52 protein-coding genes and 2 tRNA genes (2 of these 54 running past the window's edge) are annotated in these 57,671 nt (G+C 42.8%); 37 read left to right on the top strand and 17 right to left on the bottom strand.

The window, feature by feature from the left end:
• The 3 genes in view from NDJ01_RS23915 to nirD are tightly spaced (at most 10 nt apart) and all read left to right on the top strand, a layout consistent with a single transcriptional unit that may run on beyond the window.
• Positions 1 to 555, top strand: the 3' portion of a protein-coding gene (locus NDJ01_RS23915; RefSeq protein WP_228089337.1) for an ABC transporter ATP-binding protein. The gene continues 282 nt to the left of window position 1, outside the view; the window shows 555 of its 837 coding nt (coding positions 283-837); its start codon lies off the left edge, out of view; the stop codon is at positions 553 to 555.
• A gap of 10 nt (positions 556 to 565) precedes the next feature.
• Positions 566 to 3,085 carry a nitrite reductase large subunit NirB gene (gene nirB / locus NDJ01_RS23910; RefSeq protein WP_258587493.1) on the top strand — a complete coding sequence of 840 codons (2,520 nt, stop codon included), beginning with the start codon at positions 566 to 568 and terminating at the stop codon, positions 3,083 to 3,085.
• The gene (gene nirD, locus NDJ01_RS23905) at positions 3,086 to 3,421 is read left to right on the top strand and encodes a nitrite reductase small subunit NirD (RefSeq protein ID WP_258587492.1); all 336 of its coding nucleotides are present in this window, start codon (positions 3,086 to 3,088) and stop codon (positions 3,419 to 3,421) included. It abuts the gene before it with no gap.
• Positions 3,422 to 3,519: 98 nt separating this feature from the next.
• Here nirD and NDJ01_RS23900 read toward each other — a convergent pair whose 3' ends face one another.
• Both NDJ01_RS23900 and NDJ01_RS23895 read right to left on the bottom strand, forming a co-directional pair.
• A complete protein-coding gene (locus NDJ01_RS23900) occupies positions 3,520 to 3,924 on the bottom strand; it encodes a PPC domain-containing DNA-binding protein (protein ID WP_258587491.1) in 405 nt (134 codons plus the stop codon).
• A 1-nt stretch (position 3,925) separates the two neighbouring features.
• Positions 3,926 to 4,501: a TetR/AcrR family transcriptional regulator gene (locus NDJ01_RS23895; protein ID WP_046875345.1), complete on the bottom strand. Its 576-nt coding sequence runs from the start codon at positions 4,499 to 4,501 to the stop codon at positions 3,926 to 3,928.
• A gap of 144 nt (positions 4,502 to 4,645) precedes the next feature.
• On the opposite strand from NDJ01_RS23895, the gene NDJ01_RS23890 reads away from it, so the two are divergent.
• The 4 genes from NDJ01_RS23890 to NDJ01_RS23875 all read left to right on the top strand — a co-directional run bounded on the left by NDJ01_RS23890 (position 4,646) and on the right by NDJ01_RS23875 (position 7,478).
• On the top strand, positions 4,646 to 5,260 hold the full coding sequence (locus NDJ01_RS23890) for a glutathione S-transferase (RefSeq protein ID WP_258587490.1): 615 nt from the start codon (positions 4,646 to 4,648) through the stop codon (positions 5,258 to 5,260).
• 213 nt (positions 5,261 to 5,473) lie between these two features.
• Entirely contained in the window at positions 5,474 to 5,734 is a 261-nt protein-coding gene (locus NDJ01_RS23885; protein WP_005395662.1) for a hypothetical protein, read from the top strand.
• A 29-nt stretch (positions 5,735 to 5,763) separates the two neighbouring features.
• Positions 5,764 to 6,957 (top strand): PP2C family protein-serine/threonine phosphatase, encoded by a 1,194-nt coding sequence (locus tag NDJ01_RS23880; RefSeq protein WP_258587489.1) that lies wholly within the window; start codon positions 5,764 to 5,766, stop codon positions 6,955 to 6,957.
• 23 nt (positions 6,958 to 6,980) lie between these two features.
• A complete protein-coding gene (locus NDJ01_RS23875; RefSeq protein ID WP_258587488.1) occupies positions 6,981 to 7,478 on the top strand; it encodes an ATP-binding protein in 498 nt (165 codons plus the stop codon).
• A 32-nt stretch (positions 7,479 to 7,510) separates the two neighbouring features.
• On the opposite strand, the gene NDJ01_RS23870 is transcribed toward NDJ01_RS23875, so the two are convergent.
• The 3 genes from NDJ01_RS23870 to NDJ01_RS23860 form a co-directional block, all read right to left on the bottom strand.
• Positions 7,511 to 7,702, bottom strand: coding sequence for a hypothetical protein (locus NDJ01_RS23870; RefSeq protein ID WP_012842175.1), 192 nt, complete (start codon positions 7,700 to 7,702; stop codon positions 7,511 to 7,513).
• Positions 7,703 to 7,736: 34 nt separating this feature from the next.
• Positions 7,737 to 8,072 carry an Hpt domain-containing protein gene (locus tag NDJ01_RS23865; RefSeq protein WP_258587487.1) on the bottom strand — a complete coding sequence of 112 codons (336 nt, stop codon included), beginning with the start codon at positions 8,070 to 8,072 and terminating at the stop codon, positions 7,737 to 7,739.
• Positions 8,073 to 8,501: 429 nt separating this feature from the next.
• A complete protein-coding gene (locus tag NDJ01_RS23860) occupies positions 8,502 to 10,652 on the bottom strand; it encodes a serine/threonine-protein kinase (protein WP_258587486.1) in 2,151 nt (716 codons plus the stop codon).
• A 312-nt stretch (positions 10,653 to 10,964) separates the two neighbouring features.
• Here NDJ01_RS23860 and tagH point away from each other — a divergent pair, with 312 nt between their 5' ends.
• From tagH to NDJ01_RS23750, 22 genes are all read left to right on the top strand, one after another.
• The gene (gene tagH / locus NDJ01_RS23855) at positions 10,965 to 12,149 is read left to right on the top strand and encodes a type VI secretion system-associated FHA domain protein TagH (RefSeq protein ID WP_258587575.1); all 1,185 of its coding nucleotides are present in this window, start codon (positions 10,965 to 10,967) and stop codon (positions 12,147 to 12,149) included.
• An 11-nt stretch (positions 12,150 to 12,160) separates the two neighbouring features.
• Positions 12,161 to 12,616 carry a type VI secretion system lipoprotein TssJ gene (gene tssJ / locus NDJ01_RS23850; RefSeq protein ID WP_005395676.1) on the top strand — a complete coding sequence of 152 codons (456 nt, stop codon included), beginning with the start codon at positions 12,161 to 12,163 and terminating at the stop codon, positions 12,614 to 12,616.
• 21 nt (positions 12,617 to 12,637) lie between these two features.
• The gene (gene tssK, locus NDJ01_RS23845; protein WP_104972680.1) at positions 12,638 to 13,963 is read left to right on the top strand and encodes a type VI secretion system baseplate subunit TssK; all 1,326 of its coding nucleotides are present in this window, start codon (positions 12,638 to 12,640) and stop codon (positions 13,961 to 13,963) included.
• An 11-nt stretch (positions 13,964 to 13,974) separates the two neighbouring features.
• Entirely contained in the window at positions 13,975 to 15,267 is a 1,293-nt protein-coding gene (gene tssL / locus NDJ01_RS23840; protein WP_176319532.1) for a type VI secretion system protein TssL, long form, read from the top strand.
• 16 nt (positions 15,268 to 15,283) lie between these two features.
• Positions 15,284 to 18,802 (top strand): type VI secretion system membrane subunit TssM, encoded by a 3,519-nt coding sequence (gene tssM, locus NDJ01_RS23835; RefSeq protein WP_258587485.1) that lies wholly within the window; start codon positions 15,284 to 15,286, stop codon positions 18,800 to 18,802.
• Positions 18,784 to 19,479, top strand: a complete 696-nt coding sequence (gene tagF, locus NDJ01_RS23830; protein ID WP_258587484.1) for a type VI secretion system-associated protein TagF — start codon at positions 18,784 to 18,786, stop codon at positions 19,477 to 19,479. The genes tssM and tagF overlap by 19 nt, the downstream gene beginning before the upstream one ends.
• Positions 19,480 to 19,488: 9 nt before the next feature.
• Entirely contained in the window at positions 19,489 to 20,283 is a 795-nt protein-coding gene (locus tag NDJ01_RS23825) for a PP2C family serine/threonine-protein phosphatase (RefSeq protein ID WP_005398381.1), read from the top strand.
• Positions 20,276 to 21,394, top strand: coding sequence for a type VI secretion system protein TssA (tssA, locus tag NDJ01_RS23820; RefSeq protein WP_170891770.1), 1,119 nt, complete (start codon positions 20,276 to 20,278; stop codon positions 21,392 to 21,394). The genes NDJ01_RS23825 and tssA overlap by 8 nt, the downstream gene beginning before the upstream one ends.
• Before the next feature lie 15 nt (positions 21,395 to 21,409).
• Entirely contained in the window at positions 21,410 to 21,940 is a 531-nt protein-coding gene (gene tssB, locus NDJ01_RS23815; RefSeq protein ID WP_005396385.1) for a type VI secretion system contractile sheath small subunit, read from the top strand.
• Positions 21,940 to 23,433 (top strand): type VI secretion system contractile sheath large subunit, encoded by a 1,494-nt coding sequence (gene tssC, locus NDJ01_RS23810; protein ID WP_005396386.1) that lies wholly within the window; start codon positions 21,940 to 21,942, stop codon positions 23,431 to 23,433. Before tssB ends, tssC (NDJ01_RS23810) begins: the two co-directional genes overlap by 1 nt.
• A gap of 52 nt (positions 23,434 to 23,485) precedes the next feature.
• On the top strand, positions 23,486 to 24,997 hold the full coding sequence (gene tssC, locus NDJ01_RS23805) for a type VI secretion system contractile sheath large subunit (RefSeq protein WP_048625110.1): 1,512 nt from the start codon (positions 23,486 to 23,488) through the stop codon (positions 24,995 to 24,997).
• A gap of 10 nt (positions 24,998 to 25,007) precedes the next feature.
• A complete protein-coding gene (locus tag NDJ01_RS23800) occupies positions 25,008 to 25,802 on the top strand; it encodes a type VI secretion system accessory protein TagJ (RefSeq protein WP_258587483.1) in 795 nt (264 codons plus the stop codon).
• A gap of 7 nt (positions 25,803 to 25,809) precedes the next feature.
• Positions 25,810 to 26,274 (top strand): type VI secretion system baseplate subunit TssE, encoded by a 465-nt coding sequence (gene tssE / locus NDJ01_RS23795; RefSeq protein WP_012842186.1) that lies wholly within the window; start codon positions 25,810 to 25,812, stop codon positions 26,272 to 26,274.
• Positions 26,271 to 28,094, top strand: coding sequence for a type VI secretion system baseplate subunit TssF (gene tssF, locus NDJ01_RS23790; protein WP_124007984.1), 1,824 nt, complete (start codon positions 26,271 to 26,273; stop codon positions 28,092 to 28,094). Before tssE ends, tssF begins: the two co-directional genes overlap by 4 nt.
• A complete protein-coding gene (tssG, locus tag NDJ01_RS23785; RefSeq protein WP_258587482.1) occupies positions 28,091 to 29,056 on the top strand; it encodes a type VI secretion system baseplate subunit TssG in 966 nt (321 codons plus the stop codon). The genes tssF and tssG overlap by 4 nt, the downstream gene beginning before the upstream one ends.
• 10 nt (positions 29,057 to 29,066) lie before the next feature.
• A complete protein-coding gene (gene tssH / locus NDJ01_RS23780) occupies positions 29,067 to 31,634 on the top strand; it encodes a type VI secretion system ATPase TssH (RefSeq protein WP_258587481.1) in 2,568 nt (855 codons plus the stop codon).
• Positions 31,635 to 31,842: 208 nt separating this feature from the next.
• A complete protein-coding gene (locus NDJ01_RS23775) occupies positions 31,843 to 32,322 on the top strand; it encodes a type VI secretion system tube protein Hcp (protein WP_005375967.1) in 480 nt (159 codons plus the stop codon).
• A gap of 48 nt (positions 32,323 to 32,370) precedes the next feature.
• Complete coding sequence (gene tssI / locus NDJ01_RS23770; RefSeq protein ID WP_258587480.1) at positions 32,371 to 34,206, top strand: type VI secretion system tip protein TssI/VgrG; 1,836 nt, start codon at positions 32,371 to 32,373, stop codon at positions 34,204 to 34,206.
• A gap of 11 nt (positions 34,207 to 34,217) precedes the next feature.
• Positions 34,218 to 34,508, top strand: coding sequence for a PAAR domain-containing protein (locus NDJ01_RS23765; protein WP_005375969.1), 291 nt, complete (start codon positions 34,218 to 34,220; stop codon positions 34,506 to 34,508).
• Complete coding sequence (locus NDJ01_RS23760; protein WP_258587479.1) at positions 34,509 to 35,348, top strand: NAD/NADP transhydrogenase subunit beta; 840 nt, start codon at positions 34,509 to 34,511, stop codon at positions 35,346 to 35,348. It abuts the gene before it with no gap.
• Positions 35,349 to 35,672: 324 nt separating this feature from the next.
• Positions 35,673 to 36,806, top strand: coding sequence for an exonuclease SbcCD subunit D (locus NDJ01_RS23755; RefSeq protein WP_258587478.1), 1,134 nt, complete (start codon positions 35,673 to 35,675; stop codon positions 36,804 to 36,806).
• Between the two features lie 9 nt (positions 36,807 to 36,815).
• Complete coding sequence (locus NDJ01_RS23750) at positions 36,816 to 39,872, top strand: SMC family ATPase (protein ID WP_258587477.1); 3,057 nt, start codon at positions 36,816 to 36,818, stop codon at positions 39,870 to 39,872.
• Positions 39,873 to 39,928: 56 nt separating this feature from the next.
• Here NDJ01_RS23750 and NDJ01_RS23745 read toward each other — a convergent pair whose 3' ends face one another.
• Positions 39,929 to 40,309, bottom strand: coding sequence for a cystatin domain-containing protein (locus NDJ01_RS23745; RefSeq protein WP_005396397.1), 381 nt, complete (start codon positions 40,307 to 40,309; stop codon positions 39,929 to 39,931).
• Positions 40,310 to 40,623: 314 nt separating this feature from the next.
• On the opposite strand from NDJ01_RS23745, the gene NDJ01_RS23740 reads away from it, so the two are divergent.
• A complete protein-coding gene (locus tag NDJ01_RS23740) occupies positions 40,624 to 41,157 on the top strand; it encodes a lipocalin family protein (RefSeq protein WP_256952379.1) in 534 nt (177 codons plus the stop codon).
• Between the two features lie 198 nt (positions 41,158 to 41,355).
• Here NDJ01_RS23740 and NDJ01_RS23735 read toward each other — a convergent pair whose 3' ends face one another.
• The 5 genes from NDJ01_RS23735 to NDJ01_RS23715 form a co-directional block, all read right to left on the bottom strand.
• On the bottom strand, positions 41,356 to 42,351 hold the full coding sequence (locus NDJ01_RS23735) for a succinylglutamate desuccinylase/aspartoacylase family protein (protein ID WP_258587476.1): 996 nt from the start codon (positions 42,349 to 42,351) through the stop codon (positions 41,356 to 41,358).
• Positions 42,352 to 42,461: 110 nt separating this feature from the next.
• Positions 42,462 to 43,994, bottom strand: coding sequence for a putative basic amino acid antiporter YfcC (gene yfcC, locus NDJ01_RS23730; protein ID WP_258587475.1), 1,533 nt, complete (start codon positions 43,992 to 43,994; stop codon positions 42,462 to 42,464).
• Between the two features lie 203 nt (positions 43,995 to 44,197).
• Positions 44,198 to 44,518, bottom strand: a complete 321-nt coding sequence (locus NDJ01_RS23725; protein WP_005396401.1) for a cytochrome c — start codon at positions 44,516 to 44,518, stop codon at positions 44,198 to 44,200.
• 79 nt (positions 44,519 to 44,597) lie between these two features.
• On the bottom strand, positions 44,598 to 45,602 hold the full coding sequence (gene ltaE, locus NDJ01_RS23720; RefSeq protein ID WP_139060002.1) for a low-specificity L-threonine aldolase: 1,005 nt from the start codon (positions 45,600 to 45,602) through the stop codon (positions 44,598 to 44,600).
• A 22-nt stretch (positions 45,603 to 45,624) separates the two neighbouring features.
• A complete protein-coding gene (locus NDJ01_RS23715) occupies positions 45,625 to 46,140 on the bottom strand; it encodes an NUDIX hydrolase (protein ID WP_047009230.1) in 516 nt (171 codons plus the stop codon).
• A 268-nt stretch (positions 46,141 to 46,408) separates the two neighbouring features.
• Between NDJ01_RS23715 and NDJ01_RS23710 the strand changes: the two genes are divergently transcribed.
• From NDJ01_RS23710 to dld, 6 genes are all read left to right on the top strand, one after another.
• Complete coding sequence (locus NDJ01_RS23710) at positions 46,409 to 48,070, top strand: ATPase RavA domain-containing protein (RefSeq protein ID WP_005396405.1); 1,662 nt, start codon at positions 46,409 to 46,411, stop codon at positions 48,068 to 48,070.
• A gap of 9 nt (positions 48,071 to 48,079) precedes the next feature.
• Complete coding sequence (viaA, locus tag NDJ01_RS23705; protein WP_012842207.1) at positions 48,080 to 49,534, top strand: ATPase RavA stimulator ViaA; 1,455 nt, start codon at positions 48,080 to 48,082, stop codon at positions 49,532 to 49,534.
• A gap of 206 nt (positions 49,535 to 49,740) precedes the next feature.
• Positions 49,741 to 49,814: transfer RNA gene (locus NDJ01_RS23700), tRNA-Cys, on the top strand.
• Positions 49,815 to 49,851: 37 nt separating this feature from the next.
• Positions 49,852 to 49,927 (top strand) — tRNA-Gly (locus NDJ01_RS23695).
• 236 nt (positions 49,928 to 50,163) lie between these two features.
• A complete protein-coding gene (locus NDJ01_RS23690) occupies positions 50,164 to 51,066 on the top strand; it encodes a LysR family transcriptional regulator (RefSeq protein ID WP_074189658.1) in 903 nt (300 codons plus the stop codon).
• 384 nt (positions 51,067 to 51,450) lie between these two features.
• Entirely contained in the window at positions 51,451 to 53,157 is a 1,707-nt protein-coding gene (dld, locus tag NDJ01_RS23685; protein WP_258587474.1) for a D-lactate dehydrogenase, read from the top strand.
• Between the two features lie 60 nt (positions 53,158 to 53,217).
• On the opposite strand, the gene NDJ01_RS23680 is transcribed toward dld, so the two are convergent.
• From NDJ01_RS23680 to NDJ01_RS23665, 4 genes are read right to left on the bottom strand one after another with little or no spacing between them, the layout of a single operon-like run.
• Complete coding sequence (locus NDJ01_RS23680; RefSeq protein ID WP_046875380.1) at positions 53,218 to 53,691, bottom strand: GNAT family N-acetyltransferase; 474 nt, start codon at positions 53,689 to 53,691, stop codon at positions 53,218 to 53,220.
• Positions 53,684 to 54,412, bottom strand: a complete 729-nt coding sequence (locus tag NDJ01_RS23675) for an ornithine cyclodeaminase family protein (RefSeq protein ID WP_258587473.1) — start codon at positions 54,410 to 54,412, stop codon at positions 53,684 to 53,686. The genes NDJ01_RS23680 and NDJ01_RS23675 overlap by 8 nt, the downstream gene beginning before the upstream one ends.
• 3 nt (positions 54,413 to 54,415) lie before the next feature.
• Complete coding sequence (locus NDJ01_RS23670) at positions 54,416 to 54,607, bottom strand: hypothetical protein (RefSeq protein ID WP_258587472.1); 192 nt, start codon at positions 54,605 to 54,607, stop codon at positions 54,416 to 54,418.
• A gap of 2 nt (positions 54,608 to 54,609) precedes the next feature.
• Positions 54,610 to 55,761 carry an alanine racemase gene (locus NDJ01_RS23665; protein WP_258587471.1) on the bottom strand — a complete coding sequence of 384 codons (1,152 nt, stop codon included), beginning with the start codon at positions 55,759 to 55,761 and terminating at the stop codon, positions 54,610 to 54,612.
• Positions 55,762 to 55,873: 112 nt separating this feature from the next.
• Here NDJ01_RS23665 and NDJ01_RS23660 point away from each other — a divergent pair, with 112 nt between their 5' ends.
• A complete protein-coding gene (locus NDJ01_RS23660; protein ID WP_258587470.1) occupies positions 55,874 to 56,785 on the top strand; it encodes a LysR family transcriptional regulator in 912 nt (303 codons plus the stop codon).
• An 87-nt stretch (positions 56,786 to 56,872) separates the two neighbouring features.
• On the opposite strand, the gene NDJ01_RS23655 is transcribed toward NDJ01_RS23660, so the two are convergent.
• Together NDJ01_RS23655 and NDJ01_RS23650 are read right to left on the bottom strand one after the other, a co-directional pair.
• Positions 56,873 to 57,181 carry an AzlD family protein gene (locus tag NDJ01_RS23655; protein ID WP_258587469.1) on the bottom strand — a complete coding sequence of 103 codons (309 nt, stop codon included), beginning with the start codon at positions 57,179 to 57,181 and terminating at the stop codon, positions 56,873 to 56,875.
• On the bottom strand, positions 57,178 to 57,671 hold the 3' portion of the coding sequence (locus NDJ01_RS23650) for an AzlC family ABC transporter permease (protein WP_031780544.1). The gene runs 238 nt beyond the window's last position; 494 of the gene's 732 nt are visible here — the last part of the coding sequence; its start codon lies off the right edge, out of view; the stop codon is at positions 57,178 to 57,180. Before NDJ01_RS23650 ends, NDJ01_RS23655 begins: the two co-directional genes overlap by 4 nt.

Below are 57,671 nucleotides of genomic sequence, written 5' to 3'. Positions count from 1 at the left end.
GTGTATCAAAACGTTGAGCTCGCAGTAAAACAAATTGCCGGCAAAAAGGGCAAAGTGTGGATTCAGGAGCAAGTGAATCACTATTTGGATTTGATTCAGATGCAGCATGCCGCGCACAAAAAGCCGGATGAAATCTCGGGTGGTATGAAGCAGCGAGTCGGCATCGCCAGAGCACTGGCACTTCAACCAAAGGTTCTGCTGATGGATGAGCCATTTGGTGCGTTGGATGCGTTAACACGTGCACACCTACAGGATGCACTGATGAAGATTCAAGCCGAGCTAAACAACACCGTCATCATGATTACCCACGATGTGGATGAGGCGGTGTTGTTATCTGACAAAATCGTGATGATGACCAATGGACCGGCGGCAACCATTGGTGAAGTGTTAGAAGTGAATCTACCTCGCCCTCGTGAGCGTGTGGCACTGGCGGATGATGCGCAGTACCAGAAGTGTCGACAAGCGGTGTTGAAGTTCCTTTACGAGAAGCAATCCAAAGTCGAGATTCCTGCTTCGAAAGAAGACAAATCCAAAACCGCAGCGCAAACGGCATAAGGAGGCAGCGATGAACAGTCCTTTAACGATTCCAGTAAAGAACGCATTGAGCCACATCGTTGTGGTAGGTAACGGTATGGTCGGGCAACACCTCGTCGAGCAGTTAGTGCAGAAAAACGCGCATTTGGAGAACCGAATTACCGTGATTGGTGCAGAGCGTTTTATCGCGTATGACCGTGTACAGTTGTCCTCTTTGTTTGCGGGTAAGTCTCATGATGATTTAATGCTGAGTAACCAAGAATGGTACGACATGCATGGCATCCAACTCGTACTTGGCAGCCAAGTAACAGGCATCGATAGAGAGCAAAAGCGCATTCTGCTTGATGGTGAAGATGTGCTGGGTTACGACCAACTCGTGCTCGCGACCGGTTCGTACCCATTTGTGCCTCCAATTGAAGGTAAAGACCGCGATAACGTGTTTGTCTACCGCACGCTTGATGATCTTTCACAAATCAAAAAGGCATGTGAAGACGCAAGAACGGGCGCAGTGATTGGCGGTGGCTTGTTGGGTTTAGAAGCGGCAAACGCACTCAAACTATTGGGGTTAGAAACTCACGTTATTGAATTTGCGCCACGTCTGATGCCCGTGCAGTTAGATGATGGTGCCGGCTTAGTGCTAAAAGAGAAGATTGAAGCGCTAGGGTTAACCGTACATACCTCGACGGGTACGGAGCGAATCTGCGATGGTGAAACGGCTAAGCATCGTATGGTGTTTAAAGACAAAGATCCTCTCGAAGTGGATGTGATTGTCTTCTCCGCAGGCATTCGCCCTCAAGATGAGTTAGCAAGGCTGGCTGAGCTAGAAGTAGGCGAGCGAGGTGGCATTGTGATTAACAACCAATGCCAAACCAGCGATGAGAACATATACGCGATTGGCGAATGTGCGCTGTGGGAGCAAAAGATCTTTGGCTTAGTCGCACCCGGTTACACCATGGCGAGAACCACTGCCGATGTCTTGACTGGAATGCCGAGTGAAGGTTTTAAAGGTGCGGACATGAGCACCAAGCTCAAGCTGCTTGGGGTGGATGTGGCGTCTATCGGCGATGCACAAATGCAAACCGAAGGCGCACAGGAAATGGTGTTGCAAGATGCGGTTGCAGGTATCTACAAAAAGCTGGTGGTTGATGCGAGCGGCACCCAATTGCTTGGTGCGATTCTCGTCGGTGACAACAGCGACTACGATGCGCTTTTGCAGTGTTATTTGAACAAAACAGTTCTGCCAGACCACGCGGCGAATCTGCTTTTTGATACCGGAATGCTGGACGGAGAGATGCCAGACAGCGCTATCATCTGTTCTTGTCACAACGTCACAAAAGGTGACTTAATTGCCGAGATTCAAGCTGGCACTACCAACCTGACAGACCTTAAAGCCAATACTAAAGCCGGTACTGGCTGTGGTGGCTGTAGCAATATGGTGAAGTCGGTATTGGATACGCAATTGGCAGCCATGGGGGTAGAGGTTAACAACCACCTTTGTGAGCACTTTGATCTCAGTCGCCAAGAGATGTTCCATATTTGCCAAGTGGAACAGATCAAAGACTTCGACACCTTAATCGCACTGCATGGCAAAGGGCATGGGTGTGATATCTGTAAGCCGACAGCAGCATCTGTGTTTGCTTCTTTGTGGAATGAACACATCATGGAGCCGCAGCATCAGTCTCTACAAGATTCTAACGATGCTTTTATGGCTAATCTGCAAAAAGATGGCTCTTACTCGATTGTGCCTCGTGTTCCGGGCGGCGAAATTACACCAGACAAACTTATCGTACTAGGCGAAGTTGCGCAGCAATATGATTTGTACACCAAGATCACTGGCGGTCAGCGCGTGGATTTATTTGGCGCGCAGTTAGAACAGCTTCCTGAAATCTGGCAAACCTTAATTGATGCTGGTTTTGAAACAGGGCACGCCTACGGCAAATCGGTGCGCACCGTGAAATCTTGCGTCGGTTCTACTTGGTGTCGCTATGGTGTTGATGACTCGGTCGGATTAGCCATTGAGTTAGAGAACCGCTACAAAGGATTGCGAGCGCCCCATAAGCTTAAGTTTGCCGTATCGGGCTGTACTCGCGAGTGTGCAGAAGCGCAAAGTAAAGACATTGGGGTGATCGCCACTGAAAACGGCTGGAATCTATACGTTTGTGGTAATGGCGGCATGAGACCACGACACGCGGATTTGTTTGCATCCGACTTATCTAAATCAGAGTTGATCACCATGATCGACCGGGTTTTGATGTTCTACGTCAGCACCGCTGATCGCTTACAGCGCACGTCCGTGTGGATGGAGAACATGGAAGGGGGCTTAGACTACCTTAAACAAGTGATTTTGGATGACTCTCTCAACCTATGTGACTCATTGGATGAGCAAATGGCACGAGTCGTAGATACCTATCAATGTGAGTGGAAGAGTACGTTGGATAATCCTCAAAAATTGCAACGCTTCCGTCCTTTCTTGAACAGCACGTCGGGCAGCAAAGTCTTGCCGTACCAACGTGTGCGCGGTCAGCGTATTCCAGTGAAACAGGAGGTGTAAATGGCAGCGTTAACCAAAGTGAAAGTGTGTCAGCTTGATGACTTGATGCCGTTTATCGGTGCCACTGTATTGATTGAAGGCGAGAATGTCGCGTTATTCTACATTCCCGATAACGGTGTTTACGCTGTTCAGGATTGGGACCCAATTGGTAAGGCTTATGTGATGAGTCGAGGGATTGTCGGCGATATTGATGGTGAGATGTGTGTTGCGTCACCACTGTACAAACAGCATTTCAGCCTAAAGAGCGGGCAGTGTTTGGAAGACGAAGCGCACGGTCTAAAAACGTGGCAAGTAACGGTCGACGATAATCAGGTTTGTTACTTAGTCGAAGAATGATTCTCGAAATTAGCTTGCTCGATATGAATAAATTATTGGCGTAAGAGACAAGCGAATAAGGCTCCAGAGACAGCACAGTGTGGCTCTGGAGCTTTTGACTATTTGCAAGAATTCACTTGCAGTTCGGTATAGCCAGTCGAGTCGTCCATCGCTCTGGTAAACTCAAGTTCTGGATAAGAATGGATGATCAATTCTGCGGTGGTGTCTATAACCGTGCCTTCCATTAAATGCCCGCCCCAGACTCGTCCATCACGATCAGACACCGAGATATGAACGTGCTGATGTTCAGGCGTCAGTGTTCCCATCACAGAGACGATTTCAAATAGCTCTTGTTTGGTTAACGTACACTCTGCACCTGCCAAACGAAGATTGAGGTCAGAGACACAGCCAACGCATGAGGCAATCGAGCCTGCTTTGATACCGTGCTTCTCGACCAATTTCGCTAGGCTCAGCTTTAAGTCCATGCCTTTGGTAAGACGAACTGCTATCACTTCAATCGACATATTACTTCCTAATTAAAACCAGCAAGCAGGAAAGCGCCGTATCCAAGTCTGCATAACGTTTGGCTTTGCCAAGTACGCGCATACCTTGCATGTTGTTGAGAACGAAACGAGCGAGCTCTTCTGGTTTCAGCGTTTTCGGCACTAAGGTTTCTTTTTGCGCATTGGTTAGTGAATCCGCAATGATGTCGATAAGATGGTCAAACAAAAAATGCCCTTTGCGCAGTACGTCATCGTCTTCACCAGCGTGCTCAATCAACGCATTTTGAATAAAACACCCACAGTTGCGTTTGCGTTGCAGCTCAGCAAAAGATTTAAGGAACGATTCCAACTCGGGTAAAGACGCATCGTCTTTTTCCAAATCATTCAGTGAGGGTAGCGAGATTTTTTTCAAGTAAGTATCGAGCGCTTCGTAGTAGAGCTGTTGCTTGTCACCGTAGGTGTTGTAAAGACTGAAGCGGTTGATGTTCAACTCGTCGGTGAGATCAGAAATGGATGTATTAGCGAAACCTTTGCGCCAAAAAACGTCCATAGCGACTAATAGTTTTTCTTCTCGATCGAAGTTGGCTTTTCTTGCCATATGCGTACCTACCTGAGCGGTTTTTCTCAAACCACTCCTAAACTTATTGAACAACTTCTGGGAAATGAAGTTCTTGACTGATCGTTTATAAACTGGATACAGTATATCCTAACCAATCGGTTAGAAAAAGAAAAAGGATATAAAATGAAGCTCTACGAAACCGCGATAACTCCAAGTTGTAAGCGAGTTAGCATTTTTTTAAAGGAAATTGGTGGCGATGTTGAACGCATCGCTTTAAATGTGCGTGACGGCGAAAATCTAGCGGAAGATTTCAAGCAAAAAAGCGTCAATGGAAAAGTGCCATTGCTTGAGCTTGAAGATGGCACGACGATTTGTGAGAGCGTCGCAATTTGTCGTTATCTGGATGAAGCGTTTGAAAATAATTTAGCTCTGTTTGGGGCAAACCAACTTGAGCGCGCGCAAGTGGAAATGTGGCATCGCGTGGTGGAGTTTCAAGGTCTGTATGCTGCTTTTCAAGCATTTAGAAACATCACAGCTATCTATGAAGATAGAGAGCGTTGTGTTAAAGAGTGGGGCGAAGAGTCCAAGCAACGCGTGCAAGAGTTTTTACCGTTGTTAGATAAGCGACTTGGTGAAAGCGAGTTCATTGCCGCTGACCATTTTACTATCGTCGATATTACAGGCTTTATTTTGATTGGTTTTGCAATTAAAGGCCTAGAAATCGATGTGTTTACTACTGCACCAAACATTGCGCGTTGGTATGAGCTAGTTTCAGCTCGGCCTGCATTTCTAAGTTGATGTACCAGCAGCGAGTAGATCATTGCTCGCTGCTATTGCCTTTCGAATTCACAAGGATATTCAAATTCTTCAGCTTTTTTCTTATTTTGTCTCCTATCGCCTATAATTGGAAAAACAACCTCAATGGGCTTCAATGCGTTTTAGAGCCTAGCGCTCTTAGTCTGTAGACGTTCTTTTCATAGTGGGAAGTCTATTAATAGACAAGGAGAGGTCATGCGTATTCAAGTTAAAACTATCAATAATGTTCTTATTGCTCTTTTAATGGTTTCGGTCTTTGGTCTCGTCGCGCTGTACCTCAATAACACACAGCAGAATGAACAGATTGAAAAACTGCAAAGTCAGTTAATAGAGAAAGAACATCAGATATTAATCTCCAATGAGGCGCTGTCCTACACTCGATATCAACACCAGTTATTAGCTGAAGATTATAGTCGTTTTAGAAATGAGCAATCAGTGACTAGTGTTCTACGTTAGCGTGCCCGACTACCGTCTTAAGGAGGCGAATGAAATCCATTCTTTTGGTCGATGACAGTAAAACAGTACTACTTTATATCAGCAGTGCATTAGAAAAGCAGGGATATGAAGTTATTGCTGTTGAAGACGGACAATCCGCACTTGAAGTGCTGACTTATCGCAAAGATATTCAGTTTGTACTTAGTGACTTAATGATGCCTGGCATTAATGGTATTGAGCTGTGTCGGCAATTAAAATCGCAAGTTAGTGAACGTTACATTTTCTTTGTTTTATTGTCCTCTAGAAATGACCAAAGCTCGATCGTGAAAGGCATCGATGCTGGCGCAGATGACTTTGTGGATAAGAAAACGTCTGTAGAGGAGCTTCAGGCCAGAATCCGTGCGGGGTTTCGTACTTTAGAACTGCACAACAAACTCGTTGAGAGAAATAAAGAGTTAGATGCAGCCTATCGAATGATCCATCAAGATTTACAGTCTGCTAGTCACCTGATGGAGCAACTGCTCCCAGCAGAGTCGTCTATTCAGAACATGCAATTTAGTTACGCCTACAAACCGTGCTCCCAGATTGGTGGTGACATGTTGGGGTATTTTGAGCTTGATGAACAACATGTCGCATTTTATGTTTTCGATGTTTCAGGTCATGGTGTTTCGTCTGCTTTGATGGCTTTTTCTATCCAACAGACGTTATCTCAAAATCTGGGACCTGATTCGATAACCATGGAACTAAGAGATGGCGACTACTGTATCAGTGAACCAGCAGCCGTTATTGATCGGCTAAACCGACGGTATCAGCAAACTAGGAACAGTCAGCTTTATTTCACCATGGTTTATGCCATTCTTAATACAGAATCAGGACAACTTCGCTATTGTACTGCTGGTCATCCTAAGTTCCTTGTTTGGCGAGCGAGCACCGAAACTACAGAGCTGGCGGGTGAAGACAACTTTATGATTGGCGCTTTGCAGCCGATGGAGTACGTTGGTAATCAAATTATTCTGAGTGAGGGGGATGTAGTATGGCTTTATTCGGATGGTTTGATAGAAGCGAGGAGAGGTGACGAGATGTTTTCAGTACAAAGGTTGGCATCAAGTATAAAAGCTGTTTGTACTTCGCAATTAGAAGCAGAAGTGCAGGCTAGATGTGTCTTTGAACAAGTACAATCTTGGCAGAACAAAGATGAGTTTGATGATGATGCGAGTCTTTTACAAGTAAGGTGGCGTGGCTGATAGCCTAGGGATAAAGGAAAAAAATGTTCCAGAGCGAGTTTAAACGAACTTACGGTGGATCCCTTACTCGCTCTCGAAGTGCGAGCAAAGAGGTTGCTAAGTTTTTAATGGATAATCAAGTATCGTTAAGTACGGCTCAGTCGTTGGAGCTTTGTGTTGTTGAGCTTATGAACAATGCTTACATCCATTCTTACAGTGAAATTGAAGGCAAGCCGATAGACGTGGAGTGTAGGATTAGATGTGACCAAATGTCAGATTTCATTGAACTTAGGGTTTCTGACTACGGAGCGTCAATCAATGAAATGACATTCAACCAACATAAAAATAAACAGATTGAGGCTCCTAACTTAGTGGATGATGATAGTTGGTCTGCTTCAGGTCGTGGACTGATGTTAGTCGCTCAATTATCTGACCAGTTCAAGTTAGAAAAAGAGATTGGAAAAAACACGTTTGTTTTAGTGAAGAGGAGCGGCGAAAAACTAACAACCAAGCAAGATCTATTCATCCCACCTGGTCCCTAGCGTTAATCTGACGGTTACGTTGTATGTTATTGTTATTTTGTATTTGTGGTTGGTGCAGGCGACAATAATGCTTCCAACTCTTCTGGTGTCAGTATATCACTGATGTTTAGCATATTGCTCTCATCATCTAACGCCATCTTTGTACGACTAAGCAAGTACCTCTTTTGAGTTGGCGTTAAGTCTTTGAGAGACTCAATCAGCTCCTTGAAATTGCTATTGTTCATTGCCATATTTCCCCCAGTTAAGCCTTAATTTGTTTTATTGCATATTCTTCAAGTAAGCAAAGATTTGTTGATTAATGGCAGCTAGCTCTTTAGAAACTATAGCTATATCTGAGCTATCTGGCTCGTTATCGTTTCTTGTTTCTGCTTCTATTTTTGTGAAAACAATGACAGCGGTTTCTTCACCAAAGCTCTCTAGAATGCCCTTTAGACTGTGAGCCAATAAGTAGAGTTCCGGCCAACATTTGTTTGCGTACAACTCATTGATACGCTGTATGTCATTGGCGTGGTCTTCTAAGTATGTGGAAAAAACGGTGACGATAAGATCTACGTCGTTCTCCATGTATTTATTGAGAACATCAAAATTAATCATGTTTACCTCTGACTAACCGCGAGGTAGAAAAATGTATCGGATAGGAACGTTGAAGTGGGGGGAGTTGAGCGCTGAACAGTGTGCTTATCACTTGAGCTAGACTCATAAAAACAAAGTTATTGTTCGGTACACTTTGACTTATATACAAGTGTCTATGATCTAATCTTTTGTGCAAAGCATTTTGCACTCGTGTCGTGGCAACACAAGTTACGTGATAGTGGGTTCCAAATAAAATGCTGGGTTGGGAACAGTCTTGTCTACCTAGTTTAAAGTAATCATCAAACAAGTAAGCCAAGCGCTCGCCAACTTTGACTATTCCTTCAGTCAAGGTTAACTCTCCTAATTGAGTATAAATACAAGTTAGCAACCTAGTTGCATAATGGCAAGTAGCTTGACGCAAAAAAGGGGCCTTGCGCCCCTTTTGTACAATTAGCTTTGCTTGGAGTCCTGTTCTACCTGCCTCATTAACTCGTTCGCCTTCTTCATTGCACGTCTTGCGCTTGTGGTCCTTCTCTTATTGAGTAGTATGTCGGAGAAGCGCAGGTATTTATCTGCAGTTTTGAATCTCAAATCGTTAATATCTTGAAAACCGATAGGAAAGTTCTTCGAAAACTGATCAACATCTTTCACTAAGTTATCGAGGTGAGTTGTTGTTCTTGCCTTTTCTAGGCGGTAATAGAAGTTTTCAAATTCCTCTTGGAACAAAATTCGAGCAGCCTCGTCCGGAAATGGTAGAGGATCGTTAGAGTCTAGCGCGGTCTCATACAGTTTCATTTCGAGAACTGCATCTTTCATCGCGTTGCTTATTTTTAAGTTGTTTTGATGCTCTTCAACGTTTGAGAAGAAAGTATTCCCAACCTTAATTAGCGCAACAAGTGCTGCAGCATCTTTATTTTTGAGTGCTTCAGTTAGGTGTTTACCAAAAACATCGCTAGATAATGAGCTTGGCGTAAATGGGTAATCCTGATGAATTTGATTTAACTCATCTTTCAGTTCATAGATGGACTTACTGTCTTCTTCTTTACTGTATCGAGACTTTTCCAGTTGGCTATTGATTTGTCTGGCTATCGAAAGCAATGTGGAGTGCTTGCTTGATTGAATATCTAACGCCAGAACTTCAATTTTATGTGAGTCAGGGTAGTAGGCTTTTGCTTTGTTTAGTACAGACTCGATTTCATCATAATTTGGATAGTTGTTAGCATCAGAATTCAGAACCTGATCAATCTCAGATTCAAACTCACTTAGAAGGTAGCTCTTATGCTGTCGTAGTAAGCCAGCTTTAATCACCGGGTGTAAGTTTTTCTCACTATTAATCAGTGACAAGCTTTTTTCTGGCGGTGTATCAAGCAACCATTCCTGCCCATTAATCTGATCATTTTGCTTGTTAATAGCTATTTCTAAATCAGAGATGGTTTCTTGTTGTTGTTGATAGCCAAATACGATTCCGGTAACCAATAGTACGCTTGCAGCTACACCGCTAACGATAGGCCAATATCGCATGTTCAACTTTTGTTTTAACTGCTCTGGGGTAAGGTCTTTGGGGATGATGCCAGTTGAAAACACGCGTGCAAAGATAGGCCACTTAGATGCTGGCATATTAGCAGGTTTCGAGACCTTCATTTTCTTTTTGAGAGCTTCATTAACAGGAGTTCTTGAATAAGGATGCTTGCAACTCAATAACTCGTAAGCAATACAAAATAGCGCAAACATATCGTCGCTTAAGTTTGGCTCTTTACCCGACAACAAGTTGAGCGATGCGTAGTTTGGAGTATAACCAAGAGTCTCCACATTTTCGGATTTACGTTTAGCTGCGTATTGATCTTGCTTTAATTGATGAGTTTTAGATACACCAAAGTCGAGTAATTTAACATTACCTTCAGACGTTAAAATGACGTTAGCGGGCTTTAAATCGGCATGCACGACACCAAGTGAATGGGCGTAAGACAGCGCGTCAAGTACCTGATTTAGAATCGATAAAGTTGCATTAAACTTCAGCCCATGCGGCCTAGAACGTTGTATTAAATTCTCTAATGTTTCCCCGTTAATATATTCCATCACTAAGAAATATATTTCGCCATCAACACCAAAATCAAAAACCCTAATAATATTAGGGTGGCTTAATCTTTGTGTTTGCTGAGCTTCACGTATCAACATGCGTGCAGTCTCTGGTTGAGATGCAAACTCTTTTTGTAAAATCTTTAATGCTACGTAAGGGGTTTCTGAACCTGAAGATTCTAATATCTTATCTTTTGCTAAATAAACATCACAAAGTCCGCCATGGCCAAGAACCGACTCGATTTCATATCGGTTTTTGACAGTTGTGCCTATTAAATTCTCATTAATAACATCTTTGTCATTATTTGATGTGTTATTTTTATTGTTTATTTTCTTATTAACTAACGGAGTGTTTTCTTTTTGAGACAGTTTTGTATTTGTTTCATTTTTATTTTGAACGGAGCCTTCATTGCTAGCAACTTTATTTGATTGAATTGCATTGTCTCGTTTTTGAGTCTTTACAATTTTAGTTTTGTCTCCGCTATCTTTATTATTTATAGAATTGTTTTTATTGCTGTCTTCCATCACAAGAACTCCGTATAAATGATGGGGGAATATATACCTTTCTGCTCAATGAAAAGTCATTATGTTAGAATTTCGCGGCCAAACTAACATTCGTTTTTTTATTGATGAAAGTCTAAGTGTCAAAAATTTGAACTTGGTTGGATAATTAAAATTGTTGAACAATACGTGATTGCTTTGATAAAAAAATGATTCATTATTCCGTGCATGATTTTCAATGGCAGATTTAAGATCTTTATTAATCTTACTGTTAATAAGAAAGTGACTAATAATAAAATTAAAAATAATATTTATCAGGTCTTTGGCGAGGTTTACATGAAGTTGGTTTTAACCATAACAAGTTTTCACAAATTTACTCCAGAGATAGAGAGTGAGTTTGTGTTTGAATCAAGTGATGAGCATGCCAAGGTTACATTTGGTCGGTCTGAACAATGTGATTGGACATTGCCAGACCCTGAAAGAGTAGTATCTGGAACTCACGGAGAGCTCATCAAGTTTGGTGATAAATACTTGATAAAAGACTTATCAACTAATGGCACGTTTGTTAATAACGCTGTGACACCTGTGGGCCAAGGAAATGAGATTGCACTAAGCGACGATGATACGGTTAGTTTAGGGGATTACCAAATTTCAGTAAGTATTCAAACGAGCATTGAGGCATTCAATAATCAGGAAAGTAACTTTCGTTCCAGTTCAGAACCTGAAGCATTCTCGAGTTCATCTGAAGCAGAGTTTGTAGACCTCGGCCTTAGTGCCAGTGAGCTTTTGAATGAGAGTGTTCCTTCTGACTTTCAATTAGATATTGGATTAGTCGATGATTTCATTGATATCCCCAAACCAGAAAAACAGAGTGTAGATCCTACACCTGTACCGGAAACCCCACGTCAGCTAGAACGTCAGCCAACTCCCAAATTTGATAGTGAGCTTGCGGCGTTCATTAAAGGAGCGGGTATTGATCCAACGATGATTCCCAGCGACAACAGAGAACAATGGTTTGAACAGCTGGGGGAATCATTTTCTTTGATGTTAGTTGGTTTAATGGAAACGCTGCACAATCGCGCGGTATTTAAACAAACAAATCGACTTAGTCATACTGCGTTTCGGAAGTCAGAAAATAATCCTCTGAAGTTCTCTGCGAATTTAGAAGATGCAATTCATAACTTATATAACCGTCAAACTGCAAGTTTCCTAAAGCCAAGTGCTGCCATTAAAGAAGCGTTTAGTGATATAGAAAGTCATGAACAAGCGTTAATGAAAGGTGTTGAGGGTACGGTTTCAAGTGTTATGTCGCTTGTTGAACCTACGTCGATATACTCAGAAGCTTTAGCTAAAGACACGGTTATTAATAAGGTTATTCCAGCAAGGAAATATGCTCAAAGTTGGAAGCGGTTTGAGGATATTCATGAAAAGCTATCCGATGACATTATCAATAAAGAATCTCCATTTTATTTAGAAGATTTCGCTAAACACTATGAGTTAGCATTAAAAAATAAAAGCTAGGAAATAGGGTGATGAAAAGAGTTTATCAGTACATTTTGTTATTAATTTCAATGGTTTTATTTGGATGCTCAGCAGCCAACTTAGTTGTTGACCCATATTCAGATTTAGAAATAACAGCAAATCACAATATTAACCCTGACTCCAATGGTAGGCCATCCCCTGTAGTCGTGTATGTTTTTGAATTAACATCAAATACCCTTTTTGAAAGTCAGGATTTTTTTTCAATTTATGAAGAAAGTGAAAAGGTATTAGGCCCTGATTTAGTGAATAAATATGAAATATCATTAACTCCAGGTCAGAAAGAAACATATCAGGCAAGTATGTCTCCAAAGACTGAATACTTAGGCATTGTCGCAGCGTTTCGAGATATTGAAAATTCAAATTGGCGACAAGTCATTGAAGTGGATAAGACCGGTTACAACACCTATCAAATTCTGTTAGAAGATCTGTCTTTGGTCGTAAAATAACGTTTAGTTGGCTAATTATAAATGACGCAATACTCCAAGACGGCTTGGTGCGAAGGGATGTTTTTACGTCCCCAGCACTTTCAACAACATGAACGCGCAACCTCTCAAGAATTCAAAGGCTTACATCAGTTTGGTGGGGCTTATAATTGGGGGGTTTGGAAATGTCGAGTAAAAGAACATGCATTAAAAGATGGTCTGATTGAATTAGATCACTTTGAGGCAGTTTTGCCAGATATGACTCTGGTTAATACCTTAACAGCCAGCGATTCGGTTGTGCCTTTATTTATTGATAAAGACGTCGAAAATACGTTAGTAAAAATCACTCTTCCCCTTTCAAATATCAAAGGTAAAAATGTTTCTGATGTAAGTGAGGCGATCGTTTCTCGTTATGTACTTAAAGACGTTGACGTTATAGATAATCTCACTGGGCAGGATGAAGAAACGATTCAAGTCGCAGCCCTAAACCTGGAACTGAAAGCCAGCAATGACAAATTAGCCGGTTATGTTGAGTTACCGATTTTGAAAATAAAAGAGGTAACGGCAGAAGGCGAAGTAATACTAGACGATTCGTATGTTCCACCGCTTATCAATTTACTTAGCGACAAAGTTATGTCGGCTTACTTGCGTAACGTTATTGCGATGACAAAGATGCGTGCCGACGTTATTGCGCAGCGATTGATTAAGGGCAAAGCCGCATCTGCATCTGCTGTTGATTTCATCATGCTACAAATGTTGAACAGGTATGAGGCGATGTTAAAGCACTTTAGTGACCTAGACAGGCTACATCCATTGGAATTAGCTACGACCCTGAAAGGTTATATTGGTGAATTAGCTACGTTTTCTGACAAAACCAAGAGGATGCCAAGCTTACTTACATACGATCACTTAGATGTATCAAGTGTTTATAGCGAATTGAATCAAGTTCTGAGTCAATATCTGAGCGTTGTCCTTGATCAAACAGCAAGCAAACTTCCTTTGGAGCCACGACAATATGGAATTCAAGTGACGCCACTTCCAGATAAGCGTTTACTTGAATCATGCCAGTTTGTGCTTGCAGTCAAAGCTGATACGACAACAGATGAAATCAGACGTTTAGTCCCGGCGCAGCTCAAGTTTGGACCAGCGGAGCAGATTCGTGATCTGATCAACAATCAGATTAATGGCATAAACGTAGCGCCATTGAGTGTAGTACCGAGGCAGATCCCTTACCAAACGGGTTATGTCTACTTCGAAGTAGTCAAGAAAGGCCCGTTTTGGATGAGGCTGAAAGACAGTGGTGGTATTGCGCTGCATTTATCGGGGCATTTTCCGAATGCTGACCTTGAGCTATGGAGTATTAGTCAATAGGTGTGCTCAGTATGGAACAAACGATCGTAAAACCAACACCGGGTGGAAGAGCGCCCGCACCGAAACCACAATCAGAAAAGTCAGCAGATAATACGGTAGTTATCTCAAAAAGTCCTGAATTGGTGAATAACGATTCAGTGGTTGCTTATGGGAACAACCCTTTATTGGCAGAAGCGAATGGTCTTTTATCCATTATTGGTCAAATTCGAGCGACAGCGACTCATTCTGACCCGTTGTTTCTAAAAGAGACGTTGGCACAAAAACTTAGAGATTATGAGAACCGACTACGCCACCACGACGTTGATTTGGACACTATTGATACGGCTCGTTACTGTTTGTGTTGCTCGTTAGATGAAGCGGTGCTCAATACTAATTGGGGGGGGCATTCATTTTGGAGCCATGACTCATTGCTTAGTTCTTTCTATGCCAGCAGCCAGGGGGGGGAAGCGTTCTTTAAGTACCTTGATAAGTGCATGGCGCAACCAGATACAAATTTAGATTTGCTTGAATTGATGTACGTGTGCCTATCGCTTGGGTTTCTCGGCCAATATCGTTTGGAAAAAAACGGACTGGAGTCTCACCGAAAACTGAGAAGGCAGATTATCGCTATTCTTAAGTCTTACGGAAGAGGGATACCTCAAGAGCTAAGCAATAGTATCGAACAACACATTTTGAATGGCTCTAAGGCTTCCGACAGAGCTCCTCTCTGGGTTGTGTGCTCCGTAACGGCTGCATTATTGGTTTGTATATTTATGTATTTTAGCTATGAGCTAAACAAGGCTTCCAACCGCACCTTTTCTCAATTAGTCAATTTGGTTCAACCGCAACAGCTTAACCAAGATACAACGTCAGAATCAAAATCAGCGCCAATTTCAGAAAGGATCTCTATGTATCTGGCAACCGAGATCGGGAAGGGGCTAATTAACGTCGAGCCGTTGCAAGACAGGGTAAGAATTTCGTTAAAGTCGCAAGATCTATTTGAATCAGGTAGTGCTGATGTTGTTGCGTATATCCAACCCGTAATTTCTAAACTCGCTAGAACGTTGGAGTCGACCCAAGGCAAGATCATTGTGACAGGTCATACCGATGATAGGCCAATTTTCACGAGTAAATATCCTTCGAACTGGCATCTATCACTAGCTCGAGCTACTGCTATGTCTGAACAACTTATCTCGAATAGCGCACTAGAAGGTCGAGTCATACCAGAAGGTCTGGGTGATGCAAGACCATTGGTTGAAAACAATAGTGACGAAAACCGAGCTATTAACCGTCGAATTGAAATCGACCTCCTTGTCGCGAATTAATAACAGGTAGATAGAGATGCGTATTAAAGAAATTGGCAGAATATTTACTCAAAGGTGGTTTCTCGGTCTTATCGGTGTCGCTGCTTGTTCAATTTTTATTTGGGTTGTTGGTCCACTTATCACGATAGCGGGATATGAGCCACTAAAGAGCGACTTCCAACGACTCGTCACGATTTTGGTGCTGGTGTTTGTGTGGGCTTTATTCAACGTGACTAAACAGCACAAGCAAAAAGTTAAAGAAGACGAAAGTATTCAAACGTTACTTGAGGTTGATAGTCAATCAGATAAAGAAGCGGCGAGTGAAATTGACTTAATGCGCGAGCGTATTGAGCAAGCTGTCAAAGTAGTAACGAAAACACATAAAGGAAAGCGAAGCTTATATGACTTGCCTTGGTATGTGTTGATCGGCCCTCCAGGGACAGGGAAAACAACAGTGTTAAAGCAGTCAGGGCTAGAGTTTCCGTTAGCGGATAGCCTTGGTTCTGACTCTATTGCTGGTGTCGGTGGAACTCGTCATTGTGATTGGTGGTTTGCAAATAAAGCCGTTCTGATTGATACGGCCGGTCGATACACGACACAAGACAGTCAAGAAAAAGTCGACTCTAAAGCATGGCACGGCTTCTTAGGGTTGTTGAAAAAATATAGAACGCAAAGGCCAATTAATGGTGCAATTGTCACGATCAGTTTAGCCAGTGTGATGTCGCAGACAAGAACCGAGCGAAGCCTTCATGCTCGAGCTATCAAGTCGCGCCTTCAAGAACTGAAGAATCAGTTAGGTATGCAATTTCCTATTTACGTACTACTGACCAAAATGGATTTAGTTGCGGGTTTCAATGAGTTCTTCTCTGATCTAAGTAAGGAAGAGCGTGAGGAATTGTTCGGTTTCATGTTTCCGCGTGAAGTGGCTGATGAAAGAGGGGTTATTTCTTTATTCAATAAAGAATTTCATGGCATGTTGGAGCGCCTTGATGCGCGAATGCTGAGAATCCTTGAAACTGAAGATGATTTAGAGAAGCGAGCACTTATTTTTGAGTTTCCTAAACAGCTAAGGGTATTGCAAGCTAACCTTGATGAATTTTTAGCGGAAATATTTGCACAAAATAGTTTTGAAGAGCCAGCCTTGATTCGTGGTGTGTTTATGTTGAGCTCGGTCCAAGAAGGCTTACCAGTCGATAAGTTAATGAATGAATCGACCAATGGACTTGGACTAAATCGCCTCGCTCTAGCAAAGAGCCCAACAGGGTCTCATAGTTATTTCGTGAAGAACTTGTTTGATAAGGTTATTTTCAAGGAACAACTGTTAGGAACGGTTAATCGTCACTATCAAAAGCAGTCAGGGTGGATGCGTCGAGGTGTTTACATTGGCTGTACTTCTCTACTGCTAGGTGCGTCTGCACTTTGGCTTATGAGCTACAAGTGGAATTCTCAGTTGATTGTCGATACCAATGAGCAAGCCGGCCATATTGAAGCAATGATTGGTGCTGAGAGCCTAGATTTTGAGGCGGATATTATCTCAGCCGTAGAAACATTAGATCGATTGATGACGCTTCCTCTAGGAAAACAAAGCAACTACGGCGATGCTGATTCCGTAAAAAGGTTTGGTCTCTATCAAGGAGATAAAGTCTCACAGGCGGCAAACAATGCATATTCTGATGCGTTGACCCAATATTACGCTCCCTTGCTTCTTGATAGCTTGGTGACGGAAATGGAAAGTAATCAACAGCACCGAGAGTATTTGTATGAAACGTTGAAAACTTATTTGATGTTATTTAATCCAGACAAATACCAACAAGATGAAGTGTTGGCTTGGTTTAACTTCTATTTTGAACGTCAATATCCGGGTGAACTAAATATAGACTTAAGAAAAGGTCTGTTACAGCACACTCAAAATTTATTAGAGAATGATGGACAAGGCTTTTCTTATAATACTGCTGCCGTGACTAATGCCCGAGAGGTTTTGACACAAATGTCTCTACCAGAACGTGCTTACCAGCGAATGAAGATACAATTTTCGAAGAGTCATGTTCCTTCATTTCGTTTGACTGATGTCTTGGGGCCTAAAGGGCTTGAGCAGTTTGAACGAGCGAGTGGAAAGCCGTTATCACAAGGCATTTCGGGCTTTTATACGTACAATGGCTTTCATAGCATTTTTCAGATTCAGATCAACCGTACAGTAAAAAGCCTAATGGAAGAGAACTGGGTTTATGGTGACGATCTTAAGGCTCATGAAATTGATCAAGATAGCGCTATTCAAGGAGTCCAATCTCGATACTATCAAGATTATGTGAATGAATGGAAAACTCTGATCGAAGATATTCAACTTAAGCAGGCTCCGAGCCTAGAGCTTGCAACAGAACAAGCTAGAGTTCTATCTGGAGTTGAAAGACCAATCGAATCGTTGTTGAGGGCAATCCAAAAAGAAGTTGGTTTGTCGAAAGTATCATTGTCAGAAAATCAGAAGGCCGCTTCTGAAGTTGCTGGTAAGGTTGCCAAAGTTAAATTTTCGAATACGGCAGATAGACTAGACATGTACTTGCCTGAAGAAAATGGTTTCAATGTTGCACTGCCAGGTAAAGAAGTCGAATCTCATTTTTCGGAGATCTTACGTCTCGGCGAACAAGACTTTGATGATATTCAACAAGCTATGGTTAACTTGCGCTCGTACTTAAGCGATTTATCAAGCTCAGGTAATAATCAGAAAATTGCTTACAAAAGTATTTTAGATGGGACCGTTACACAAGATGTGGCTGCTTCCTTTGCTCGCGCTAAAGAACTTTTGCCTAGGCCATTTAATCAATGGCTAGGTGAACTTTCTCAAGAGTCAGTTAAGTTTGCGGAGAGCGGGTCGAAAGATCATCTAAATCAGCTTTGGGTAACGCAAGTGGTGCGCCCTTATCAGCGGACGATTGCGGGTAGATACCCATTCGCGCCAAATGCGAGCAGAGAAGTAAGGCTGAAGGACTTCAAACGTTTCTTTGGTTATGGAGGTACGCTTGACTCATTCTTCCAAGAGTATCTTGAACCGTTTGTCGATACGTCGAAAAGTCGTTGGCGATTAGAAAAGGAAATTGGAGTTCGTCCAGAAACGCTGATGGTCTTTCAAAGAGCGAAGCGTATCAGGCAGTCTTTCTTTGAATCTGATAATTCATTGCGCGTAGAGTTCGGTATGAAACCAGTATATCTGGATCAGCACATTACTCGGTTTGTTCTAGAGCTAGGTAAGCAAGATTTGGTTTATAAGCATGGACCAGCACGACCTAAATCCTTGAGCTGGCCTGCGGGTCAAGACCAGACTCGAATAGTGTTCACACCACCAGAATCTAAACGCGAAATTGCGCATACCTATGAAGGTGAGTGGGGCATATTCAAGCTTTTGGATCAATCACTTAAAGCAAGACCAGAATCACGTAAAGACAACATAGTTATGATTGATTTAAAGGGAAATAAGGTGCAACTAGAGCTTATTCCGTCTAGTGCTATTAATCCGTTTTGGTCAAATGAAATGGAGAGGTTCAGATGTCCACGAACCTTGTAACATCAGCCTGGGGTTATATCGGTAAAATGCCTGCAAAAGGAGACTTTGTGAAAGATGGCTTATCACAAGATTTTTCAGAGCGCTGGCATGACTGGCAGCAGGCTGTTATTGCAGTCAGCAGAGAACAATTGGGTGAAAGTTGGAATGAGCACTTTTTAACCGCGCCTGTGTGGCACTTTGCTCTGGATGTTAATTACTTAGAAGACTCGACATACATTGGTAGCATGATTCCTAGTGTAGATGCATGCGGTAGATACTTTTTCTTTACTATAGCTCGTGCCGTAAAAGGTGAAGCTGCGCAATATTGGGGGGACAAAGCTTGGACCGAGGACAGTGCATCTCTTGCCCTAGCAGTACTTGAGGACGACTTTGTATTTGATGTTTGGCATAAGAGCATGCAAGAAAAAAACGATTTAGTGGCGAATGTAAAAAGTGAAGTGCGGCCTCTTAAGTTTCTTTATCAAAGCCAAATATCTACGATTTTTCATGATCAAGGTGGAGCAGATCAAAGCGCACTTTTGAATTACCTCGTTAAAGAAAAATTGAGTAAGCCATGCTTTTGGTGGACTGAAGGCTCGACTCTAGTTGAACCATGTATGTTTATGACCAGCGGTTTCCCTTCTATTGGTCAATTTTCTGCCATGCTTGATGGCGGTTGGAAAAAGTGGAATTGGTAGGATAGAAGAATGAATTGGAACTATTTTACCTTTGCTAAATCGCACGCAGGAAAAGTACGCCCTTATAACGAGGATGCTCTTTTAGATATGACAGAGCAGCATATTTGGGTTGTAGCCGATGGAATGGGTGGGCATAGTGCTGGCGACATAGCAAGCCAGATGCTAGTGGATAGAATCGCGCGCCATATGCAGGATGTCCCAAATACCAATATCGATGATATCCGGAGTGTGGTTCAAGCCGCGAATTTAGAAATTTATCAATACGCACAAAATCACTTAGACGGTAAAACGATGGGAACAACTCTCGTTTTGTTGTTTATCCAGGACGGGTATTACCACTGTCTTTGGGTCGGTGATAGCCGAATTTACCAGCTTAGAAATGGTCATTTTTCTCAAAAAACACGCGATCATAGTCAAGTTATGGATTTAGTCGATCAAGGGTTATTGGCATTTGAAGATGCTGAGTCACATCCTCTCGCAAATGTTATTACCAGAGCTGTTGGGGTAGATGAGAGTATCACTATTGATCAAGTTTCAGGGCAGTTGGCTGATGGAGACCAATTTCTTCTGTGTAGTGATGGGCTTTCTAAAGAATTAACGAGTGATGAAATTCACCGGACATTGTATGCGGACTCAGTAAATCAAGCAGGATTAGCACTCATGCATTCGGCGTTAGTGAGGGGTGCAAGTGATAACGTTACTTGTGCGTTAGTCAAAGTTCGCCAAGCGCAGACGGAATTTGAAGCAGTAACGAGAGAAGACGCGACGATCCCCGTTTTTCTTAGAGGGAGGTCTTATGAATAGTGAGATGTTCGATTGGTATGAACAAGCGTTGGCTCCTATATCTCAAGAGAATCCCACAGGTGTTGATCCTAGAGAAGATGTCTCGCCACAGTCCGCTTATTACCGATTAAAAGATCAGCGTATGGCTGCGCGAAATGCAGAGCGCAATGCGCTTATAGAAGAAGAAAGCATTTATACCCACAGTAACTTATGGCGTGTATTTATTGAGGAAGTACCAGAGATACTTACGAATCAGTCTAAAGATTTGGAATTTGTTGCTTGGCTTATAGAAGCCCTAACTCGATTGCATGGTTTTCGTGGTATGGGCGTTGGGTACAAACTCGCAACCGAGTTCATCGAGAAGTTTTGGGATGCTCTCTATCCAATGCCTGATGAGGATGGCATTGAAACAAGAATATCGGCGATTACTGGCCTCAATGGTATCGATAGCGAAGGAACACTTATTTTCCCTATTGCTTGTATCCCGCTTACTGACGTAGGCGTTGAGCAAGCGTATGCCTACTGGGAATATCAGCAAGCTATTGAGTTGGAGCGTTTAGATGAAGATAAGCGCCGAAATCGAGTCGATCTTGGCGCTACAGAGCTATCTGATATTACAACTACAGTTAAATCTACCTCTGATGCCTTTTATCGTGAGCTAATCGCTGATCTGGAGTTCGCCACAGAGTCATTTAATGAATTCAGTCAGCGATTAGATGAAGCGGTAGGTGATGTCACTCCTAGCTCTTATATATCAAAAAGGCTTGAATCAATACACTCGGCATTAAAGCATCTCCTTGGAGAGCGTTTTAATCAACCACAAGCTGTGTTTGAAGAACTGGAGGAGGTGGATGAATCTTCTTCTTCGGAACAACAAGTGAGTTCACAAAGTTCTGATGCACTATTAGCGACAAACATGAAATCACGAGAGCAGGCGATTAGACAATTGCAGCTAGTGGCTGATTTCTTCAGAGAGAGTGAGCCTCACTCACCAGTTTCTTACTCCATCGAACAGATCATTCGTTGGTGTGGAATGCCTCTGCCGGAGTTACTGGCGGAACTTATCTCCGACGGAGATGCAAAGAAAAGCTACTTCCGTTTGGTTGGCATAGCAGAACAAAATGAAAATTAATAAAGGGAGAATGGTATGACGAGTATCCACTCGAAACTGTCACGAGTACGGAAGCCTCGTGTCCACATTACCTATGATGTTGAAACTGAAGGTACAACTCTTAAGAAAGAGCTACCTTTTGTTGTAGGTGTAATGGGTGACTTCGCTGGTCAAAACACTGAAGCGTTGAAGCCATTGAAAGACCGCCGTTTTATTCAGATCGATCGAGACAACTTCGATGATGTGCTCAAAAAGATGAACCCATCGGTTAAGTTCAAAGTTGCGAACAAGCTTGCGAACGACGATTCACAGTTTGAGGTGGATTTGAACTTTAAATCAATGCAAGACTTTGAGCCCGCTGCGATCGTAAATCAAGTTGATCCACTGCGCCAACTGATGGAAACGCGTAATAAACTGCGTGATTTGATGACAAAAGTTGACCGTTCTGAAGAGCTTGAAAACATCTTAGAGGATGTTTTGAACAACACAGACAATCTGGCAAAACTTGCGGGCGAGTTAGATCTTGGCAAGAAAGCGAAGTCAGACAGTACTGAAGGAGCGGAATAATGACGACTGAAGCTGAAAAGCAGTTAGATCCAACTGTTAATGAACAAACAACTTCATTTTTAGATCAAGCTATTGGTGCAACTAAGCAGACAGAAGCCTCTCGTGCTGAAGAGCTAATTAAAACGCTCACTGAAGAAGCGATGAAAGGGACGGTTACTTGGAACAAAAACCTAACGGTAACTTTTCGTGAAGCAATTAATTTACTTGATAAACAGATTTCTGATCAGTTGTCTGAAGTAATGCATCATCCTGAATTACAGAAACTTGAAGGTTCTTGGCGTGGTTTAAATTATCTAGTGATGAACTCAGAGACGAGCTCTACTCTGAAAATTCGCATGATGAGTATGACCAAGAAAGAGTTACATAAAGACTTGAGTAAAGCGGTTGAATTTGACCAAAGCCAGATCTTTAAGAAAGTTTACGAGTCTGAGTTTGGCAGTGCAGGTGGTGAACCTTATGGTGCATTAATTGGTGACTATGAGTTTACCAACCACCCAGAGGATATTGAGTCGCTGCGCCTAATGTCAAATGTAGCCGCTTCAGGCTTCTCCCCATTCTTGTCCGCGGCCTCACCAGCACTATTTGGTTTTGATGAGTGGACTGAACTGTCAAAACCACGCGATCTAGACAAGGTCTTTGAGTCGTTAGAATACGCTCAATGGCGTTCGTTCCGTGAGAGTGCTGATTCACGTTTTGTTAGCCTGACTATGCCGAAAGTTCTGGCTCGTTTGCCATACGGACAAGCCACTGCTCCAGTTGAGGAATTTGGATTTGAAGAGTTCGAAGTAGACCCAGTGTCAGGTATTGCTGTCAATGCTGAGCATAATGACTACTGTTGGATGAACTCTTCGTATGTTCTTGGTGTTAAGTTAACAGACGCCTTCTCAAAATATGGATTCTGTACAGCTATCCGTGGTGCAGAAGGTGGTGGTCGAGTGGATAATTTGCCAACACATTTCTTCATGAGTGATGATGGCGATCCTGATATGAAGTGTCCAACAGAGATTGGTATTACCGACCGACGTGAGGCAGAGCTGGGTAAACTTGGTTTCTTACCGCTTTGTCACTACAAAAACACCAACTATGCGGTTTTCTTTGGTGCGCAAACCTGTCAAAAACCGGCGAACCACGAATCTCCAGAAGCAACGGCTAATGCGGCGATTTCAGCACGTCTACCTTACATGATGGCGACATCTCGTTTTGCGCATTATTTGAAGGTAATGGCTCGAGATAAAATCGGTAGCTTTATGGAAGCAGAAGACGTTGAGTCTTGGTTGAACCGCTGGATTCTAGGCTATGTAAATGCTTCAGAGGGTGGTGGTCAAGAGATCCGAGCGAAATACCCTCTAGCAGATGCTCGTGTCCAGGTTAAGGAAATCCCTGGCGCACCAGGTTCTTACAATGCTGTAGCATGGCTTAAGCCTTGGCTGCAAATGGAAGAATTGACGACATCTTTGCGACTTGTTGCAAAGATCCCTCAGTCGGGTGGATAAGAAATGAATTGGCTGGTCGTAAGGCCAGCCATACCAAATCGTTATGTTCTAGATGGAAATAGCAGTGTCACTTAACTTTCGCGATCCCAGTAAGCTAAAGCATGAATTCAGCACAGGAGGCCATGCTGAGCTTGATAGCCCGTGGTTGACTCGATTCAATGAATCTTCTGATCTTGTAGAGGCAGCTCGAATTTGGCTAGAAGGTACGCGTTCAAGAGATTTGGACAGTTTTCGTCATAGTGTGATGAACACGATAAACCGAATTGATGAGCTATTAGAATCTCAATTAAACGAAATAATACATCATCCTGAGTTTCAACAACTCGAAAGAGGTTGGATCGGCGTGAGGTATTTATGCGAACAGGTCGACACTCGATCATCAGACTCCGTCAAAGTCAAGGTGTTGGCGGCAACATGGAATGAAGTCAGTAAAGATGCACTAAAAGCCATCGAGTTTGACCAATCAGCACTATTTAAGCTGCTCTATCAAAATGAATATGGCATGGCCGGGGGAGAACCCTTTGGCGTGGTAGTTGGCGATTATCAACTTCGTTGTGATGCGAGTAAAAATTATTTTGATAGAGATCTGTCTGTGCTCAGCAAGATCTCTCAGTCTGCAGCGGCAGCATTCAGCCCGTTCATTATGTCAGCATCGCCGGAGATGTTTGGTGTTGACAGTTTTTCACAGCTCTCTGCGATAAGAGATATTGCGGCCCAATTTGAACAGGCAGATTACGCAAAATGGCGCAGTCTGAGAGACAACGATGATACCAAATTTATTGGCCTGACTGCGCCGAATGTTTTATTCCGTCAGCCATATAAAAGTGATGGTTCGCGCAACGATCAGTTCGACTTTCAAGAGCATGTCTACGACTCTAATCGTGATTTGCTATGGGGGAGTAGCGCGTATTGTTTTGCGGCCGTATCAATTAGAGCGTTTCAGGAGCATGGGTGGTTTACGCACATGCGAGGCATTAAGCAAGGGGATTATAGTCAGGGTATTATCGTCGCTCCTACTAGGAACAAAATGCGCGTTAATGGCAAGAATGACCGTGAAAGATGCCCTTTAAACTTAAAGATCTCTGAGAGAAAAGAACAAGAGTTGTCTGAATGCGGTTTCATTTCTATTTCTCCTGTACCTGAAACCGATATGGTAGGGATGACCTCGAATGTATCTCTCTACAAGCCTAAGCAATATGCAGAAAAACACATTTCAACGAATGCAAAGCTCACGTCGATGTTGCAATACACGTTGTGTGTGTCGCGAGTCGCACATTATCTCAAGGTTATGGGGCGTGACAAGATTGGTGGATATCAAGATGCAGAAAGCCTAGAGCGAGACTTTCAACGATGGTTGCACCAGTACACTACCGCGTCGGATGAAGCATCTGATGAACTTAGGGCGAAGTACCCCTTAAATGAAGCGAAAATTACGGTTCGAGAGAAAAGAGAAACTCCAGGACACTATTACTCTGTTATCCATTTGCGACCGCACTTCCAGCTCGATCAAATGGTATCTAGCATTAAATTAATTACTGAATTATCACCAGAGCACTTGGTGTAAGGAAATAACAATGACCCAATGGAAAAATGCTTTGTCCCAAGGCCAATTGCAACAAGCTCTAGAGCTATTAATTGATGAAATTAAAGCGGCGCCTAAAGATGCAAGCTTGAGAAGCTCGTTCATTGAGCTGCTTTGCATTGATGGAGACTTCGAGCGTGCGGATGAGCAACTTATTCAATCGATCAAATTGTTTCCTGAGTATCTACCTGGTGCAAGTCAGTTGCGACATTTAGTGAAAGCGGCCCAGGCTAGAAAAGATTTTATCGACGGTGCGGCTAGTGCCAAGGTATTAGGTGACGAGGAATTCACTAAAAAGCTTGTTCGCTTTAACCTCGCTCTCAAAAATCAAGACTATGCAGAAGCGTCACACCTAGCGCATAGCATTGAAGAGCAGCGTACTATTAAAGGCTTTAACATAAACGGTACAAACTATGAAGATGCTAGGGATATTGATGATCGTTTAGGTGGTTACATTGAACTGTTTTCCACCGCGGGTAACTATTTTCTTGTTCCAATTTCTAGCATTCAAGCGCTAGAAATAAAAGCGCCCACCTCTTTATTAGAAAGTATTTGGCGACCTGTAGAGTTTGATATTGACGGACTTGGCGAAGGAGAAGGCCATATGCCATTGACCTATGTTGACTCAGAAACTGACGCACAAAAGCTAGGTCGAGAAACAGATTGGAAACAGCTTGGTGAGCAAGAATCCTTCGTGGGTTTAGGCCAAAAATGTTGGCTAGTTGGTGATTCAGCCCTCCCAATCTGTGACTTGACTACATTGTTAGAGTCGAAACAAATAGCGTAACAATAACATGTCTTTAACCGTTTCTCTGCTCGACAAATTGATGGATAGTGATCCTTCAACTAGAGATGAAAAAGACTTCCCTACGAGCCAACAACAGATGTTGAACAGCTTGCTTAGAGATCTGGAGTCTATGTTAAATAGTCGTATCGGATGGAAAAACATTCCTGATGACCTTTTAGAGGTTCGCTATTCAATATTGAATTATGGTCTGCCAGATTTTTCCTCGATGCCTTATAGCAGCCAAGAGGGGCAGAATCAGCTTTGTGACATTGTTCATGATGCAATTAAAGAGTTCGAGCCTAGGTTAAGGAATCCTTATGTCCAGATTTCGGACGAGAAAAACGCTATTGATAGGGTGTTGAGGTTACAAATTAGCGCCACTTGCTTAATCGATAACAGCATTCATGAAGTGCGATTCAATTCTGAAGTAGAGCCGGTAAATTTAGGTATGAAACTGAGTAGAGCGAAATGAGTGAAGAGTTTCTCAAATACTATAATCGCGAGTTAGCTTATTTACGTCACAAAGGACAAGAGTTTGGGGAGCAGTATCCTAAGATCGCTGCGAGACTCCGTATCAGTGAGGAGCAGGTTGACGATCCACATGTAGAAAGATTGCTAGAAGGCTGTGCATTTCTAACGGCAAGGATTAGACAAAGTTTAGACAATAGTTATCCTCAGTTCACTGAATCTTTGATGGGGCAGTTATATCCGGATTTTCACGCACCAATTCCATCAATGTCCGTCATTAAGATGAACTGCTCTAGCTCCACTTCCTCTTTTTTTGACGTAGAAGAAGGTGAACGAGTCGTTATCGGTGCTCCTGGATACCACGAATGCGAGTTTAGAACCTGTTATCCGGTCAGAATGTACCCTGTTGATGTGACCTCTGGCGCTTTCAAAAACGCACCGCTTAAATCGGTGGGCTCCCAATGGGAAAGCCATGCTCATTCAGTTCTGAAAATCCAGCTCACCGCCCAAGATGAAGAGACATCTCTGAGTGAAATGGGATTAGAACGGTTGCGCTTTTATTTAAACGGGCAATCTCAGTTGACGTTTAAACTTTACCAAATGCTATTTCAAAATCTAATTGGTTTATCTGTCGTTGCGGGTGGCAAAGAAGTCCGTTCTTTAACGAAAAGGCATCTTATTGAAGTGGGATTTTCAGAAGATGAGAAGGTTGTTCCATACAGTAAGAGAAGCTTTTCGGGAGCAAGATTACTTGTTGAGTATCTGCACTTTCCTGAGAAGTTCATGTTCTTTGATATCACTGAACTCGGATTATCAGAGCTAGCTCTTGGAGAGCAAGCTGAACTGTATTTTTACTTTGATACCAATGATGATTGGCTTCCTAAGCAAGTGGATGAAGAGAGCTTGATGGTTGGTTGTGTGCCAGTCGTCAACTTATTTAAAAGTGTTATGGAGCCCAAGCGTATTCTACCAACCGAGTACGATTACCACTTATCACCGCAATACCAGGAAGCCGAGAGTAATGAGGTTGTCTCTATTTCTGACGTAACGTTGAGAAACTGGAACAAAACGTATCACAACCTGCCATGTTATCACGCTGGTGAGCACACGCATTATATGAACGCCAGTGAAATTTATTGGTTGATGAGACGTGAGGATAAAAATTGGGCTGGTGGATACGATGAACCGGGTAGGGAAACTTACATTTCTTTTGTTGATAAAAGGCATCAATTGTTCAGTCCGGAGAGCCGAGAAAACTGGTTAATGTACGTTGAAGCTGAGTGCTGCAATCGTAATTTAGCGCAGAAGCTTCCATTTGGAGGCGGTCTTCCAAAAGTCTCTTTGCCGGAAGTAAATGACAACTTCGAGTCAGTTCGTTGTTTAGTTTCTATATCAGAAACCCTCCGGCCAGAAATGGATGAAAGTACACGATGGCAGCTAACTAAGCTTCTAACTTTAAACCACTTTACCGAAGAAGATGGATTAACAACTTTGAAGCAAACCCTGAATCTCTACGCGTTTTCTGGGACCGCAGAAACGAAAGCGGTAATTGATGCTTTAGCGAAGCTAGAGTTCGAGCCGACTACAGGTAGAGTCAGTCAGAAAGGTAAAGTTGGTTTTGCGCACGGTATAAAAATCATTTTGACGGTTTCTGATCAAATTTTACCTAAAGAGCAAATCTTCCTCCTAGGTAGTGTGCTATCCGTTTACTTTGCACAATATGCTGAAATTAACATTTTTACGCAGCTAGAAATAAGACTTAAGTCAACGGGAAAGCCCTTCCACTTATGGCCTGCATTAACTGGCGATAAGGTGTTGCTATGATCGCGGAGCAATTTTATCGAGATCTAAAGCAACATCCGTTGTTTGAAGCAATTCACCTTATCGAACACGAGATCTTGCAAGCCGAGGCACAAATAGGGACAGATGCTCTACCGAAGCATGAAAAACTAAACTTAAAGGTCAATCCATCGTTAGGTTTTGAAAATGCGCAGCTTTGCGATCTAAAACATATTGATAGCCACAAGCTAGCACTTGAAACCAATTTAATAGGCCTAACGGGTGAGCAGGGGGTGCTTCCTCAGCACTACAGCGAGTTAGCTTTGCATCGTCAAAAAGAAGGCGATACGGCAATGGTGGACTTCTACGATATTTTTAACCATCGTTTACTGTCTCTTTACTATCGATGTTGGCAACTGAGTCAATTGACCGCTCAGTCTCGTGCTCATGCACAGGGATTACGTTCACCTTTAGAAGATTGTAAGTCGGCATTAACTGGCCAGGGTAGTTCGTTGTCCCTGCATTATGGTGGTGTTTTTGCTTCACCGACGAGAAGCAAAGCTGGACTAAAAAGTGTTCTTGAATGTTTATCTGGATGCCAAGTAAAGATTCATGAGTTTCAAGGGCAGTGGCTACATCTTGCAAAAGAAGAGCAAACACGTCTTTCATCTCGAACTATGCCAGAAGGGCAGTTTGCTCAACTTGGTTCCGGAGCATCCTTAGGCTCGAAAGCTTGGAATATAAACGCAGGAACAACGATCGAGTTTCTGCCAAAGCGCAAAGATCTGGTTAGTAAATTACTGCCTAACCATCCAAATGTAGAAATTATTAAACGTGCGGCTTATGAATTTATTGGTAAGCATAAGCAAGTGAAATGGCAGCTCACCACCAAACATAGTTTATTACCTCAAGTTTGTTTATCAAAAAAACATGGTCAGTTAGGTGTTGGTTCTGTACTTAAAAAACATAAACGCACAAAAGATCGAACCATCACAATTACTATTTAAAGGAAACATAATGGCTCCACTCTCACTTTCAGCGTTGGTCGAAAGATTGTCTCCTCAGGCTAAGGAAACACTTGAACAAGCAGCTGCGATGGCAAGCTCTCGAACCCATCACAGTATTGAAATGTCTCACTGGTTAATGACGATTATTCAACATCCTGCCGATATTTATTCAGAAGTTTTCGACGAATTTGATGTCGATAAAATCAAGGTTGAAACTGATCTTCAAAAGACACTTGAAAAATACAAAACGGGATGTCAATCGGTCCCAGGTCTTTCAGCTCACACAGTGACTGTGATGCAAAATGCTTTGCTATCGGCAACGATTGAGTTCAATCAGGAGCAGTTGGATTGCATTCATCTTTTATTTGCCTACTTGTCTGATGATACGTTAGTCAACATGGCTGGTTCGATTAGCCCTGAGTTAAACAAGATAGAACCATCTCGGTTATTGAACTTTAAAGAAAGTAATACGCGTCAATCAGGATCGAATGACCTAGGGAAATCAAACGCGAATTCTGCGCTGAATCAATTTACAACAGATCTTACTGAGCAGGCTAGGGAAGGTAAGATAGATCCGGTTATTGGTAGAGACAATGAAATCCGTTTAATGATCGACATCTTATTAAGACGTCGACAAAACAACCCGATTCTAACTGGTGAAGCTGGCGTTGGAAAAACAGCCGTTGTTGAAGGTTTGGCGCAAAAGATTATTGATGGCGATGTACCTCCTGCTCTACAAAATGTAGCGATTAAGTCTTTGGATCTGGCGTTATTGCAAGCTGGTGCTGGCATGAAAGGTGAGTTTGAAAACAGACTTAAAAACCTTGTGAAAGAAGTTAACGACGCACCACAACCCATTATTTTGTTTATCGATGAAGCACATGGTCTGATTGGTGGTGGGGGACAAGCAGGACAAGGTGATGCAGCGAATATTCTAAAGCCAGCGTTAGCGAGAGGTGAACTTAGAACGATCGCAGCAACAACTTGGGCAGAATATAAAAAGTATTTTGAAAAAGACGCGGCTCTTACCAGGCGCTTTCAAGTAGTGAAGGTCGACGAGCCAGCGCCTGAGCTAGCGATCGAGATGTTACGTGGTTTACTTGACGTAATGGCACAACACCATGACGTCCACATCACTAGCCAGGCCCTCAATGCTGCCGTTCAACTCTCAGCTCGATACATTAATGGCCGACAACTGCCAGATAAGGCTGTGTCTGTTTTAGACACAGCCTGCTCGCGAGTCGCGTTAAGTCAATCGTCTACACCGGGAGGTCTAGATGCGAAAAGGAATAAACTAAAAGCTAAGAAAGCTGAGTATGAGCACCTAAGCCAAGAAAGTCAGCTAGGTGCACCTCTTGATATGCAATTGCAAGAGGTCAGAAAAGAGATTGATGTTCTATCTAGTGAAATAGTTGAACTAGAGATGCTGTGGGAGAAAGAAAAAGAGTGGGTAAGTGAAGCTAAGTCACTTAGAGCTCAAATAATCAAGGAGGGTTCTGAGACTGCTAGGGACAAGTTACAGGAGCTCGAAAGTAGCCTCGCCGCTAACTCGCAGCCATTAGTATTTTCGCATGTCAATGAAGCGCTTATTGCAGAAGTAATTTCAGATTGGACCGGGATACCACTGGGTAAACTTCAGGATGATGAAATCCAAGCTGTACTGAGTTTGAAAGAGAGTTTGTGTAAACGAGTTGTCGGACAGGAGCACGCTTTAGAAGTCATGTCTGAAGTGATAAAAACCGCCAGTGCACAGCTCACGGATGAGACACGACCAAATGGTGTATTTCTTCTCACGGGACCAAGTGGAGTGGGTAAAACTGAATCTGCTTTAGCTATTGCAGAGAAAGTGTACGGCAGTGAAGAGAATGTCACAACTATCAATATGTCCGAGTTTAAAGAAGAGCACAAAGTTTCCTTATTATTAGGCTCTCCTCCAGGTTATGTTGGGTATGGCGAAGGTGGTGTACTTACTGAAGCCGTCAGACGCAAACCTTATAGTGTGATTCTCTTGGATGAAATGGAAAAAGCGCACCCTGGAGTTCAAGATATTTTTTATCAGGTATTCGATAAAGGCTCAATTAAAGATGGTGAAGGTCGCGATATAGATTTTAAAAACACTATTATTATTATGACCGCGAATACAGGGACAGAAACGACGATGTCTTTGTATTCTGATCCTGATTTATCTCCAGAACCTTCAGCACTAAAAGATGCTTTGCGTGACGATTTGTTGGTTGACTTTAAACCTGCATTTTTAGGACGTGTTAATGTATTACCTTATTTGCCTCTATCAAGAGAAGTATTGATAGAAATAACAAAATTAAAATTAGCCAAAGTTACGAATCGAATTCGTAAAAACTACGGCGCTGACCTATTTTTTGATGAAGAACTAATTAATGATATTGTAGACAATAGTGATGAGTCGGGGAGCGGTGCACGTGTGGTACAGACAACCATAGAAAACACATTACTTCCTAAGATTTCTCATGAAATATTGCATGCAATTCTTAATGATAAGACGTTTGATGAAATTATTGTTAAAGGTACAACTAGTGGACTTGATGTCTCAATAGTTTAACATCCTTTACACTCTCAATAATAATTGGGAGTTGGTTCATATTAACTATTATTTTTTATAAAAAACGCTTAAATTAAGTCTTATTTAAAGATATAACAGGGCGTATTTAAAATGAAGTTTTTGATACATTAATCACTAATTATCATCAAACGTCAGATAATTAAATTACTACGATATATGTCAATTAATAATGCTATAGGAGATTAGCATGCAGTCTAATACGTATCTTAAATACGCAGATATTAAGGGTGAGGCAACTGCCGAGCAATATAAAGATTTGATTACACTACTATCTGTAGATTGGAGTGTAGGTCGTGAGATCTCATCATACACTGGTACAGCGATGGACCGTGAAGCGAGCGCTACTCGTCTATATGATTTGACTATCACTAAACTTCAAGACCGTTCTTCTCCTGACTTATTTAAAGAAGCGACAATTGGTAAAGGTAAACCTGCGGTTTTCCATATTACTAAGCAGGGTGAGAAAGTTGAAGAAATCATGAAGATCGAACTGACTGATGCGATGATTTCTAATTACTCAGTTTCTATCCAGGATGATCGTCCAGTTGAAACCATCACTATTTCTTACACTGAAATGATGATGACAGTGACTCCTACTGACGATAAAAACAACACTTCTGCGCCATTGGTATACGGCTACAGCGGTGTTAAAGGTCAACAAATGTAATTTTTATGCGGGGGAATATTCCCCCGCATTTTTTGAAAGAAGTATTTAATGAAAAGAGCAACTCAAGATAACAATTTCATCCGAATTTCCTCTCCATTCGGAAAAGATGCCATCATACTAAACTCATTTGAGTATAGAGAAGAGATCTCAGAACTTTTTTCATTGCGTGCTAAAGCTTACTTTAATGATCAACGAAGTGAGTTAAACGAAATAATTGGTAAAGAAGTAACAATTACCCTTAAAAATAGTGAGGATGTTTCTTCAAAACCTCGTTATATACATGGTTATGTATCTGCTGCAAGATTAGAAGGGCAACGAGTTTCTAATACTCATAATGGTGAGAATTATAAAAATATAGAGTTATTAATAGAGCCTAAATTACGTTTCGCCGATTATAGAAAAAATTGCAGAATATTTCAGCATAAAGATATAAAAGAAATTATCTCCGAAGTACTCTCTGAGCATAGTGTCGCCTTTAGTTTTGAGTTAACTAAGTCGTACCCTAAATACACATACAAAGTGCAATATGAAGAGTCAGACCTTGAATTTGTCCGACGCTTATTGTCAGAAGAAGGGCTATCGTTCTGTTTCACACACACTAAGTCTGTCCACACGCTTAAGATTTTTGACGACATCAGTTTCTATAAGCCGGGTACAGAGTTTTTAGTCGATTTTGATACAGGTACGGCTAAGTCTAGCCATATTTCTTCTTGGCATGAAACCCAAGTTTTGACGACGAAAGCAAGCCAAAAGTCTGGCTATAACATGCTTAAGCCTTCGTCTAATCCTAAAAATACTGCCAAGGGTGAAAGTGATTTTTTTACCGTGCCTGAAAGCGAGTATTTTGAATACATGGGTGAAACGGAAAGCGATGACCAATACGCACTTAGAAACACGCACGCTATAGAAGCACTACAGCAAAACGCATATCTGTGCCGTGGCGAGGCAACGTGTCGAACGTTCAGTGTGGGAAAGTGCTTTAAGTTTAAAAAGCATGAAGATAAGTCTCGAGTCGGCAAAGAATACGTACTGTCCTCCGTTTTTTTATCTGCGGCTGTTTATAATCAGACTGGTCAAGGTGGCACTGCTGCGCAAGGTGTTAAAGTATCATTTAGTTGTGTTGACTCAAAAACAATCCTTCGCCCTTCAGTGAACTATCCGAAACCTCAGATGAAAGGTTTGCAAACCGCAGTGGTAACGGGAAACAAAGATGGTGAAATTTACATAGACAAACACGGTCGTATTAAAGTTCAGTTTCACTGGGATCGTGTTGGTAAATACGATGTAAACAGCTCATGTTGGATTCGTGTTGCGCAAAATATCGCGGGTAACGGATGGGGCTCGGTGTTTCATCCTAGAGTAGGACAAGAGGTCATCGTCGAGTTTGTCAATGGCGATCCTGACCAGCCAATTGTTACGGGGTCACTGTACAATGGTAGTCAACTCCCTCCCTACACGTTACCAGAGCAAAGCTCTCAAAGTGGTTATAAATCGCGTTCTGTACAAAAAGGCACATCTAATTTTAATGAGTTGCGCTTTGATGACAAACCCGGTGAAGAACACATCTATCTTCATGCCGAAAAACTTTTCCAAATGCTAGTTGAAGACTGTGTTGATATTGCCGTTGAAAACAGTAAAACCGAAAAAGTGACGAATGATGTCAATCAAGAGATTGGCAAGAATGCGACCTTGAAAGTGGGTAAAAACTTTTCTAATGAAACGGGTGAAGTGTTGTCTTTTAATGCAGGAAAGAGTATTGAGATCAAAGTCGGTGGCGCTTCGATTCAGATGTCTAGTTCCGGAGAAATCAACATCAAAGGCAATAAAATATCTATTAACGGCTCTGCTATCGCTCTTAAAGCTGGGCAAATTTCATTGAACTAAGGTGATTTAAAGTGGGTAAACCAGCCGCAATATTGGGCAGCTTTCATCTTTGTCCTAAAAAAACAGGAAAAATTCCTCATGTAGGTGGCCCCGTCGTAGTTGGCTCGCCAAACGTGACAATTGGCGGCATTCCAGCGGCTAGGCAGGGAGATAAGCTTATCTGTATAGGTCCTCCGGATAGCATCTCAGCAGGCTCTTCTAGCGTTACAATCAACGGTAAGCCGGCGGCAAGGGTCGGGGATTCAACGTCTCATGGTGGTAAAATTCTGTCTGGCATGCCTACGGTTTTAATCGGAGGCTAGATGCCACTCGCATTTCAAACTCATCTTCTTGCCATTAATGGCAGGCCATACACTGTTCGTGATATAGCTAACGAATGTTTTAGATTGCCCGCAGAAACACCAAGATCCTATCCTGATCAATCACTGTATGAGCAGATATTAAATCTTGTGCGCTCTAAGCGTGAGATACTGGAGCAAAGTGATATCAAAGGGAATATCTGTGTTCTTTTACCGTCTTCGGTAGATAAAAGCTTGCTTAAGGCATTGATAAACGAGTTTTCTCTTATCCTTGGTAACTCTGCTAATAGAGAAATTTATTTTTATCCTTATGGTCAAGCGGCGTTCTTGATGGCGCTAAATCGGATAAACCGTGAAGTTAACGAAACACAAGCAACTTGGATACTGGCTATAGAAATTGCTCGCGATGCAGAAGAGCATGCCAAATCTCAAAACTCGATCATTTTGACGAAGTGCTTTTTTCAACAGTCCGGCCTTGTTACTGATGATGTTCGAATTGATTTAGATACCAAACAACAAAGCATTGCTGTCGATAAAGTGTTCAAACAACTTGGAGTAGGGTGTGATCACTCACTTAGTGAGTTGCATTTATCCATTGATGGAGATGAGCCGCGATGGTTAAATGCTATGCAACTCTTGTCTCCCTGGGTGACCGATCAAACTCAGTATCAATTTATTGATGTTAAACTAGGAGGGCTGGGCGCATGCGGAGGTGTTTTAAAAGTGTTAATGATTGAGGGGCATCAAAGAAGTAGCCTCAACTCAGACTTCCACGTTTTGCAAGCTGATATCGAGCCATATGGTTATACGGTGGGAGTTCTATACAATTGGCATAACGAGTAGTTCTGGATCTAGTTTGTCCCTTCTAAACGTTGGCTTTTAATGGTTTAAATGTGACGGTTATGTTTACTCGAGACCATCACTTAATGTTGCTTAAAAGGTGTTTATACAACGTTCTTCTCGCTTTCCGGTGAAATAGTGAACCATAGAACATAAACTACATGAAAAGCTGTTCGACTCAAGATATCCTAACCCAAATTAAATAAATTGAGCTTTGGTTTGTGCCAGATTCAGCCAGTCACGTAATACTCTGATGTTTACACGGCTGAAATTCGGATTCTTGCAGGAGCAAACCTTGCTTAAAGATTTGGCGGAAAGTGAATTCGAATGAAGTTTATCCACACCTCAGATTGGCATCTTGGTCGACAATTCCACAATGTATCACTACTCGAAGATCAACAAGCAGTACTCGAACAACTGATTAACTATATTGAACACAACCCCGTCGATGCCGTTGTAGTGGCGGGAGATATTTATGACCGTTCGGTGCCACCAACGGTTGCAATAGAACTGCTAAATCGAGTCGTGAAGCGTATTTGTACTGAACTGAAAACACCGATGATATTGATATCTGGCAACCATGATGGTGCAGAACGATTAGGTTTTGGCTCAAAGCAAATGAAAAATGCAGGCCTTCATATTGTTAGTAACTTTGAAGATATGCTAACTCCCATCATCATAAAAACGGACTCTGCGGGTGAGGTAGCGTTTTATGGCATGCCTTATAACGACCCTGAACAGGTCAGATTTGCCTACAAAACCTCGGTATCAACTCATGATGAGGCACATCAACTGCTTGTAGAGCAAATAAGAGAGCATTTCATTTCAGAGCAAAGGCGTGTTCTCGTTAGCCACTGTTTTGTTGATGGTGCTATTGAGTCTGACTCTGAACGACCACTATCTATTGGTGGCTCTGATCGCGTAAGTCATGAGCATTTCTTAGATTTCGACTACGTCGCACTTGGTCATTTACATCAGCCTCAGAAGAAAGGCGCAGAGCATATCCGTTATTCTGGTTCACTTATGAAGTACAGTTTTGGTGAACAGAACCAGAAGAAAGGCTTCACGTTAGTCGAACTAGACAAGAAAGGATTTGTCTCTGCTAAACATATTGAGCTAATTGCCCCTCATGAAATGCGCATTGTTGAGGGAGAGCTAGATAAAGTCATAGAGCAGGGCAAGACTGACCCTAAAAATGAAGATTATTTGTTAGTTCGTTTGATGGATAAACATGCGATTTTAAATCCAATGGAAAAGCTTCGTTCGGTGTATCCAAACGTTTTACATCTTGAGAAACCGGGTATGTTAATTGGGGTAGAGCAGGAAATGGCGCAAGCAAAGTTGGCCCGAAGCGAAATTGATATGTTCCGAGACTTTTTTATTGAGGCACAAGATAGTCAATTATCCCAAGAGCAAGAACAAGCCGTTACTGACATTATTAAGCAATTATCACAGCAATAGGGACCAAAGATGAAACCAATTAAACTTACCATGCAAGCCTTTGGTCCGTTTGCAAAAACCGAAGTCATTGACTTTGAAAAGCTTGGCCGTAACCCTCTGTTTTTGATTAATGGTCCTACAGGCTCAGGTAAAACGTCGATCTTAGATGCCATTTGCTTTGCCCTTTACGGTGAAACTACCGGTAATGAGCGGCAAGGCATCCAGATGCGATGTGACTTATCGGCGCAAGACTTACCAACCGAAGTCGTTCTAGAATTTTCGTTACATGGCAAACAATACCGAGTTGTGCGATCTCCAGAGCAGGAAGCGCCCAAAGCGCGTGGTGAAGGGATGACGGTAAAAAAGCACACTGCGGCTCTTTATGAACTCGGCGAGACCGAAAAGCTCATCACTAGCAAGACGACTCAAGTTAAAACAGAAGTGAGCAATATTATTGGTTTGAATGAAACGCAATTTCGCCAAGTAATGGTATTGCCTCAAGGAAAATTCCGGGAGCTGTTGCTTGCTAGTTCTAAAGAGCGCGAAGAAATTTTTGGTCAGCTCTTTCAAACGGACATATATAAAAAAATTGAGTACGCGCTCAAAGATAAAGCGAGCGCAATCAGTAAAGCGAAAGATGAATTTGATAATCAAATTCGAGGCGCTTTACAAGTTGCAGGAGTGAGTTCAGAGCAGGAATTATTACACCAGCTTGAACAAGCAACTGAGCAGCTAGAGGTCGATAGAAAGAATGAACAAGCTTCGTTAGATAAGCTAAATGTTGCTAAATCTGAATTGCAAAAAGCGGAAACTATTAATGGAGAGTTTTCGAAACGAGAGCAAGCAGAAAACGCACTCAAGCTGCATCTAGAACACTCAGACTCGATAAAAGTTCGTCAACAGCAATTAGAAAATGCTAAAAATGCCAATAAGATAGAATTACCCTACGTCTCATTACAAAATGCAAAAACTCAAACTCAAGAGCTCAGACAAAAAATCGTAGCTTTGAAAGAGAGTCTTGATAAAGCCAATGCTGTTACGAAAGAAAAAGAAAACTTGCAGCAAAGTGCAAAAGAAGCCGCGGCAAAAGTCCCACAGTTAACGCAACTGCAGTATCAACTTGAAAGCATGAAAGACAAGTTGGTTGAAAAAGCCAACTTGGAAAGCAAAATAACGGCAGGTCATCAACAAAAACAACAATTTGAAGCAACGTTAAAACAGTACATAGAGCTGAAAGACAAGTTAGCGTTACAGGCGCAACAGGGCCAGAAAGAACTAGAGCAAGCCCGAGTAGATGTTGCGCTTGTTGGCAGCATCAATGCGGAAATAAAACAAAAACAACGACTACTACAGGATCTACAAAAGCTGCATGGTCTTACTTTGGAGCTCTCTAAACTCACGGCGTTAACCGTAAGCAAGCAGCAGTCATTACAGGAAGCCAGTCAGCGCTATATGCAGTGTCAACACGCCGCTGATACCATAGAGCTTAAGTGGCACAATGCTCAAGCGGCAGTATTAGCGCAGCGACTAAAGGCAGGTGAAGCATGTCCGGTATGTGGCAGCCAAGCGCATCCTAACCCTGCAACGTTTGTTGAAGAAATCGTTACAAAAGAGCAAGTTCAGGCGGCTAGAGCGAAAGAAAGAGAAGCTCAAGCATGGTTGAACCAGCTAAGTAATCAGCTAGAGCAACATAACGTTGTCATTAGTCAGTATCAGAATCAATGTAACCAGTTGAAAGAAGAGCTTGGTGAGCATGCAGCATCTGAGATCTCGACGGTTCAAACTGAGTTGCAGGCGCTTAATGATCAACTTCTACGTCTACAATCTATTGATATTGAAAAGCTAGAAAAGAACGTTGAACAGCTTAATCAACGCTGCTTAGTGGGTGAAAATAAAATTCATGAGCTGCAGAATCAAATGGCGGCAAATGAATCAACCGTTCAAGCAAACCAAGAACAATTGACTCAGTTACAAGCTTCTGTCGATCCAAAATACAGTTCCGTTGGCGCGCTTGAGCTCGAAATTACGCTCACAAAAGAGCAAATTCTGACCTTGAATACAGGTTTAGAAAATGCGCAAAACGCTTTGCAGCAAGCGGTATTAGCGCAATCGAATGCTGAAAGTCAGTTAGTGACGAACAAGCAGTGGCTATCTGAGTCAGAACAAAAGCTTAGCCAAGCAGAATTAGCGTGGAATGAGGCATTACAGGCGAGTAAATTTGAGGATGAAAGCAGTTATCTAAATAGCAGAGTGACAGATGATGAGCTTCAAGCGTGGCAGAAAGAAATAGACAACTTCAAACAGACACAAACCAAGCTTGAACAAACACTACATGATTTAAACCATGCATTGAAAGCGCTTGAAAGACCGGACTTGGATTCGCTTAACGACAGCTTAACCACTCTGCAAGCGCAGTATATTGAAGTAAGGAATCAGCTCGATACCACGCGCTCAACCTTTGAGCGAATTGAAAAAGTTCGTAAAGATATTGCTACGCTGCATGAGAAAAATAGCAAGTTAGAAGAAGAGTACAAAGTGTTTGGTACGTTATACGACGTTGCCAGCGGTAAAACAGGCAGCAGGGTTAGCTTACATCGCTTTGTTCTTGGTGTACTGTTGGATGATGTATTGATTCAGGCCTCTCAACGTTTAAGCCTCATGAGTAAAGGGCGCTATATCCTTGCTCGAAAAACAGAGGGCTTCAAAGGCGCTGCGGGTCGCGGCTTAGATTTAATGGTTGAAGATGGCTACACAGGAAAAACACGTGATGTTGCGACACTTTCCGGTGGTGAATCGTTTATGGCAGCGCTCGCTTTGGCGCTTGGCTTGTCGGATGTTGTGCAATCCTATAGTGGTGGTATCCGTTTAGACACTTTATTCATTGATGAGGGGTTCGGTAGTTTAGACCCAGAATCTTTGGATCTCGCCATTCAAACGCTAGTGGATTTGCAACAGACTGGACGCATGATCGGTGTTATTTCTCACGTTTCTGAGTTAAAAGAACAAATGGCGCAGAGGATTGATGTTGAACCATCAAGAGTCGGTTCGATAGTATCGGTCAAATCTCAATGTAGCTTCGCTGTCTAATTCAGTTGCTATCACAAAACCCAAAGCCCCTATCTAGGGGCTTTCTTACTTAATCGCTACTGTTCGCAAAAGTGGCCTTCTTTTGGCGATTGGGTAATCGCATACTCACCATCTAGGTTGCGATAAACAACTGTATTCCAAATAGAGCCATCATCCAATTCAAACTCAATGGCATAGTTGACGCCGCTAACGATTTGCGCGTGAACGTTCAGTATTTGTTTGAACGACGCTATTGTGTCCATTCTTTTCAAAACAAAAGCCATTGCCTTTTGTGCATCAGGGGTAGCATTAAACTCATTCCACCCACCTGGCATGTTTCCTTGTGTATTACATACATCTGCCGAGGTTGTTAATTGTGTCGCTTGGCTTGGGTTTTCCTGCTGGCAACCTGCAAGCAATACCAAAAGTGCACAAACTGACACTGTTTTTAATTTCATAACAATAACCTCTGTCTATATCGCGACGTATTATAGGAGGGTGATATGACAGCGTATGTCTATATTGTGCAAAGTTTCTATATGCATACGGTTAAATTCTGACAAAATATACAAGTATGACCAACTTGTAAGTCAAACATAGAACAATATTGTTAGGGAATTGCTGACATAACGAGGTTTTGGTGTTCAGCATGCTATTGATAATGAAGAACTGTGATGTGTAGCTACGTACCTTTGGGACAGTGGTGCGACTTAGTGATCGATTTGCTACCTTCTACAGTAAAATCAATCACTAAATCAAATTTAGGTGTTGTATGAAATCGCTAAAAACATTATTACTTTTATCACTTGTAACTTTATTTGGCTGTACCTCTAAACCTGATGGGGTGGAGCCAGTTAACAATTTTGATTTAGAGCCTTATCTAGGCAAGTGGTACGAAATCGCACGGCTCGATCATTCGTTTGAGCGTGGTCTATCCAACGTTACGGCCGAGTATCGGCTTCGCAAGGATGGTGGGGTTAAGGTGACAAACCGCGGATATTCAGAAGAAGAGCAACAGTGGTCCGAAGCTGAAGGTAAAGCTTATTTTGTTGAAGACGAAACGGTTGGGCACTTAAAAGTCTCCTTTTTTGGGCCAATCTATTCTTCTTACATTGTGTTTGAGCTAGGTGAAAACTATGACTATGCGTTTGTCTCCGGTTACAACCACGACTACTTGTGGCTATTGTCTAGAACACCCAACGTTGATGAGAAAATCCTGGAGCGTTTTAAGCAGGTTGCTAAAGAGAAAGGTTTCGCGTTAGATGAGCTAATTCTCGTTGATCAAGAGAGTGGACGACAGTTTTAAGTTCATCAATGTGACTTCTAAAATCAACAGAAGCGAAGTTTCTGTCTAGCGGTTTTGAGTTTTGCTTGGAATGTTTTTGTTACCTTGTAACCTCATGTAATCAAAAATATAGCCCCACCATTTGTGATTACTCGTGATGGGGCTTATATAAATTTGAGTGAGCGTCGAAAGGTAGATCTATCGACAAACGGTTATGGTTTACTTAATCAAACGAACGATCAGAGAGCCAGGCGCCCGAATAGATTCCACATTGTGGCTGAGCACTGTACCACTTGTTGGGGCAGTGTAGCGCTCAACTTCAGTGCCAAAGCTGTCGTATTGAATAGCAACCATTTGGCCTTGCTCGACAAAATCCATCAAACCAACATGAGGTAGTACAAAGCCGCCATGTGTCGCTTTCACACTGACGATCTCGTTTCCTTCCAAGCATGAAGTGATAGGCTCTATCTCACCTTCTACGACGTTATGCTGCTTCAACACATTAAAAATGCCTGATACGGTTCGACTAATGAGTTCTTGCTCTGTGTAGCGCCCCATACCCACTTCAACCGTAATGCTTGGGACACCATGGTTATTCCAAACTGTTTCAAGGACGCCGGCATCTCCAGGATCATTTAAAATCGCATCAGGATTAATGAGACGAGCCATTTCTAATGATTGCTCAATTCGGAAGTCTGCAAACACGTATAGTGGGTAGGCCGCACCACTGGTTTGAGTGTGAAGGTCAATGGCTAAATCAGCATTTGGCTTGAGCAGATCATTCCACAATGCATATAAGTAGCGTTGTGCCTCATTGCCGTTTTGGTCACCAGGGAAAAAGCGGTTTAAGTTTGCAGGAGACGCATCCGGGTCTGCGGAATAGAAATCGCGGCTGTGGTTTAGCATACCTGGCATGTTAACGGTTGGAACAATAGTGACAGTACCAGCGACTTCAGTGCCGATGAGCTCTCGAGCAGTTTTCTGCGCTGCTAACACACCATTGTACTCATCACCATGAACCCCTGCGGTGATCATGATTTTCTTGCCAGGTTTTTCACCTTTGAACACTAGTACAGGTAGGTGTTGCCACTGAGAGAGAGCATTCGTTGCGATGCGAAACCAGAACTTATGCTCGCCCGAATTTAGGTCTGCTACATTGAGAGATTGAATCACTTGATGACCTTGAATCACGTCATCGAGAAATTGTGTTGCCATTAAAGTTACCACTCCAAAATCATAAGCTAATCTAAAACCTTAGCGTCGTCATACGATGAATATTAATAAGGCGAGAACATGTCTCGCCTTAATTACCAATTGGTTTCGTTTTACGCAAAACCCATCATATGAGCTGCGATAACGACGATACTTGATAGGGTAAAGAGTAATAGAATAAATCGCCAGCAGAATTTTGCCCAGTCACCCCAGTCGATACGGCAGACACCAAGCGTTGCCATGAGAGATGCCGAAGTAGGGACGATAACGTTAGTAAAGCCATCGCCAAGTTGGAATGACAAAACTGCGACTTGGCGCGTAACTCCTGCAATGTCTGCCAGAGGGGCCAGTAGAGGCATCGTTAGTGCCGCTTGTCCAGAGCCCGAAGTGACGAAGAAGTTGAAGATAGATTGGAATACATACATTAACCATGCCGCAGCCACGTCAGGAAGCCCGCTAATCACGCCGCCAGCGCTGTTTAGAATTGAATTCAGTACACTCGCTTCATCAGTTGTACCACCACCAAGGATAAGCAATACACCTTTTGCACAACCCACTAATAGGGCAGGTGCAAGCATAATAGCCGCCCCCTCTTTAAACGCATCGGCTGCGCAGTTGAGCGTCGTACCGTTTAAGCGAAAAATCGTACCGATGATCGCGACAACAAAGCCCATAGTGAAGAATTGAGAAGCGATTTCTGGGATGTACCATGCGTTAGCGACCACGCCCCAAACAACCCATACTGTGGTTGCAATAACCGTAAGGATAACGAGTGTGTCACCTAGGTTCCAACGAGAATCTTGATTGCCAAGCTCTTGCTGACGGAAGTATTTGTCTGTGCGGTGACTGTAAGAAAGTTCTGGGTTTGACTTCACGCGAGCGGCGTAGATCATGGTGAAGGCGATACCGATTAACGTAAAGCCAGCCCATAACCCCATGCGCACTGTCATGCCGGATAAAACAGGTACTCCCGCAATACCTTGTGCAATAGCAACAGAGAAAGGGTTCATCCAAGAAGTAGCGAAGCCAATTTGAGTCGCAACATAGGTCACCATTACCGTAGTGATACCATCATAACCAAGGCGAACCATAAGCGGAGCGATAATAATCGCAAATGCTACGGCTTCTTCACCCATACCAAATACCGCACCGCCCAGAGAGAACAGCAAAAATAGCACTGGAATGAATAGCGCTTCGTTACCTTTGGTCTTATCGATAAGGCGCAAGATACCGTTGTCGATGGTGCCTGTTCGCATTACAACGCCGAAAGCACCACCGATAACTAACATGAACATAATCACGCCGATCGCGCTGCCCCATTTAGAGCCTGAAACTAGCCCTTCGAAAGGGAAGTTCATGAGACCAATGCCACCACCAGAAGCAAACAGGCCAACCTTGTTGTAAACCAATTCACCGTTTTCGTCGGTTGCATAAGAGAAAGAAGATGGATCGATAACCGTGCGAGTTTTTTCTGCACCATCGACCATATAAGTCACTTGCTGACTGTCAAAATGGCCAGCAGGAATTAAGTAGGTAAGAATCGCAGCGAGAATACCAACAATGAAGATCAAAATGAGGGTATCTGGCATCTGCCATGATTTGGGTGTAGCAACCGAGTCTGCTGGTTGCGCATGTGTGTGAGACATAACTTACTTCACGTTAAATTCAATGAAGCATGAAATATCAATAAACCAGAATAAAAAGTCAATATTAATGGGAATATCGGACTATAAATTCATCAAATATTTGAAGTGAAGTCATTGTGATTATTTTACAAGCAAAGTTTGGTTAAATGTTTTGGCTCGGTTCGGGGGCTCACAATCTCTTGTTGTGAGCCGAGATAAACAAATCATTTGTCTTGCGTCTGTTCTGCATAAAATGCAGCAACATCACGAAGATCCTCATCATTTAACATTCTTAACTGTGCGCCCATCATTTCAGCAAGCGGTCCTTTACGCTCGCCTGCTTGGTAAGACTTCATCGCATCGTATAGATACTGGGCATTTTGACCTGCAAGATTTGGATAGGCATCATTACCTGCGACGCCTGTTGCACCATGACAATAGACGCAGCTAGGGGATTTGATTTTACCTTTATCAGCGTCTCCAAAAGGCGCGGCATGGCTAGCGGAAGAGAAAATAAGAGAAGTTAGAAGTACAAATCTGAACATGAAGATTGTCTATTCGCTAAAAAGTCATATCGATACAATAAAGCTTCCCCTTAGGGGAAGCTCAATGATCAAAATCAAACTAAAGCAGAGATTTAATGCTTGATAAGAAATTGTCGATATCTTGCGCTGAAATGTCTTTATGAGTCACGAAACGAATAGGGTTTCCAGGTGTTATCGTAATATTTTGTTCCTTCAGTTTCGCAGCGATACTTACTATGTCCACTTGAGGATCAAGCTTCGCGAACACGATGTTCGTTTGAACAAAATCAGGGTTGACTGAAAAACCAGGCAGTTCTGCTAAACTTTCTGCTAAATTTTTTGCGTTGATATGATCTTGTTTTAGCTGTTCCACTTGTTCGGTAAGGGCAAGTTTGCCTGCTGCGGCAAGAATACCCGCTTGACGCATACCACCGCCGACCATCTTTCTTAAGCGACGTGCTTTTGCGATGTACTCTTTGCTACCAAGCAGTAACGAACCAATAGGGGCAGCCAAACCTTTCGACAGACAAATCGTCATTGAATCAAAATACTGACCGATTTCTTTTACCGAAACATCTAAAGCAACCGCTGCATTGAATACTCTTGCGCCGTCGAGATGCATCTTCAAATTGTTCTTATTCACGAAGTCACGAGCTTCTGCTAAGTAAGACAGAGGCAGCACTTTGCCATTAATCGTGTTTTCTAAGCTGAGCAGCTTGGTACGAGCAAAGTGACAATCATCTGGCTTAATCGCCGCTGCCAGTTTATCAAATGGGAGTGTGCCATCTGGGTTATTTTCGACTGGTTGAGGTTGAATTGACCCAAGTACTGCTGCGCCGCCAGCTTCGTACTTGTAGTTATGTGCTTGCTGCCCACACAGATATTCATCTCCGCGTTCACAATGCGCCATTAGGCCGAGCAGATTGGCTTGCGTGCCTGAAGTGGTAAACAAAGCTGCTTCGAATCCTGCAAGCTCTGCGGCAAACTCCTCAAGCTCATTGACCGTAGGGTCATCACCATAAACATCATCCCCAACGGGGGCCTTAAACATGGCCTCTCGCATGGCTTGGGTAGGCTGTGTAACGGTATCTGATCGAAAATCCATGAATGTCTCCTTGGTCAAAGTCCTAAATATATCCGCAAAGGCGCGCTTTGCTTAAACAAGCGATCGTTTTGGCATCGGTAATTGTGCCATCAATAATCTTGTCTTCGAGTTGTTGGAGTGACAAGGTAACAACCTCAATCACTTCATCTTCATCACATTCGTAACGGTTGGTTTGGCTGAGCTTCTCAGCAACAAATAGGTACTGTATCTCATCACAAAATCCGGCAAGGGGAGTGACTTGCCCGAGAGAGGTGAATTTTTCTGCACTATAGCCCGTTTCTTCTTCTAGCTCTCTTTTCGCGCAGCAGAGAGGGTCTTCATTGCCTTCTCGTGTACCAGCAGGAAGCTCCAAAAGCCATTTATTAAGTGAAGGGCGAAATTGATGGACAAGGACTACCTCACCTTCCGTTGTAATAGGGAGAATCACCGCAGCGCCCGGATGATGGATTGTGGTGTGCGTAATTGCCTGTCCTGTAGGAAGCATAACCTCTTCTTCAATCAGAGAAATTTGCTTCCATTTATGAATTATTTTGCTCATGCAGTTATTAACCCTAGCTGTTACCGCATTTTGACGTTTTTCGACATTAACCACAAATGGTGGGAAACAAAAGCAAAAAATATTGCAACACGACGAAAGCGTTTGCACTTTCAGTGAGCTGTATCTCATAAATGGAAACTTTGATTGCTTGCTAAAGAAGGGGGTAAGCATCTGCTATAAGGGGAATTCAACAAAATACATTTGTAACAAAGCTATAACAAGTGTATAAAAATGTTAACGCAATACCAGTTCAGCAGCCGGAGAACGTATGACACAAACCTTATTTGCCTCAAATGCCGAAAAAGCGCTTCTCTCAGAACGAATCAACAAGTTGGCTAAAGCGTTAACGGATGGCGTTTATGAACGCGAACATACCATCAAGCTCTGCCTCCTTGCGGCACTTGCTGGTGAAAGTGTTTTTCTTTTAGGCCCACCTGGCATTGCAAAAAGCTTAATTGCCAAGCGACTTATCCAAGCGTTCGATAATAGCAGTTACTTTGAATACCTGATGACTCGATTCTCAACACCTGAAGAAGTTTTTGGGCCACTGAGTATTCAAGAACTCAAAGATAACGGTCGTTATGTTCGCTTAACTAAAGGGTATTTGCCAACCGCACAAGTCGTATTTTTAGATGAAATCTGGAAAGCGGGCCCCGCCATTCTGAATACATTACTGACAGTGGTCAATGAGAAAACGTTCAAAAATGGCAGCGATATTGAGCGTGTGCCAATGCGTTTGTTGGTATCGGCTTCCAATGAACTGCCAGATGAAGACAGCGGTTTGGATGCACTCTATGACCGCATGTTGGTGCGCGTGTTTGTGAATCGAATTCAGAATAAACAAAACTTTAAGTCGATGTTGACGGTAGGCACGTCACAAGAGGCACAAGTGCCAGAAGGGCTAGCAATAACAGATGAAGAATATCATCAATGGCAACAGCAGCTCGACAAGCTGACTTTAACCGATAATGCATTCGAGAAGCTTTTCCAGCTTAAAACGATGTTAGAAAGCAAAGTCGAAGCTCAGTTTGGCGATGTCGCTAATACCGACATGTATGTGTCTGACCGCCGCTGGAAGAAAGCCGTGAAATTGCTAAAAGCGAGCGCGTTTTTTAATGGCCGCGATGAAATCAACCCACTTGATCTACTGTTGCTGCAAGATTGTTTATGGAACAGCCCTGAATCGCGAGACGTGGTACGCGAAGTGGTCCAAGAGTTCGCCCTAAAACATGCATTTGACCAACAAGACGCCGAACAGGAAATTGAATACTGTCGCGAGTCTTTGGTCGATGTTCAGCATGAGCTTGAAGATGCCTACCGCATGACGTTAACGTCTGAAGCGGCAACGGGTATTTTGCGCAAAGAAACCATGCGTTTTGATACCTCTAAAGCTAAGACCTACAAAGTTGGCGCAGCCGTTAACTTAGTTAAACTGGTTATTTTGCAAAGCAACATGTCGGTTTCAGAGTCAGAGAAAGGCGATAGCCGCTGGGTTTACGTGCCAAAAGATGAACTAGACCGAGTCATCAAAGAGGGACACGGTGATGTGTATGGCTACGTCAATCAAAACACCAACATGTGTCGTTTACGATTTGATGTTGATGCCGCAAATAACCTAGTTATCCGTGATATCGCAAACCGAGGCATTCTGGTGAGCTTAGTGACTCAAGAGGGCTTGGATGTAGAGCTTTACCAAAAGTGGTTAACGCAGAGTGAAAAAGCCGTAAATCAACTCAGTGAAGCAGAGCACCATATGCGCAAGGTAAAAGCAAATTTCCATGATGCGCTTCCGCATAGCTTTGTTGATCCTGAACTACCACGCCTAATGGAGTCGAGTCTGCAGCAGGTCAGTCAGAGACTTGAGTCTATCCAAGCTGAAAGCGAGAAAGTTATTCAACGCTTTAAAAACTTACATCAGTTTTTCTCATAAGGAGACGACATGCTAGGTGCAGACGGACTTAACCTCGCGCTGATGGTAGCCGACTCTGGCATCATCGATAGTGCAGTTAATGATTTAATGGCGCGTTCACAAGTCATGATGATGGCAGAAAACCGAGGCGTTAAATCTTCAGTCAAAGGCCACTTATTAAAGTGGAGGGGCAGTGTTAAAAAACGGATTACCAAGGTATGTGAGACAGAGCGTTTCCAACAAGAGCTGTCTTTATATCAAGAAGTCATTCACTGGGATGAAGAGGCGTTTTTCGAAAACATCGAAGATGTGATTAAAAAGCTTGAGTGGCACTCCGCTTTTTATATGCAGGCTCGCCGAATGATGGAGAAGAACAAGGGGATGAATAATCCCATGTTCCCACATTACTTCTGTGATCAATGGTACCAAAGTCTAGCCGATGCGATTAAGCAAGCGCAAGTAAGCGAGCTTGAGGCCAATAAAGAGAAAGTGCTGAATGACCTGTATCAGCGTATGGAGACCATGCGTAATATGGATAAGGTCACGGAGTCGGGTGATGCTGAAAGTGTAGGGCGCTTATGGGATATGGCATCTGCCAAGTTGAGCAAAACTGACTTAACAGTGATGAAACGCCATGCGGAGTTTCTGAAGAAGCACCAAGGCTTGCAAGAAATAGCCGAGCAACTTGGCCGTATGGCGGGGCAAGTGAATGATCCCGAACTTAACCGCGCGCCTACTGAAGAGCTACAAATGATCGAAGAGAAGAGTGATGAAGCGACAGATGATATTGTCGGCATTCACGAAAGCGATGATTTAAATAAGCTACTTCCCAACGAAACGATGTTTTTGGCGTATCCTGAACTCGAGGTCGTGTTCTATAAACACTTAGTCGATAAACGACTTATGAACTACCGTACACAAGGCAAATCGCGCACGTTACGTAAAGTTAAAGCTCACCGACCTGACAACAAAGCGGTAGATATCGAAAAAGGACCGTTTATTGTGTGTGTGGACGCGTCCGGCTCCATGAGCGGGTTTCCTGAGCAATGCGCCAAAGCCATGGCTTATGCTCTGATGCAAATCGCATTAGCGGAGCAACGTGACTGCTATGTCATTATTTTTTCGACGGAACACATTACGTACGAGCTAACCAAACAAGATGGTCTGCGCGAGGCGGCGGACTTTTTAACTTATAGCTTCCATGGTGGTACAGACTTAGAGCCAACTTTGATCAAATCTATCGACTTGATGAGCGGTGATAAGTACAAAAATGCCGATATGGTGGTCATTTCCGACTTTATCGCGCCAAAACAACAAGACGAGTTGCTTGCCAAAGTGGATGCGCTTAAAGCGAAGAAAAACCGTTTTCACGCGATCAGCCTATCTAAATACGGAAACCCAGCATTGATGTCGATGTTTGATCACACGTGGTCTTATCATCCTAATGTTGTGGGCAGGTTGCTTAAACGGGTCGGTAATTATTAAGTGAAATTGAAATTCTATTGAGTAAAACGTACAGAAAGCTAGATTTATATTGCTTCGTTTTAAGCCGATAAGATCGAACTTTGGTCTAATTGGCTTAAAAGAAATCAAACAAACAGAAAATGAAAGATTTTTGTTTGACTATCTTCTCTCAATCCGTAAAGTAGCCACCAACGCAACGGGGAAGAGCCCTGAAGCGAAGTAAAAAAGGCGCCTTGGCAGAGTGGCTATGCAGCGGATTGCAAATCCGTGGACCTCGGTTCGACTCCGGGAGGCGCCTCCATTATTCTTTTGAGAGTGAATGGCTTTCGAGAAGCAATGCGACACTAGCTCAGTTGGTAGAGCGCAACCTTGCCAAGGTTGAGGTCACGAGTTCGAACCTCGTGTGTCGCTCCAAATTATTCAGATATGGCAATTGCGATATCTCGATGCCAAGCGCATCAACTTAAAACCAGCGAAAGCTGGTTTTTTTGTATCTGAATATTGATAAATTTACGCCATCTCAATTTCTTGAACTGTTGGTATAACCCTTGTTTCTTTCGCGAGTTATGCTGTTAAGTGTGATCCGATATTTCGTAGATTGACCAATATCCGTTTACAATGTCGGTCTCCAAAGGATTTGACGAAGACGCATGAGAAATACCGACGATTACATCATTTTCTATCACCTGATCGAGCAAGGCTCATTCAGTGCTGCTGCAAGACACATGTCATTGACCAAATCGGTTGTCAGTAAACGCATCGCCAAGCTTGAGCAAGAGCTTGGTGTACAGCTTCTTTACCGAACAACGCGAACGTTAACGTTGACGGAGGCAGGGCGAGCGTTCTTTACTCATGCAAAAGCCGTTTATCAAGCGGTGGCAACGGCAGAAGAATCCATTGTGGGGTTGGGTAAGAATTTATCTGGAAACATTAAAGTTTCTGTACCCACTATCTCTGGTGAGTTAATTCTTCCTCAAGTGATCAATGAGTTTAATCAGAAATACCCTGACATCAACATCGACATGGATCTAGATAATCGTTTTGTCGATATCGTGAATGAACGCTTTGATTTGGCCATTCGAACGGGAATTTTGCCAGATTCTAGCCTAATCGCAAGAAAGCTGGTGGATGCCAATTGGATTGTTTGTGCTTCACCTCAATACCTTGCTAAACATGGCATTCCTAAGCAACCTCAAGCCTTGGATAAGCACAATTGTTTGGTTTATTCCTACCAAGAAACCGGGGCGCGTGAGTGGGCGTTTAAAGAGGGAGACGAGGTATATCAAATCACCGTCGACGGTAACCTCTGTACCAACAACTCTTCGGTATTGAGAAACGTCGCACTGTTGGGGCAGGGAATCATCTATGTGCCACGTGTCTTGGTTTATGAAGACTTAAAGCAAGGCCGCCTGATTCAACTGTTCAAAGACGAAACCGCCAAATGTTTGGGTATTTATGCAGTGTATCCTTACACTCGTCAACAGCCAGAAAAAATTAAGATCTTCATTGATCATCTATACACCAGCTTTCAAAGTCAAAATCATCGATTTTAAGACAATAACTCAACACCAATCGTTATGTTGGTGTTGAGTTATTGTTTCCATCTTCATTTCTAAAAATTCTTATAAATTTAGAAGCTTAAGCTTTCTCCTTGTTTTATCACTAATATTGATAACAAGATGCTGCGCACAACTGTTAACAAATGGTTTTGCTATTGTTTCTTTTAAGAAACGGTCTGTTTCTTGCGTTAAACTTTCCGAATGTGAAAGATAAGTGACAGAAAAATAAAAGAATTATTTTGTTTGTTGTCTGTTGGCTAAGTGTTGCTCGCCTGCCTGACATAGACGCCGATAAATGGACTGCTTATAGTGGCTCAAACGCCCATTACCGTCACTAAACGGTGATGTGAGCGAAGTACAATAACGAGAGATACGGATATGAAACAAAAGCAGCTGATTGACGAATTTAAAACTATCGTTGGGGAAGAAAATGTCCTAACCGACGAGGTTAAAACAAAATACTACCGCTCAGGTTTTCGCTCAGGTAGTGGCACTGCGCTTGCTATCGTGTTTCCTAATACTCTTGTAGAACAATGGAAGATCATTAAACAGTGCGTTGAAGCAAACTGCATTATTATTATGCAGGCTGCCAAAACAGGTTTAACAGAAGGCTCAGCTCCAAGTGGTAATGATTATGACCGTGATGTGGTTGTGATCAATATTACCAAAATCAAGAAGATTCACTTATTAGATGGCGGTAAGCAGGCGGTATGCTTGCCTGGTGCAAGTTTGCACTCATTGGAAAAAGAATTAAAGGCGGTGAACCGAGCGCCGCACTCTATCATCGGTTCTTCATCATTAGGTGCCACTGTGGTTGGTGGTATCGCCAATAACTCAGGCGGTGCGTTAGTCAAGCGTGGTCCTGCTTACACCGAACTGGCGATCTATGCGCAGGTCGATAAGCAAGGCCAATTACACCTGGTTAACCACCTTGGCATTGAAGGGTTAGGTGAAACGCCAGAAGAAATTCTGACAAACCTGCAAGAAGGAAACTTTGACCCAGCGAAGATCATTCATGACGAGCGAATGGCATCAGACAAAGAATACGATGAACGTGTTCGAGACGTGACTTCTGACATTCCTTCTCGCTTTAATGCCGATGAACGTCGATTATTTGAAGCCAGTGGCTGCGCTGGCAAATTGGGTGTTTTCGCCGTTCGAGTTGATAGCTACCCAGTACCCGAAAAAGAGCAGGTTTTTTACCTTGGCACCAATGATCCTGCGAAACTGACGAAGCTGCGAAAAGATTTCTTATCTACGTTTGAGAACTTGCCTGAGATGGGAGAATACTTGCATCGAGATATCTTCAACATGGCAGAGAAGTACGGCAAAGATGTCTTCTTATCCATCGACTTATTAGGCACAGATAAGCTGCCAAGAATGTTTGCACTTAAAGCTAAAGTAGAAAATTTCTTAGAGCGCGTCCCGTTTGTTAGTAAATACCTGCCGGATACCATTTTGTACTACGCGAGTAAGTTGTTCCCACAACATTTACCAGAACGAATGCTGGATTTCCGCGACAAGTATGAGCATCACCTGGTATTAAAAATGAGTGATAGTGGTATTGCTGAGGCACAAAAATACCTCAAAGAAGTTTGGGCTGTTGAAGATGACTGTGATTTCTTCGAGTGTACGCCGGAAGAGGGTAAAAAAGCTTATTTACATCGCTTTGCAGCCGCTGGTGCAGCAATTCGGTACGAGACGATTCATCGAAAAGACGTAGAAGACATCGTTGCACTTGATATCGCATTGCGACGTAATGATGAAGAGTGGCTAGAAACTTTACCAGAAGAGGTGAGTAAGAACCTTGTTCAAGCGCTCTATTATGGTCACTTTATGTGTTATGTATTCCATCAAGATTACATTTTCAAAAAAGGGACCGACACGAAGTTGATGAAAAAGCTGATGCTAGAACACCTCAATAACCGTGGTGCTAAATACCCAGCAGAACATAATGTGGGTCACTTGTACGAAGCTGAAAACTCGCTGCAGAAGTTTTACCACGAGTTAGATCCAACGAACACCTTTAACCCTGGTATTGGCAAAATGGACAAATATAAGCGCAATTGTAACTGCTGTGCATAAGCATTGAATATTCATCAAGTCAACCTGGTGGAACACTATATGGCCGACCAGGTTGGCTTTTTACTCTTTGACGCTAAAAATCAACTCTATTTCATCATCAAGTCTTCTTCCTGTTGGGGTAAAACCAAGCTTTTGGTAAATATGGAGAGCATTCCCTTCCTCTTTATCCATTGTGGTCAGGGACACGCCTTGTAAACCGATAATGGAAGCGTATCGCTTGCTAAAGTTAATCGCTTGATTTCCCAATCCCTTTCCTTGAAAACGATGGTCAATCATGACGCGCCACACGTACAAATGATCCTTTTGAAAGTGATCATCGAACTTGTCGAGTAGTCTTGGATCGATAAGAGAGATGAGCCCTGCTGGCTTGTCGTCTAAATAAATGCCGTAACTGACGCTATCGTCGTTGAAACTCGCCTCTGCAAGCCATTCTGCGTTATTAGCAATGAGATGTTTTTGGGACTCTTCCACGGAGAGGTCGATAATGTCATCGATGGTGTTACCGTTTATTTTTAAAAAGCTAACGTTATTCATGGTAATCTTCCTTGGATAGGTATTTATCTAAAACCATTTGCGCAACATAAAGATCTTGATAGGCAATTCCTGAGCTATCAAAAATAGTAATGTCGTTTTTGTTCCTTTCTTTTAATTGAAGCTTGTCACCGATCTGATAGATCTCTTTATCTGGCGCATGCTGGAACTCACCAATCGTTTTGGACTGAGATAAATAGTCACAGTAGAGGGTGGCGTTCTCAAATAGCGATGGTGGAAGTTCCTGTTTTCCTATTTTATCTGCTCCCATTGCAGAAATATGAGTTCCAGGTTTTACCCATGAAGATTCAAACAAAGGAGCGGTGGACGCTGTAACGGTAACAATAATATCTGCGCTTTCACAGGCTTCTTGAGCGGATTTGATGTCTGTTGTTAACCCTTCTTTGCTTAGCTCTTGCGCTAATTGGTTGGCGTTAGTCTGATTTCTTCCAACAATCAGGACTTTAGATAGATTCCTAACTTTTGAAATGGCAAGCGCTTCGTATTTAGCTTGATGACCTGTGCCAAATAACGCGAGTACAGATGAATCTTGTCTCGCCAGTAGATCAACAGCGATGGCATCAGCTGCTGCAGTTCGGTAGGCATTGACCAAACTTGCTGACAAAATGACTTTCATTTCCCCCGTATCCGGTGAAAGAAGAAAGATATGAGTACCATGGTTCGATCGCCCAGACTGATTATTGCAAGGCCAATAGCTTCCCATTTTTCAACCAAGTAATTGGTTTGTGCATGCTGATTTGAGTGAAAACATTGAGCCTTCGATCGGGCCTGATGCGTTAACGACCGGAAATATTGATGAGTGCTGATCTTGTACTGAAGAAAATGCCGCTTTGACCGCTTTGTATGCCAGCTCGTGAGAAATTAACGCTGCTGTCGTTTTTTCATCTAGATAAATCATGTTTACCATCCTGAAATACGTTGCCATTGCTCAATTTGACCCTCTACCAAGTCAAAGACATGGTATTTACTGTGCATCGCGCTTGTAGAGCATGCATGATTTGGGACGATGTGTACTCTAGAACCAATGGGAAAACATTCGAAGTCGATCTCGCTTCCAGAAGCCGCTTCGAGTATGCCGTGCTCTTGATTTACCTGCACGACTTTCAGTGGTTGATTCTCTTGGCCATTCGGTTGGAGAACCACGCCATAACATTGTTCGTCATGGCCTTTATCTAAAGAAAGAGCCATCCAACCAGCATCAACAAATATTTGCCCCCTCGATTTGCTGTGTCCAATAACACTGCTTACTACTGAGATTGCGATGTCGTTTAAGGTACACACTCCAAGCCGATGCATCACTAAGTCAAACAACGAATAGACGCCAGCTCTGACTTCTGTGATTCCACTTGTGTTTGTGTATGAGCATGCTGTCGGGGTAGAACCCACGCTGACTATTTCGCAGTAAATCCCAACCGACTCGAGGCGTTTCGCTGCAAGTTGTGCAGTCGCTACTTCATTACAGGCGGATTGGTTTAATGCTTCTCGAGACTTACAGTGGTAAGACTCACCTGCGTGGAGCATCACCCCTTTAAAATCGGCCAACCCCTTATCTAAGCTCTTAGCCATTGCAATTAGGGCTTCGGAATCTGCACTTACACCACCTCGGTGTCCGTCGCAATCAATCTCTATCAGGCAGCTAATGACACACCCACGTTCTTGACAGTAGGTGTTAACGAAATCGACTTGTTCCATGCTATCAAGTAAAACCACAATACTCATACCGCGTTTCAGTAGCAGTTCGACTCGCAATAGCTTTTCTTTTGATATGCCAACAGCATAGAGAATGTTTTTACAACCATAACTGGCAAGCTGTTCTGCTTCTTCAAGGGTGGATACAGTGATTGGGTCCTCTATAGAGTCAATTAAGTAAGGAAGCGCATCTAACGATTTTACTGTCTTAAAGTGGGGCCTTAGTGGTGTGCCTAGTTTCGACATATGGCTGCGCATTTGAGTAAGGTTGCTCAAAAATTTTTGTTTGTCCAAATAGAGAAATGGTGTGCCAATAGCATTGTATTGTTTTTCTAAATTAGGGTGTTCTGTATGCTTAATCATTTCATTTACCTAAGCTTGCAAAGTGAAATTAACTATTGATGAAATGATTATGAAGTAGGAAGAAGTTGAATTATATTAACAAAAATCTACTTATACATTAGGTTGGAAGTTAATGTTAACGACAGAAGATATTCGATTTCTTGTGGTAGTTTCTAACCATAGAACATTGGCAGATGCGGCTCGTGCGCTCAATATAACGCCTCCATCAGTCACTCAGCGTATTCAACATATCGAAAAGAAGCTATCGCTTAAGTTACTTCAACGGCCTTCGCGCATAGTTAGCTTAACAGAAGAAGGGCGCGTTTTAGTCGATACAGGTAGTTCTATCCTTGAGGATTTGGATGAACTCACCGATAAACTCAATGAAAGCAGAGGGGATGTCAGTGGTCGTCTAAGAGTATTGGCGCCCCTTGGCTTTGGCAACGATGTGATAGCCCCTTTATTAGGTGAGTATAAAAAAGCTCATCCGCGCCTAGAAGTGGAGCTAGAGTTATCAGATAAGCCAAACTGGGCCAACCATCATAAATGGGACATTATCATCTACATTGGTCACCTGGCGGATTCCAGCCTTAAGATGGTGAGTTTAGCCCCAAACAAGCGCTTTGTTTGCGCTTCGCCGGAGTATTTATCACGTTATGGACAGCCTGAAACTCCGCAAGATCTTAAGAAGCATCAATGTATTGCGTTGAGAGAAAATAATGAAGATGTCACGTTGTGGAGCTTTACTCATACAGTCTCAGGAGCCATAGAAAATGTTCGAATTCGTCCTTCACTTGCAAGTAATGAGGGCAGAGTGATTAAAGACTGGGCCTTAAGAGACTTAGGGATCATCATGCGATCTGAATGGGATATTCAGTCACAGATTGATAGTGGTAAATTAGTACGATTATTACCAGATTACGAGCTTCCAAATGCCGATATTGTTGCCCTCGTGAGTTCTGCTGCGCATGAGAGGTCAGCGCGAGTCACTGGCTTTTTATCTCTACTAAAAGAGCAATGCCAAAAAGCACCGTGGTTAAGTTGAGACTAAGTTGTTATGGTTAGTTTATAAGGCTCGGTTAAGCTCACAATCGAAGAGTGTGAGCTTAAGTAATTATCTAGCTGAGGACGGTTAAAGAGCGCGTACCGCGGCGGCTGCGATGATGCCAGCTGCAATTGCGGGCAGAGGCTTTTTCACGATGAACATGACGACAGCAGTAGAAAAAAGTGCTGCTCTAGCACCGTTATCACCCTCTACTGCTAGCGGAGCTAAAAGGGCAACCAATACGGAACCTGACATCGCAGTAATGAAACGTTGAACCCGTTCGCTAATTGGAATGAATGACATGACAAACACTCCGCCCCAGCGGGTTATGAGCGTGACTAACGCCATAGCGATGATGATAAGCAGTGTGCCACCTACGCTCGTTTCGATGTTCATGCTTTTTTCTCCTTCCAACAAGCACCTAAGACTCCACCAGTAATGGCGCCAACTACTACGTGGCTATTCTCTGGTAAATACCAGTACGCCAACATAGAAGAGGCTGCTGCTGTGGCCCAAATCGCAAAGATTCTTAAGTCTTTCGGCCCTGCCACCACCATAGACAGCAGGAAGCATCCCATAACCATATCGAGTCCGAGGCTCACCGGGTCTTTGATTGCGTTACCAAAATAAATGCCGATCCAGGTGCCGACAATCCAAAACGACCACATCGCTAAGCCGCCGCCAACAAGCAAACCAAAACCTGGTTCTTTTCTACCAAATGCATTGAGTGCCATTGCCCAGTTTGCGTCTGATGCTACCAGCATTACACCGTAACGTTTTGTCGGTGGGAGTTGTCGTAACCATGGATAAAGCGTAGCGCCCATCAAGAGGTGACGAGCATTAATAGCAAATACAGTAATAAGCACTGGAATCAGAGGTACTTCTG

The sequence above is a fragment of the Vibrio sp. HS-50-1 genome, assembly GCF_024747315.1.
Lineage (GTDB): Bacteria > Pseudomonadota > Gammaproteobacteria > Enterobacterales > Vibrionaceae > Vibrio > Vibrio diabolicus.
The sequence above is the reverse complement of the archived record's forward strand: the minus strand, read 5'-3'. Positions and strand labels throughout refer to the sequence as shown.

What these genes read in the sequence shown, in the direction of transcription:
- NDJ01_RS23775 (WP_005375967.1), top strand. Translation starts at nt 31,843, where the DNA reads ATGCAGTCTAATACGTATCTTAAATACGCAGATATTAAGGGTGAGGCA.
- NDJ01_RS23825 (WP_005398381.1), top strand. Translation starts at nt 19,489, where the DNA reads ATGAATTGGAACTATTTTACCTTTGCTAAATCGCACGCAGGAAAAGTA.
- tssF (WP_124007984.1), top strand. Translation starts at nt 26,271, where the DNA reads ATGAGTGAAGAGTTTCTCAAATACTATAATCGCGAGTTAGCTTATTTA.
- tssG (WP_258587482.1), top strand. Translation starts at nt 28,091, where the DNA reads ATGATCGCGGAGCAATTTTATCGAGATCTAAAGCAACATCCGTTGTTT.
- nirB (WP_258587493.1), top strand. Translation starts at nt 566, where the DNA reads ATGAACAGTCCTTTAACGATTCCAGTAAAGAACGCATTGAGCCACATC.
- tagH (WP_258587575.1), top strand. Translation starts at nt 10,965, where the DNA reads ATGAAGTTGGTTTTAACCATAACAAGTTTTCACAAATTTACTCCAGAG.
- NDJ01_RS23895 (WP_046875345.1), bottom strand. Translation starts at nt 4,501, where the DNA reads ATGGCAAGAAAAGCCAACTTCGATCGAGAAGAAAAACTATTAGTCGCT.
- NDJ01_RS23725 (WP_005396401.1), bottom strand. Translation starts at nt 44,518, where the DNA reads ATGTTCAGATTTGTACTTCTAACTTCTCTTATTTTCTCTTCCGCTAGC.
- NDJ01_RS23750 (WP_258587477.1), top strand. Translation starts at nt 36,816, where the DNA reads ATGAAACCAATTAAACTTACCATGCAAGCCTTTGGTCCGTTTGCAAAA.
- NDJ01_RS23665 (WP_258587471.1), bottom strand. Translation starts at nt 55,761, where the DNA reads ATGATTAAGCATACAGAACACCCTAATTTAGAAAAACAATACAATGCT.
- NDJ01_RS23675 (WP_258587473.1), bottom strand. Translation starts at nt 54,412, where the DNA reads ATGGGAAGCTATTGGCCTTGCAATAATCAGTCTGGGCGATCGAACCAT.
- tssK (WP_104972680.1), top strand. Translation starts at nt 12,638, where the DNA reads ATGACGCAATACTCCAAGACGGCTTGGTGCGAAGGGATGTTTTTACGT.
- NDJ01_RS23735 (WP_258587476.1), bottom strand. Translation starts at nt 42,351, where the DNA reads ATGGCAACACAATTTCTCGATGACGTGATTCAAGGTCATCAAGTGATT.
- NDJ01_RS23710 (WP_005396405.1), top strand. Translation starts at nt 46,409, where the DNA reads ATGACACAAACCTTATTTGCCTCAAATGCCGAAAAAGCGCTTCTCTCA.
- tssC (WP_005396386.1), top strand. Translation starts at nt 21,940, where the DNA reads ATGACGACTGAAGCTGAAAAGCAGTTAGATCCAACTGTTAATGAACAA.
- NDJ01_RS23800 (WP_258587483.1), top strand. Translation starts at nt 25,008, where the DNA reads ATGACCCAATGGAAAAATGCTTTGTCCCAAGGCCAATTGCAACAAGCT.
- NDJ01_RS23715 (WP_047009230.1), bottom strand. Translation starts at nt 46,140, where the DNA reads ATGAGCAAAATAATTCATAAATGGAAGCAAATTTCTCTGATTGAAGAA.
- NDJ01_RS23875 (WP_258587488.1), top strand. Translation starts at nt 6,981, where the DNA reads ATGTTCCAGAGCGAGTTTAAACGAACTTACGGTGGATCCCTTACTCGC.
- NDJ01_RS23680 (WP_046875380.1), bottom strand. Translation starts at nt 53,691, where the DNA reads ATGAATAACGTTAGCTTTTTAAAAATAAACGGTAACACCATCGATGAC.
- tssH (WP_258587481.1), top strand. Translation starts at nt 29,067, where the DNA reads ATGGCTCCACTCTCACTTTCAGCGTTGGTCGAAAGATTGTCTCCTCAG.
- viaA (WP_012842207.1), top strand. Translation starts at nt 48,080, where the DNA reads ATGCTAGGTGCAGACGGACTTAACCTCGCGCTGATGGTAGCCGACTCT.
- tssI (WP_258587480.1), top strand. Translation starts at nt 32,371, where the DNA reads ATGAAAAGAGCAACTCAAGATAACAATTTCATCCGAATTTCCTCTCCA.
- tssJ (WP_005395676.1), top strand. Translation starts at nt 12,161, where the DNA reads ATGAAAAGAGTTTATCAGTACATTTTGTTATTAATTTCAATGGTTTTA.
- NDJ01_RS23870 (WP_012842175.1), bottom strand. Translation starts at nt 7,702, where the DNA reads ATGAACAATAGCAATTTCAAGGAGCTGATTGAGTCTCTCAAAGACTTA.
- yfcC (WP_258587475.1), bottom strand. Translation starts at nt 43,994, where the DNA reads ATGTCTCACACACATGCGCAACCAGCAGACTCGGTTGCTACACCCAAA.
- tagF (WP_258587484.1), top strand. Translation starts at nt 18,784, where the DNA reads ATGTCCACGAACCTTGTAACATCAGCCTGGGGTTATATCGGTAAAATG.
- NDJ01_RS23755 (WP_258587478.1), top strand. Translation starts at nt 35,673, where the DNA reads ATGAAGTTTATCCACACCTCAGATTGGCATCTTGGTCGACAATTCCAC.
- tssB (WP_005396385.1), top strand. Translation starts at nt 21,410, where the DNA reads ATGACGAGTATCCACTCGAAACTGTCACGAGTACGGAAGCCTCGTGTC.
- nirD (WP_258587492.1), top strand. Translation starts at nt 3,086, where the DNA reads ATGGCAGCGTTAACCAAAGTGAAAGTGTGTCAGCTTGATGACTTGATG.
- NDJ01_RS23860 (WP_258587486.1), bottom strand. Translation starts at nt 10,652, where the DNA reads ATGGAAGACAGCAATAAAAACAATTCTATAAATAATAAAGATAGCGGA.
- tssA (WP_170891770.1), top strand. Translation starts at nt 20,276, where the DNA reads ATGAATAGTGAGATGTTCGATTGGTATGAACAAGCGTTGGCTCCTATA.
- NDJ01_RS23885 (WP_005395662.1), top strand. Translation starts at nt 5,474, where the DNA reads ATGCGTATTCAAGTTAAAACTATCAATAATGTTCTTATTGCTCTTTTA.
- tssE (WP_012842186.1), top strand. Translation starts at nt 25,810, where the DNA reads ATGTCTTTAACCGTTTCTCTGCTCGACAAATTGATGGATAGTGATCCT.
- tssM (WP_258587485.1), top strand. Translation starts at nt 15,284, where the DNA reads ATGCGTATTAAAGAAATTGGCAGAATATTTACTCAAAGGTGGTTTCTC.
- ltaE (WP_139060002.1), bottom strand. Translation starts at nt 45,602, where the DNA reads ATGGATTTTCGATCAGATACCGTTACACAGCCTACCCAAGCCATGCGA.
- NDJ01_RS23660 (WP_258587470.1), top strand. Translation starts at nt 55,874, where the DNA reads ATGTTAACGACAGAAGATATTCGATTTCTTGTGGTAGTTTCTAACCAT.
- NDJ01_RS23900 (WP_258587491.1), bottom strand. Translation starts at nt 3,924, where the DNA reads ATGTCGATTGAAGTGATAGCAGTTCGTCTTACCAAAGGCATGGACTTA.
- NDJ01_RS23890 (WP_258587490.1), top strand. Translation starts at nt 4,646, where the DNA reads ATGAAGCTCTACGAAACCGCGATAACTCCAAGTTGTAAGCGAGTTAGC.
- NDJ01_RS23690 (WP_074189658.1), top strand. Translation starts at nt 50,164, where the DNA reads ATGAGAAATACCGACGATTACATCATTTTCTATCACCTGATCGAGCAA.
- dld (WP_258587474.1), top strand. Translation starts at nt 51,451, where the DNA reads ATGAAACAAAAGCAGCTGATTGACGAATTTAAAACTATCGTTGGGGAA.
- NDJ01_RS23880 (WP_258587489.1), top strand. Translation starts at nt 5,764, where the DNA reads ATGAAATCCATTCTTTTGGTCGATGACAGTAAAACAGTACTACTTTAT.
- NDJ01_RS23655 (WP_258587469.1), bottom strand. Translation starts at nt 57,181, where the DNA reads ATGAACATCGAAACGAGCGTAGGTGGCACACTGCTTATCATCATCGCT.
- tssC (WP_048625110.1), top strand. Translation starts at nt 23,486, where the DNA reads ATGGAAATAGCAGTGTCACTTAACTTTCGCGATCCCAGTAAGCTAAAG.
- NDJ01_RS23670 (WP_258587472.1), bottom strand. Translation starts at nt 54,607, where the DNA reads ATGATTTATCTAGATGAAAAAACGACAGCAGCGTTAATTTCTCACGAG.
- NDJ01_RS23760 (WP_258587479.1), top strand. Translation starts at nt 34,509, where the DNA reads ATGCCACTCGCATTTCAAACTCATCTTCTTGCCATTAATGGCAGGCCA.
- tssL (WP_176319532.1), top strand. Translation starts at nt 13,975, where the DNA reads ATGGAACAAACGATCGTAAAACCAACACCGGGTGGAAGAGCGCCCGCA.
- NDJ01_RS23745 (WP_005396397.1), bottom strand. Translation starts at nt 40,309, where the DNA reads ATGAAATTAAAAACAGTGTCAGTTTGTGCACTTTTGGTATTGCTTGCA.
- NDJ01_RS23865 (WP_258587487.1), bottom strand. Translation starts at nt 8,072, where the DNA reads ATGATTAATTTTGATGTTCTCAATAAATACATGGAGAACGACGTAGAT.
- NDJ01_RS23740 (WP_256952379.1), top strand. Translation starts at nt 40,624, where the DNA reads ATGAAATCGCTAAAAACATTATTACTTTTATCACTTGTAACTTTATTT.